Raw genomic sequence first — 53,762 nt, 5'->3', positions numbered from 1 at the left:
GGCTACTCAGTTGAATGTGTCGACGAGGAGTTCGAAGACGGCGGCCGGTGGACGAATTACAAAACCAACGTCTATCGTGTGGAACAAGACGGGCAAGTGGCGTACTTCTCTATTTGGAGAGAAGTTCCTGCCACGGAGTGCCAGGACGGAGGCGATTTCATGGTAGCGATAGAGGAAGTCGTTCCGGAAGAAGTCATCGTCACTAAATACGTTCCGGGGAGGGCTGCGTAAATGCTCGCGCCAGAAACCGTTACAGTAATCGATATCGAAACGACCGGACTCGAACCGGCAACGGGCCACATCACGGAAATCGCCGCTATCCGGGCGGAAGTTGGTGCGGACGGTTCTATCCGCGAGATTGGGCGTTTCCAGACGTTTGTCGGCTCGGACGCTGGTGTAGTAGTTCCGCCAGAAATATCGGAGCTAACCGGGATTCGTACGGAAGACTTGCGGGGCGCGCCAAGCATGTATGTAGCGCTGACAGCGTTATGGCACTTCGCACGAGGTTCCGTTTGGGTAGCGCATAACGCTCCGTTCGATTTCTCTTTTATAGCGAAAGTCTACAATAACAACGACCAGTTCGCCTGCACACGCGCCATGGCTCGCCTAGTCGACCCGGACGAAAGCGCAAGCCTCAAAGACGTATGTCCGCGCTATGGCATCGAATTAAGCGGACAACATCGCGCTATGAACGACGTAGAAGCAACGCTGCGGCTTTATGCAAAGTTGCGTGAGAAAGCGGAAATTAACGGGATCAGCTATCAGAATGTCGTAGTTGACTCGGATGAACGACCGCTTAAGTACGTGCCGCAGGGCGCCATCATACGGACTATTAAAAAGACAAAGGAGGCGGTTTAGTGGCCGGAAAGATTAAAATTCCGCAATGTCCGAAATGCGGCGCGGAAAGTGAGCACGGATATTGTCACAAATGTCGCCAGCGTTGTGAAATAGTCACGCGGGACAAGCGTCAGGTAACCGGTGAGTTCGCAGTTGTCAACTGGTTCTCGTCGCGATCAAGCGCCGGCCTTATCGTAGAGGATGCGGAGGGTAAGAGGTATCCGCTATACATGTCGGACGTATTTGAGTATCTAGGCCTGCGTGGGATTACACTCGGTAATTGTACGTTAGAGGAAACGAAGAAAGGTTCAGCATACGCGTGGAAAGTTATAACAGAGGAGGCGGTTTAGTTGGCGAACAAGGGTCAAGTATACGCAAAGATAGCAGAAGCCATCGAGGAGGCCGAGCATGATCCGGACAAGGGCGGAGGGGAGATCGTTAAGTACGCCGTAGAAACCATTGAGTCGAATTTCGGCATCCAATGTGACTCTATTTATTGCGGAGGCTTCGACAGTACAGGATACGACATCGCCTGTTACGCTATTGCTTTTGTAACGGACGAAGGAGAACTCGGACTTTACGATTACCAATACGAAGTTTATTAGGAGGCGGTTTAAATTAGTCAACAAATAGCAGACAAAATCGCGCAAGACTTTACGGGCTACTTGAACGCCTGGCATTCGGCGCCCGAGGTGTACGATGACGCACTCGATGCGCAGATACACAAATGGTACCACGATTACCTCACAAACCCTAAGCGCAAAGTGTGGCCGGCGCGCGGCATTCCGTACTTCTCGCCGTCGGCAGCCAACGCAGACGCACGCGGCCTGTACGAAAAGATGCGGGGCGCCAAAAAGGAGATAACGGAGCGCCCGCCGCATCAAGGCCGCTGGACACGCTTGGGGACGGCGATCGGCGATATGATTCAGCGTGACATCCTTTTCGCAGAGAAGCATTACGCGCGGCATATGGGCGAAAATCCAACGTTCAGTTTCGAACGGAATAAATACGGCGAGCCGATGTTCGAAGACTTTGCGAAGATTAACGCAATTATCGAGCATAGCGGAAAGGTGTTTTCGCTATTCGGCACCGGCGACGGCATCATGCGCTATGTGACCGATGACGGCGAAATGCTGCGGGTAGGACTTGAGGTCAAATCGAAGCAAGGTACGTACGCACAAACATCCGGATACTCCATGCGTAACGGCCCGAAGGAGGATCACGTTAAGCAATGCGTCTGCTATTCGAAGATGTACAACGTGGACTATTACGTAATCGTATACGTAAACGGTTCGAAAAAGGGCTGGAACATGACACCGGAAGAGTTCGAGAAGAATCCGGATATTGCGGTGTTCGGCCTGTACATTACGGATGAGATGCGCGCAGAGGTTCTCGATCACTTCGCAAGTATCGTAGAGGCGGCGGAAACAGGCAATCCGCCGAAGCTTGATCTAGACAAGTGGGTGTTCAACGATTTCAAACGCGCGATTTCGTTGTCTCTTTCGGAGGATGAGCTTGCGGCGTTGCGACGAGAAGTTGCGGCTATCCAACGATCGGGACTATCGGATTCAAAGAAACGGGAAGCTGCGGAGGCACTTGCGTTTATCGAGGCGGTACGAAACGAAAAGGAGGCGGCGTAGATGGCGAAATATCGGAAGAAGCCGGTAGTGATTGAGGCGTTCAGAATGGGGATTGATCCGCGACCAGACTGGTTCCAAGACAAAGTCTCCACTAATGAAATCACCACATACTTAGCGCCAGGTGAAGATGACGACGGGCCTTTTGGGTTCTCTAAAACATGCTGCGACATTAAAACTCTTGAGGGAGTAATGCGCGCAGACTATGGGGATTGGGTCATTCAGGGGGTTAATGGAGAGGTGTATCCATGTAAGCCGGATATCTTCGAGAAGACGTACGAGGAGGTGGCCTAATGCGCATCATATCCGGAATCATCAACCTTGGCGCCATCCTTGCGGTAATCTTCGGATGGATTCTCGCAATTAGCTTCATCGCACAACTCCAGAACACGCCTCTCGTTATCGCGGCGTCATTAATCGCAGTAGCGTGCGTATGGGCGCTAGGCGACGGAAAGCGAGGCGATCTTCCTGGCGAAGAAGACGACGACAACACGCAGTAAAGAACCCGCCTATCGCGTACTCGGCCTCGACCTTTCGCTAAGTCCCGGAATCGCTGCGATCGAGGTGCGAGACAGGCAACCGCATCTCATCGCGGCCACTTCGGTCGCAACGTCCAGCGACGATCCCGATGCGGTCCGCAGCGCAGTTGTCGAGTCGTTCGTTTCGCAATTTGTCTACGCACATCGGCCGTTTGACGTCGTAGTGCGCGAGGACTTTAAGACCGGCCGCAGTAAACGTGCCACTCAAACGGTATTTAACGCGTGGGTATCCGCAGACAGGGCGCTGTATCAATTCGGGTACACCGTCGCGGAAGATCCCGAAGATGTCCCGAAATTGGCGCCTACTTACGTCAAGAAAACCGTGACGGAAATACTCGGCAAGGCTAACGGTAAGGCGGAAAAGGATGAGGTTGCGAAGGCCGTGCGCAAATGGCTGCGACTGCCTGACGACTATCCGTTTCGCAAGGGATACGACGATAGCGATGCGCTCGCGGTGTGTTTGGCGTACTTGATACGCGAAAATCTAATCGATACGGAGGTTGCGGCATGAATAACGACTGGATGACGTTCGGGGAAATGCTTGACCGAATAAAACTCGGCCAGATAGCGGAGCCTGACGTGCGCAATTACGCGGACGTAACACTTACTCCGTTAGGTCTGCGGTATGTTGATAGGCGGACGCGAGAGCCCTGGGATAGTCTCGTGCCAGTAACTAGGGCATATATGGCGCTTAGATTTCGGTTTACTGGCGAGGCCTTAGGAACATGAACGACGCTGACCTCATCCGCCAACAACGCGCCGAAATAGCCGCACTCGAACGGTCCGTCGCGATCTATGCCGAGATCCTGGCGGACTACGAGCAGCGGTTGGCCGAGGCGCGTGCCGTAGAAAGGAGACTCCATGCGGATTATCTACGCAACAAGAACGGGCAATGTGGCGCTATTCGCACGCCGGCTTACGCATCCGACGCAGAAGTTGACGGAGAATCTACACGTTAGCGAGCCGTATGTGCTCGTTACATACACGGATAAATTCGGGGAGGCGCCGGAGATCGTGCGGCGCTTTCTCCGTGATAACTCGGAATATCTGCGCGGCGTAGCGGCGAGCGGCAACCGGAATTTCGGCCGGGGATTTGCCGGCGCGGCCGACGAAATAGCGCGAGAATACGGAGTGCCGGTGCTGCTTAAATTCGAGCTGGCTGGAACCCCGAGCGATATACAAAAATTTACTGACGAGGTGAAGCGGATTGGCGCAGAAAACTTATCGCTACATTGAACTGAACAACGAAATAACCGCGATGAAGGACGGATTTTACCAACTCGAAAAGGACGCGGAGGCCGTGGCGGAATTTTTGCGCTACGTCGCCGACAACTCTATGCGGTTTGACTCCGTAATCTCGCGTATCCAATACATGGTCGACAACGGATACTACTATCCGGAAGTGCTGACGCAGTACACGCCGGAGCAGATTACGGAGATCCACCGCCAGGCAGAGGCGGCCGGCCTTTCGTTCGCATCGTATATGGCCGCGTCCAAGTATTATACGGATTATGCCGTCAAGACGCGCGACAAGAAAACGTTTCTTGAATCGCCGGCCGAACGTTATGCTATCGCGGCGCTTTACCTGGCACAGGGCGATTACGAAATGGCGCGGGAACTCTTGTGGGGCTACGTTCATGGCGTACAGCCGGCCACGCCAACGTTCCTGAACGCGGGCAAGGCGAGACGCGGCGAAATGGTTTCGTGCTTTTTGACGGAGGTTGACGACAGCCTTAACGCGATCAATCACGCAGTTGGTGTGGCGACGCAGCTCTCGAAGATTGGCGGCGGTGTTGCGATCAACGTGTCCAAGCTCCGGGCCCGCGGCGAATCAATCAAGGAAGAGGAAGGCGTAGCGAAAGGCATTATGCCTGTTTTGAAGCTGATGGAGGACGGATTCTCTTACGCGGATCAAATGGGCCAAAGAAAAGGCTCCGGCGCCGGTTACTACAATATTTTTGGCTGGGACGTTATGGAGTTCCTTGACGCGAAGAAAATCAACGCGGACGAGAAGGTGCGACTCAAAACGTTATCGATCGGACTTATCGTGCCGTCCAAATTTATCGAGTTGGCCGAAAAGAACGAGCCGTATTACGTATTCGCGCCGTACACCGTTTACCGGGCGTTCGGCACGCATCTCGACGATATGGACATGACGGAAATGTACGATAAATTGGTCGCACATCCGGACGTCAAGAAAAAGGCGATGAGCGCGCGCGACATGTTGACGAAGATCGCCACGACGCAACTTGAGTCCGGCTACCCGTACATCATGTTTAAGGACAACGCGAACAAGGTGCATCCACTTAAAAACATCGGCCAGATTAAAATGTCAAACCTCTGCACGGAAATTTTTCAGCTCATGGAGACGAGTATCATCACAGACTACGGCGAGCCGGACGAAATCGGACTCGATATCTCGTGTAACCTCGCGTCCATCAATATCGTGACCGCGATGGCTTCCGGCGATTTGCGACGCGTCGTTCATTCCGCTATGGATTCCGTCACAGCCGTATCCGACATGACGAGCGTTGAGAATGCGCCAGGCGTCCGCAAAGCAAACGATTTGATGCACTCGGTCGGGCTCGGCGCCATGAACCTCCACGGATACCTCATCAAAAACAAGATTTCGTACCAGTCCGCACTCGGCCGAGAGTTTGCCGACGTATTCTTCGCGGCCATGAATTTCTACTCGCTTGAACGTTCGATGCTAATCGCGAAGGAACGCGGCGGCACGTTCCACCGGTTCGAGGAGTCGGATTACGCGACCGGCGCCTATTTTACGCAATACCTCGAAAACGACTTCCGGCCGCGCTCCGAAAAGGTCGCGAAGCTATTCGAAGGCATGGCACTGCCGGGTCCGGAAGATTGGGCGCAGCTTAAAGCGGATGTTCAGCGATACGGAATCTGGCATGCGTATCGACTGGCGATCGCACCAACGCAATCTATTTCGTATGTGCAAAACGCGACGTCGAGCGTCATGCCTATCGTTGATCTCATCGAGACGCGGACGTATGGCAACTCTCAGACGTTTTATCCGGCGCCGTTCTTAGCGCGTGACAACATGATTTCGTATACAACCGCGTTCAACATGGATCAATATCGGATTATCGATATGGTTGCGACGATTCAGCGCCACATTGACCAGGGGATTTCTACGATCCTTTTCGTCAGCAGCAACACGCCGACTAACGAACTGGCCCGATATTATCTGTACGCACACAAGCGCGGGCTTAAATCGCTCTACTATACGCGGAATAAACTACTGTCGGTGGCCGAGTGCACGGCTTGCGCAGTCTAAAACGAGGAGGACGATAACTTGACGAAATTTAGAGCTGTAAATTGGAACCGACCGGACGACGAATTTACCCTCGCGTTTTGGAATCAGAACATTACGCAATTTTGGACCGACGACGAGATCCCGTTATCTGACGATAAAATGACGTGGATCACGCTTTCCGATACGGAACGCGACGTTTATAAAAAGGTACTCGGCGGCCTGACGCTACTCGATACCGTTCAAGGCGGAATTGGCATGCCGCAAATCCTCGAACATGTCGACGGTCTGCAGCGCAAAGCAGTCCTCGGATTTATGGCGATGATGGAGCAGATCCACGCCAAATCCTACAGCAGCATTTTCACGACGCTTGCCTCAACCGAAGAGATTGACGAGGTCTTCCGTTGGGTCGAGGGCAACCGGTTCCTGCAGCGGAAAGGCGAAATCATTAGCGGCTACTATCGCGCAATCGACTCGCCTGAGCGCCTGTACATGGCGATGGTGGCCTCGGTGTTCCTTGAATCCGCGCTGTTTTATTCCGGCTTTTATTATCCGCTGTTGCTCGCCGGCCACGGCAAACTTACGGCCAGCGCGGAGATTATCGACCTCATCATGCGCGACGAGGCGATCCACGGCCAATATGTCGGAACACTGGCGCGCGAGATTTACGACGGAATGCCACCGGAAACGCAAGCGGTGCTCGATCACGAAGTGTCGGCGCTACTGACGCGGCTTTACGATAATGAGGCGGGCTATACCGTCGATTTATACGCACCGCTCGGCTTGGAGGACGATGTGCTGCGGTTCTTGCGGTACAATTTTAATCGGGCGTTGATGAATCTCGGACGCGACACGCATTTTCCAGACGAAGAGATTAACCCGATCATACTCAACGGAATCAATACGGCGACGAAAAACCACGACTTCTTCTCGCGTAAAGGTAACGGCTACCAACGCGCCATGAACGTTGTGCCGCTAACCGACGCGGATTTCGTACTGCCGGAGATTCCTGCGAGTTAATAGCGAGATTTAAGCGGAGGGTCTACGACGGCCTTTCGCTTTTTTTTTATTTTCCGATGTCCCAAAACGGAGAGTTTCCGTCCCTATATCTATTGTAAGGCGCAAATGATCGCGCCAAACGCTAATAAAAACAATAGGAGGGGATTCGATGTTTGAAGAGGTCAAACGTAAAGCAGCGGTGGGCGAGCGGATCGATCAGCCACAACCTACCGACGCTGACTATAGCGTCGGCACAGCGAAGGAGGCTGCGTAGGCATGAAGATTATCAGCGCATTACTTGCGGTATATTGGGTCATCTCATTCGTGCTGTTTATTTGCGGCAAGTACGAACCGAGCGGCTTTACTACCGGGGTTCTCATTCTGTACGTGGCGTTCGATCTTCTGCTCATTTCGTTCCAATTGAATCAAAAGGAGGCGCTGAAATGAACGAAATCCCCGTTAAAATCAAACGCCTGCACCAGGACGCCATCATTCCGAAATACGCAAAGCCCGGCGACTCCGGCTTCGATTTGGTCGCGGTAGAAGACGTCATCATCGCGCCAGGCGAGACCGCACTTGTTCCGACGGGGCTTGCGGTAGAGATCCCCGCCGGCTACGAGCTACAGGTACGGCCGCGCTCCGGCATCAGCTTGCGGACGAAATTGCGCGTGGCTAACTCGCCGGGAACGGTGGACGCCGGATTCCGCGGAGAGGTCAAGGTGATCGTCGATAATATTAGGCGCGTGGATAGCGTAGGTCACATATACTCGCGCATTGACGGTACGGACCGTGCGTCTACGTGCGTTGACGCTCCGCCTCGTGGGTCGTACGTAATACTGAAAGGTGACCGCATCGCGCAGGCGGTAATCACGCCAGTTGCCCGCGCTAACTTCGAAGTGGTCGACGAGCTGACGGAGACTGAGCGTGGGGCAGACGGATTTGGCTCGTCGGGAGTGAATGCGGAATGAGTATGAAAGAGGCTATTCGGCTGGCCTATCAAAAAGGATACCGTGTTATGGACGACGGGACACTTATGGGACTTAAGGGGAAACCGTTAGTAGTCCGTAAGAGGGGAAAACAGGGATACCCAACATTCTCCGTTAATTGCGGCGACCTAACACCTTCTGGCATTTATGGGATACCTGTTCACAAGTTTGCTGCCTACTGTTTTTATGGGGAGTCAACGTTTTGTGAAGGTATTGTGGTCAGACATCTAAACGCGAACACTGAGGACGTAAGTAAAGAAAATATAAAGTTAGGCACCGGGGCCGACAATGAGGCTGATAAGTCTCCAGAAGACAAGTCACGCGTAGCAAGAATAGCGAGGGCAGCGCAAGGGTTTAGGGCACTCAATGCCAAGTTCTCGGACGAGGAAGTCGTCGCCATCAGGGCACGATTTGCATCTGGAGAATCAGGAGCCAGCATAGCATTGTCGCTCGGTGTGACCAGAAACTGCATCTACTTAATAGTGAAGGGAGTTAATTACAGAGATGTCGCATAACAACCGCGTTTCGGTACTCGATAACGGATACGTTCGCCTGGTTGACGTAATGGGCTCCGACCTGACCGTGGTTAATTCGGCTCGTTGCTCTTACGCAAAGGAATCCGCCGAGCTCTCCGAACGGGACATCCGCCTTATAAAATTCCTTGCACGAGAGCAACATACTAGCCCATTCCGCCACGCCATCGCTCAATTCGAAATCTACGCACCGCTGATGGTAGCGCGCCAGTGGTGGAAGTACATCGTCGGATCTGCGCATCAAGAGGGAACCGGCGATAGCCTCGACGCCTGGAACGAATCGAGCCGCCGCTACGTGACGGAGGAGCCTACGTTCTATATTCCGCAGGCTGATGAATGGCGGAGCGCGCCAGAAAATTCGAAGCAGGGTAGCGGCGAACCAGTAGACACAAGCGTTGGAGATGAATTGGTCGAACGACTTAAATTCTATGTAGCCCATGGCATGTATTTGTACGAGGAAGCCCTTGGGGCTGGTGTCTGTCCAGAGCAAGCCCGTCTATTCCTTCCAGCCTACGGAATGTACGTCCGCTGGTATTGGACGGCGAGCCTGCAGAGTATCGCGCATTTCCTGGCGCAGCGACTCGAACACGACGCGCAGGTCGAAATCCAAGCGTACGCCAAAGCGATATTAGCGCTGATTGAGCCGCGGTTCCCCGTTGCGATCGGCGAATTGATTCCGGAAAAGGAGGACGAATAGATGGCGGCAATTTCCGGAGTAATCTTAGGCATTGTTACGCAAATACTCGCACTTGGCGTATATAACGCAACACCCGCCGAAGGATTCATCGCATACCTACTCGGCTTCATCTTCGGTGTCCTACTCGTAAAGGAGGTGCGCGAGAAACGGGATATGCAACTTTCAGTGTGAAAAAGTCACCAATCAATAGATTAGCAATGCAAAACTTTCTTGAACATTCAAGGTGAAAAAGGAGGGGTCAAATGACCAAAGAAATAATCGGAAGTATCGAGTTAAATCGCATCTACCAGATGGATTGTCGAGATGGAATGAAGTTGATTCCTAACGGTAGTGTCGATCTGGTGGTCACAAGTCCGCCTTATAATATCGGCAAAGAATATGAAAAGAAACAACCTCTCGAAGCCTATGTGTACTGGATGATGCAAATAATCGATGAATGTGTCAGGCTCATCAGTGACAATGGGTCCATTGTCTTTCAAGTTGGTAACTATGTTAATGACGGAGCTGTTTATCCATTAGACTGCATTCTATTCCCTGAATTTGCCAAGCGTGGTCTTATACCGAGGAATCGAATTGTATGGACGTTTGGACATGGATTACATTGCACGAAGCGTTTTTCAGGGCGATACGAAACAGCGTTATGGTTCACCAAGACAGACGACTATGTATTTAACCTTGATGCAGTCCGAGTTCCGCAAAAATATCCAAACAAAAAGCACTATAAGGGCGACAGGAAAGGCGAGTTATCAGGAAATCCGTTAGGCAAAAATCCATCTGATGTATGGGAAATATCGAATGTTAAGCACAATCACCCAGAAAAGACGGATCATCCTTGCCAGTTTCCTTTAGATTTTGCCAACCGAATAATTCTTTCTCTTAGCAATGAAGGCGGTGTTGTTTTGGATCCGTTTATGGGGAGCGGAACTACTGCCGTAGGAGCGGTGGCACACCAGCGAAAGTTTATAGGTTTTGAGACAGAGCCTAAATACATCGAGATTGCGAACAAGAGATTAGACAGTATCTTTCACCCTGAAAGTTCAATACCCGAGAAACGATGAGCGCCGAAATCATCCCGTTCCCTTGCGTCCAGAACGAAATCGCCGACGTACTCTACCGACTGGCCGAACGCGCCCAACGCGGAGAAGTCACCGGAATCGTAATCGGGGTCAAGCGCTCGGACGGCGATATCGAAACGCTCGCCAACTGCGCCACCTTTGCGGACCGCACCGATATCATCTCGGCCATTAACGACGCGCGAACCGTTGCGCTAATTGACGCAAACTTTGACGAATAAGGAGGCGATCGAATCCGGCAGCTAATCGGAGCAATCATCGCAATAACCATCGCACTATCGAATGTGCCGCCGCCAGAGCCCGCAAATGAGGCGCCAACTTCTAACGCGGTTAAGGCGCCAAAATCCTCGGAGTCAACAGGCAAGACTCCGAAAGAAACGGCGCAAGAATGGCGCACATTCGAGGCAACGGCGTACGTCGCGCTATGTGACACGGGCTGTATCGGTGTTACGTTTACGGGAATTGACGTAAGCCACACGGTAAATTATCACGGCCGCCGCATTGTTGCGGTAGATCAGTCGGTAATTCCGCTAGGCACCGAGCTAACAATCCGCCTGGCTGACGGAAGCGAAATCGAAGCAATCGCGATGGACACTGGCGGAGCTATTAAGGGCCGCAAGATTGACGTGCTGATGCCGAGCGAGGAGGCCGCGTGGGATTTCGGAAGGCAGGCTGTAAAAGTAAAAATATCAAAGGCCGGGAAGGCCAAATAAGGGAGCGGATTATATGAAAATTCGGATTACTGGCGCGCAAAGAGAAACGTATTGGTACGCGGACAAAATCGGCGAAGTGTTTACTGTAATTCGCGAATCGAGCGGAGGGTATGGCTTCATAGTGGCGTACCGTGAGCCGGGCGATTGCGAGGACGCAGATTACTACGTAAGCATAGAGGATTGCGAAATTGTAACGGACGAACCCGCCGTGGTCACCGTCCTCCCTGACGAATCACTCGGCGGCGTGCTGCGCGAATATCGCGAGGTTAAGCGGAAGGCGGCCGTAGGTGAACGGATTAAGATAACGGCCGATAGAAGCACGATGCTCGGCGAGGATTTCAAAGGCACCGTTCACACCGTCAAATCAGTAGACTGCTCGAACGCTGACACTGACGGAAAATGGTCGGATGGATCTACGCTTAATCCTGATCATGACGATTACGTCGTTCTCGAACCCTCCGATATCCTCGTCATCGACGGCGCCAGATACCGCATGGTCGATCGTGTGGCTGCGGTGGGCGAGCGTGTGATTATTACGAATGCGGAGCTTGGTTACGGGTATAAACAAGGCGGTGTATATGTAATCATGGCGTTAGATTGCGATGACCCGTGTATCTGGCCTGACGGAACGTATATGAGCGAAATTTACTTAGAGCAGCAGGAATACCGCGTACTCGAACCGGTAGAAACCGCAGCCACACCGCAACTCTCCGAACTCCCTGCGTCCGACCAAATCGCAGAGAACATCGCAGCTCTGGCAGCGCGTGTGTCCGGACTTGAGGCGAAAGTGGCCGAGATGATGCGGCCTGTGAATGAACGCGTGAACCCTGCGGAATTGTCGATGAGTAAGAGCGAAGTGGAGGCCGCTATTGAGGTCTTCAGCCAGCCGATTCCTCCGCAGAAGACGGCTCAACAAATCCGCGACGAAATCGTTGAGCGTGCGAAGGCTGACGTTAAGACGTTGCTTGATACGCAGTCTCCTATCGGACACGATATCGAGGCGCTCGACGGCGCTTATATCAACTATCACCCGCACAACCACAGAGTCGAGTTCGTCGTCAACCGCGATAAGCGCACAGTCGTAGCGCTAGTCTGGCATCGACGCACCGACAAATTGAGATTGCGCGGGATCGCGAAATGCGCGCCAGGTGACGTATTCAATGCGCATATTGGCCGGGCTATCGCGTTACGGCGTGCGCTAGGACTCGAAGTTCCGGCGGAATATCTGAGCGTGCCGAATCCGGAAGAGGTTCGGGTTGGTGACGTCGTAGAGATTATCAGCCATGCCGCAAATCCTAGCGGCTTCTATGATATTGGTGACATCGGACGAGTAGTTTGTGTAGACGAAGAGCGCGAATGCGTTACCGTTGAGGGTACAACAACTAAGGAGAGACGACGTAGCCGTAACGGATACCTGCAGATCGTAAACATGCGTAATATTCGCATCATCTCCCGCGAGGAGGTGGCGGCCTGATGAAACGTAAAGTTAACGAGATGATCGCGATGCTAAATGCGTTACCATTAGACGCCGAGATAGACGTAATCAGTGTTTGGTCAAACGGAAAGAAGGTACGTCGATGGTCCGGCCAAGATGAGAATAGCGCATGGCATCCAGCGCCTGAGTTTCGCAAAATGACCGCAATTCTAATTCCGGAGGTGCCCGCTGAATGACGCAGCTTCACAATCTTCCCAACATCGGACTCGTCGGCAAACTCCGCGCAGGCAAGGACGTCGTGGCCGCCTACCTCACGGATAAGTACGGATACACGCGATTCGCTTTCGGAGACGAACTCAAGCGTTATGCTCACGAATTGTTCGGTGAGCCTGCGCCCGGAGCGAAACCGCGCGAACTTTACCAGTGGTTCGGCCAGACGATGCGCGAGCGGGATCCCGAAATTTGGATTCGGAATTGTTTCGGAGCCATATCGCGTAGAGAACGTCAGGTCGATGCCTATTATTCGATGTCGTGGAACGAATGGTCCCGAAGGCCGTTCCGCGCCGTCATCACCGATGTTCGCCAGGCTAACGAATACGACGCACTCAAATCCGCCGGATATACGTTAATCCGCGTCACAGCGCCGGACGCTATCCGCATCGATCGCGCCATTAAATCCGGCGACAAATTCGAGTACACCGACCTCATGCACGGCACCGAAACGGAACTTGACGATTACCCTGCCGACTTTACCGTGGACAATGGCGGCACGTTGGACGAGCTGTATGCGCAGATTGACACGATAATGGAGGCGGTAGCGGAGTGAGAATAGACGAAATGTACGACGAAATCATCCGTGACGCCGTTAACCAGGCGTACGATGCGGGCTATCAACGCGGCTATGAGAGCGGCCATCGTGACGGAAGAATCGAGGTTTACTGCCGCGTTTCGCTTTCGGGATGGAACGCGGTGAATAACGAAAATGATGCGGAGGTAGGCGAGTGATCGATAACCACAATACCTACCAAACAGGGGAACGAAAGGAGACGGTACCCATCCGAAACTATAACGTAACGCCAGAACTCCCTCCGAACGGACTAACAGTGGCCGAACTGTTCTGCGGCGGCGGCCTTATGGCCGTCGGACTCAAAGCGGCCGGCTACGATTTAATCTTTGCGAACGATTTCGACAAGCGAGCCACGCAAGCCTACGCACACAACATCGGAGACCACGTCGTTTGCGGCGACATTACAAGCGCGGAGATTCAATCGCAAATACCGGACGCAGATATAATCGCAGGTGGTCCGCCGTGTCAGGATTACAGCGTTGCCGGATCGGGAGTGGGCGAGGCCGGTGAACGCGGCCGCCTCGTATGGACGTATCTCGATATTATCGCGCGGAAACAGCCGAAAGCGTTCGTATTCGAGAACGTTAAGGGTTTGATTACGAAACGCCACCGCCCGACATTCGACGCGTTACTTGCGGAGTTTGACCGGATCGGTTACGCCGTATCCTGGCGCTTAATCAACGCGTGGGACTACGGAGTCGCGCAGAAAAGAGAGCGCGTGTTTATAGTCGGCATCCGCAAAGATTTAGGGTTTGCGTTTGAGTTTCCGGAGCCGACTGCGGATGAGTACCGAACGCAAGTGCTGCGTGATGTGATTGGGGACTTGCCTGAGCCGAATATGGGAGTTAATGCACACGTTCAAACGCAAGCTACAACAGTCAAACGGACGGAAGGCGTCTACAATCAACGCGCATATAAAGCGGAATGGGACGCGCCAGCTAAGACGGTGTGTACGAATAGATTGGACCACGCGGAGATACACCCAACACAGCCGCGACGCTTCACCGTACGCGAGTGCCTCCGTATCCAATCGGTCCCGGACTGGTACGTACTCCCGGACACAATTTCGTTATCCGCGCAATACAGAATCGTCGGTAACGGCGTCGCATCGCGCGTCGCTTATAGGATCGGGGAAGCACTCGCTTCCCAGCTTTCGGTCGCGCTAGCGGAGCAACTTAACGCAGCGCTGGCGGGGCAGACTAAACACGAACGGAGGGCTGCGTAATGGGAAAAGCGGACCGGAAACGTTGGGACGGAAATGTACGATCTATGGCGATCGTGGCGAAACCACGCGATGAGATAACGGAAGCAGAAATACAATTTTTGCGCGAAAACTACACGTCGGCCGGCGGATTATTGCCGAACGCATACGCGGGCGGTGCATTCTTCACACCGACGCACGTTGCGCGATTTATTGTCGAAGCGTTGCGTGGTCTAAGCGGAGGGATTGCGTCGGGTTCGCGCTGGTTGGAACCGTCATGCGGCAGTGGTGTATTTATCGAACATATTCCGGACGACGCGGAAATCACCGCGCTCGAAATCGACGACCTCAGCGCAAAGGTAACGTCGCTCATCTATCCGCACGCTAACGTTATCCAGGGCGACGCGTTCCTGCATGATCGGCGCGATTACTACGACTTTGTCGTCGGAAATCCTCCGTATGGCGTGACGATTGATGTCGCGGTTGAGGCGCTGCCGGATACGTTCGAGACGCTGAAAGTTACGAAAGGGCGGGCGCGCGGTAAATCGGAATGTGCGTTTATCGAACTCGCGATTAAAGCGGCCAAGCCTGGCGGTTACATTGCGTTTGTGCTTCCGAAAGGGATTGGATTCGGAAATCAGACGGCAAAAATTCGCGAACTAATGAGAGATACGTGTTGGCACGTCGCAAGCATCGAATTGCCTGGGACCACTTTCGCTCTGACTGGGACGACGATTCCTACAGATATTCATATCTTGCGCAAAGTAACGCCTAATGCCGCCAAGGTCTTCGTCAAATATACGCAGCGTGGGCGGGTTGACGTCGTAGAGCAGGCGGAGGAGATGGCCTCAGGGACGTTTTGGTATGCGGGCCAGATGCCGGTATTACAGGCGTCCATTACCGATATAGGCTACGACAAGGACGGAAGATCGACGGATAAATGGGGCGACGGACTTACGCAACTGGACGAGCTACTTGAGGCATTCGAGGATACGTTGATGCGCGAAAATACCGATCCTGTGGCTCCGTTTGACGGCGTAGAGAAGTCCGGCGAACTGGTTCACGCATTCAGCGTTAAAGTTCCGCCGCATGAAGCGTGGCGTACAAAACGCGAAATGATGGCGTACTGGAACGTTCTGACGCTAGGGCGCGGTGAGGATATCGTCTCAGATGGTGGCGTTGATTCCTCGTTCGATTTCGGATGGCAGGATCGGATAGTTAACGAATACTATGCGGAGTTGGACCGAACAGGCAACGGTCTGACTCCCGAAAAGGAGGCGGCTTGATGGAAGGCCGAGAAGTTGAACGCTCGGGGAGCAGTTTACACGGAAACACTAAACCGCACTTGTTCCTGTGCGGAGTAGAGTTTAAACAATGCGGAAAGTGCCGCGAGTGGAAACCGCTAGAAATGTTCCACACAAACAATAAAAATTGGGATAAAAAGAGCAGTACCTGTAAGGAGTGTAAAGCGGAGTGGGCTCGTAATTATCGAGTAAAGAACGCCGCTAAACTACGAGAGGCTAGTAGAGATTGGGCGAAAGCTAATCCGTCACGAATGCGGGCGCTTGTATACGAATGGAGGAAAAGGAATCCTGAATCTGTACGTTCCAGCACATATAGAAGCAGGGAAAATAATCGTGATAAGCATCGAGCAACTAAAGCAGCGTGGCGGAGGGCAAATAAGGACGCGGTAAACCTAAGCGCTGCTAGGAGGAGAGCGCGAAAACAAGGACTTCCAGATACCTTAACCCAAGACGAGAAGGATGGTATTGTCGCCAGATTTTCGGGATGTGCACTTACCGGATCACTGGAATACCATTTTGACCACGTAATACCGCTAAGTACAGGATTCGGAGGTACTACTAAACAGAATGTTATCCCACTACGCCCAGACTTAAATATGTCAAAGAACGACAGGAATATATTCGAATGGTTCCTCGACGTAAGAGAAAGGTTTAACCTAAGTGAAAGTAAATTTGACGAACTAATACACTATTTAGCTGACGTTAACGATATGTCAGTTGACGAATATAAGGGCTACGTTTACTCATGCTTTACTACAACAAAAATTTCGGAGGTGCCGTAATTTGGGAGCTGTGAAGATAGATGTGGGTAAACAGGCGCGAGCCTACGATGTTAAATACGCACTAAACGACGCAGCCGGCGTTAAAGCGCTACTCCGCGATCGCCACCGCATCGCCGAGCGCAGATATTCCGGCGATACCGCAGCCAGCGACATCATCATCGACCTGCACAGCGCCATCGAATCGGCCGGCCTTACGGAGCGCCAGGCGGAGGCCATTGCGTGGGTTTACGGACGGGACCTGACGCAGAAGGTGGCGGCCTCCATTATGGGAATCGCGCAGAAAAACGTGAGCGAAGCGATTGACCGGGCGGCCGAGGCGATTGCCGGCGTGTTCAAACGGTGGGAGTATGGGGAATTGGTCGTGGAATATGCGGAAGATAACGAAATGGCGAAGGAGGCTGCGTAAATGAGCGAAATTAACGTTGTATTATGCGGAGATAGTGCGGAGGTGCTGCGCCAATATCCAGACGCATTCTTTGATAGCGTGGTTTGCGATCCGCCGTACGGGTTGTCGAAAGAGCCGGACATTGCGGAGGTGCTTACGAAATGGATTGCAGGCGAGCCGTACGACCACGGTCACAGCGGATTCATGGGGAAATCGTGGGACTCGTTCGTGCCGCATCCGGATTTATGGCGTGAGGTGTTCCGCGTATTGAAGCCGGGCGGCCATGCGTTAGTATTTGCGGGAACGCGTACGCAGGACTTGATGACGATTGCGCTGCGGCTGGGCGGATTTGAGATACGTGACGTTATCGAGTGGCTTTACTTTAGTGGATTTCCGAAAAGTATGGACGTTGGGAAGGCGTTTGATAAGCGCGAAGGCGTTTGGCGAGGTCGCGCAGGAAAAGTTGTCAGCGATAACGGAAGTATGACCGCACCTAACTACGAGAGGACGCCTAAAGGCGAAGCCGTAGGCGAACTCGCCCGCAAATGGGACGGATGGGGAACCGCACTCAAGCCCGCGCACGAGCCGATTATCGTCGCGCGTAAGCCGCTCGCCGGAACCGTGGCCGAGACGGTCGAGAAGTACGGAACAGGCGCGATTAATATCGACGGTTGCCGGATTGGTCGCGCTGCAGGTGACCGGACGGAATACGGAGTCAGCGGTGACGAAGGGACTCCGCACGCCAATACGTATGGTAAGCGTGAACGCGTCGCATATGTTCCGGATGAAGCCGGACGTTTCCCCGCAAATTGCGTCACAACGGACTCGGACGCTTTCTATTCCCCGTACTTCAACATATCCCCGCGCGAAGTCTGCAAAAAGGCGAGTAAGGCAGATCGTAACGCGGATTGGACGGGAGCTGAAATTAGCCTCGAAAATCGTCCGGCTGGCGGCTTAAAAGGGCGCGCCGACGGCTCATTAGGTAAGCAAACATATAACCGAAATACGCACCCAACTGTCAAACCTATCGATCTCATGGCGTGGCTCGTGCGCCTCGTAACGCCTCCGGGCGGTATTGTTCTCGATCCGTTCGCCGGCAGCGGCAGTACGTTAGTCGCGGCCAAGCGCGAGGGCTTCGGTTATGTCGGAATTGAGCGCGAACCGGAATACGTAGATATCGCAAATGCACGGCTAACCGATGCGAAGGAGGCTGCGTAAATTGAACGATTATAAAGCGGAATTTATCACGCAAGTTAACGAATTGATCGCGGCCGATATCGAAGACAGAACGGAACGCATGGCGGCCGTGCAGGCGCTGACCGACCGTTATATTGAGGCGCACGGGGAGGCGCCGGATGCCGCGCAGATCGAACGGCTGACCGATTATATACTGCGCGAGGAATTGACGTGTACGGACCGGATGAAGACACGAAACGAGGAGTATCCGTTCTTGTCTGAGCGCCAACTTGAACGCAGGCAGGAGCATGAATATTCGGAGGGGCTTGCGGAGACTTACGATACGGACGGCTTTAACCGCGCCAAGCCGGAGCGCCGCCATAGGACTGCGAAAGAGCATCGATTTGTCGATAAGGTGGCTCAGGCAAAGAACCGGAAAAGGAATGCGCAGTATAAGCGCGACACTTCGCCGGGGCCGGTCGTTACGTATAATCTGCGGGATACGGGCGGAGTGCTGGCGGATGAGTTCGTGGAGTGCCGCGGGATAGCGAAAATATTAGTCGGATGATAACGTAAGCAGCTCCGCCGGTGTGACGTTAAAATAGGCGCACAATTTCGCCAGGAGTTCACGGGGATACCGTTCCATCTCATCATTGTACATTTGGCGGACGGATTCGAAACGGTAATCGATGTCTTGCGCCACCTGGCGGATTGAGGCGCCGCGTGCGTCGGCTAGCGCTTTTAAGTTAGAGCGTATGTGCATATGTTTTGCACCTCCTCATAGTGAATATACAATGACTCGAAAAAAGTGTAAAATAGTTGTTGACACTGTAAACGAGTCATGATATATTTGAGTTATAAGAACGACACGGTAAACGAGTCGAAAACGGAGGTTATTAAAATGGAAAAATTCCTAGAAACTCTCAACACAAACGCAAAGGCACGCAAAGTACTCGAAATATTCGAGAATACCGCTAAACAGGAAAATCTTGTAGGTGAAGAGTATCGGGAAGCTCGCAAAACAGCCGTGATGATGGCGATGATGTTTAGTCCTGAAGCTATGAGCGCAATGTCTGACGAGGTATACGAGGCTCTTAACGCATGATTGTAGAAAATCTTGAGCAGTATCAGCCGAGGTTCCGCATATGGTTGCGGAGTCTTGGCGTACTTGATGGGGGCGAAGTAAGTCTCTCCGATTATATGGCGTGGGCTTTTAGTAAGGCTGAGGAGTATAAGAGGCAGGTAGGGGTCATCTTTCTTAACGAAACTGGTCATCAAGAATTTACAGAATGGTTGGAGAATGAATTGTAAAGGAAACGTTTGTTCGCTGACATCTATCTGCCCGCTGCTTTTGGTAATCTATACCTAAAGGGAGGTGAGCGCATTGAGTAAAATAGGCGCGCTAAAGATGTCCGTTGCACTGTTGGAGGCTTCTTACAAAAACCTTGAGGAAGCACACATAAATATGACGGAGATCCGAGACGAAAGGGCAGATCTTCTAAAGGGACAAATGCTCATAATGAAATCAACTATCGACCGTATAAGATACTCGATACCAGAGCCGGACTATGCATCCGAAGGAGATTTCAGCGAGTAAGCAACGCATGCATTCAAAGGGGCGCCAGAAATGGCGTCTTTTTTTGAGAATTTAACAAAAAAGGTATTTACATTTAATTAATTGCATGTTATTATGTATATATAATTCAAAAGGAGGCATCACCAATGGACACAAATACAAATAAACTTTCGTTCACGTTTCAATGCACAAATAATAGCGACCGTTATGTGCTGGTAGGAAATTGTAGAGAATTTATAAGTGAGCACGAAACGCTGGAAGAGGCGCAAAAGGCGGCAAATAAGATCGATGTAGAAAAGTCGAGATGGGGTGCGATTTTCATATTGAGTCCGGGAGAGGTCGGAACCTTTAAATCGCAGCGGCCGATACCCGACGAGCCCGAAGCCATTGACCCTAACGCAAATGCTTGGGATATCCTGATGGGAGACCTTGAGAAGTGAGTGAGCGCCAGTAGCGCAAGGGCCGCGAGCGTTACGAGGTAAGCATAACGGTAAAGGCAAGCGCAAGTACATCGGGTCCTTTGTTAGCCTGGAGGATGCCGTCGCAGCTCGCAAGCAGGCGGAGGAGGAATACTTCGGCCCCCTATATAAAGTTGATCGTCCTGCGTGGGAATACATGCTCTGGGTTAACCAAAAATGGCGCGAATGGAGAAAAATCCAGCAGCTTGGAAGACTCGACCGGATTACAGATGTCCAACATGAACAATTTACACAATGGCTTTTTGAGACAGTACCAGAAGGTCAATTAACCCTATTTTGATCAAGGATAGAGGCATAACCCTGCCTCTGTCCTGATACAAAGGAGAGAATGAAAATGGCTGAAATCAAAGCTGGAACTAAAGTAAAGGTTAGAAAAGATTTAAAGGTGGACGAATTTTACGGCGGATTGCGTTTTCACAATGGAATGAGCAAGTACAGGGGGAAAATTGCTACCGTACAAGGCAAACCCCATTACAACAACAATGCCTATGGAATCGACATTGATTTGGAAGGATATGATTGGACTTCTACGATGTTTGAAATTGTTAAGGCTTAGCCTATCCATACCAGGAGGGATGTAAATCATGTACAAATTTCGTGTTTATATTGACGCCGACGACATGTTTGATGCACAAAAAGCAGTGGATTACTTATGTGATCAATATCAGCTAACACCTAAAGAGATTAGTTTCGAATAAGACTTTTGATTGAATACCAGGGGGGATACAAGATGAATCGTGAAATTAAATTCAGAGGAAAATCAATCGCTACAGGCGAGTGGGTGTACGGAAACTTAATCGGAACTGACGTGATTGTCGGGGGCATCGTTGATTGGGATGATGAATATTTTTGCACGGAATTTTGGTACAAAGTCTATCCCGAAACAGTAGGTCAATACACTGGACTGAAGGATATCGAAGTCGGATACAACGATCGAATGGAGCTATGTTGTGGCAGCTTGCTTTTACATCGAGAGAGGCATTATGCCACGGTCATAGGTAACAAGTTCGGTAACCCATCTCTACTGGAGGCTAAGTAAATGAAAATACCAGACTTATTTGAACGAGTGGATGCGGAAGTTTATGTGAGTAAAGTTAAAAGAGAAATTGTTGTAATCGGAATGCCTGACGAAGATGACGAAACTCATAATTGCGATCATATGGGCTGCTCATCTGTGTCGCATTGCGCGTCCGTATTGTCATCTCCAAGTATGGCGTCGATCAGGCGCTGCTAGTGGATGAGTGCTCACATGATTTTGATGGCGCAGAGCATGGAGGAGAAGCATGAACATCGAAGAGATTAAAAAGTGGATCGAGGAAAACCTGGTCATGCAGGATGAAGCGCGGGCCCTTACCGAGCAGTCCGTATCCGCGTTTAATCAATCGGTGCAATCCGGAAAGATAAAGGCGTTTGTTGAGTTCGGGGAATCGCGCAAGACGCGCCTGTACTTGCGGTCTGAGGTGGAGGAGTATGGGCGGAATAAGCGAGTACGAAAATAATAATAATAATATTCAAAGGGGCGCCAGAAATGGCGTCTTTTGCCAATGTACCGGTATAAAACGTTTGTTCGCTGACAATAACGTGACCCAGCGTTCCAGTATAAATAAGGAAACAAGCCTTTGAAGGAGGACTAAAATAACCATGCAGAATTCAAAGCTGAATGAGATGCTAGAAAAATCCAAACGTCTAAAATCGAGTTTGAAATCGTTCTTTGACGAAATATACGAAATCGAGAACAACTGGACAGACGTCTACGGCCGTAATGCAGACGATCAATACGCAAGGAATCAGCTATACAAAGCCGCTGAGTTGCTGCGCCAGGCTCACGGAGAATTAGACGCACTAACCTCACCGGTAGCTGCAGAAGGGGCACTAATTCGCAATAGTAACGGACGGTTTATGTTGGTTGGTCGCGAATTGTCAAGCGGATATCCCATCGAATACCTCGAAAAGGATGATTTCGATGACACAGAGATTTGGCGGCGCGGTCGAATCGAACATTATGATGGAGATTACCGAATATGGAAACGGCCGGACATACCGCTGGAAGGATTGCGCGTGCGGATCAAAGCGTAGGATAACGATAATATTAGGTGGGTAGGCGCCAGAAATGGCGTCTTTTTGCGTTGAAATCGTATATTTTGCGTCATTTTGTGGCTACGGGATATGAAGCCGCTGGATTCACGCACGATCCGGGTAAACTCCGGACACTTTAAACGAAAAGGAGACGTTGTATATGACAGGCGAAAATAAGCCGTGTGAGTTAAGCGTTAAGATTAACGTAGACATTGCGGAGGCATTGACCGGACTTAAGGCCATCCAAAGAGAAGCGAAGAAAGCTACTCAAGCGTTGCGCGAGTTAGAAGCTGCGCAAAAGGCGGTGGACGAGCGTGGTTGATCAACTATGTGAAGTTTACCGAGGCTTGATACTGAAACAACTCGATATGGGCCGCTTTCTTGGCGGTGACGTGACGCTATTTGACCCAGAAACTCACCGCATATTCGAGATGATCTGCAAACTTATCGGCGCTATTCCTGATGATTACGCCTACGATAGACTTAGTGACTACGTAGACGGCCGTATTGATCTTATCGACGCAGTTGAGGCGATTAAGGCGGTGAACATCGTTGACTAAGGCGTACGTACGAAGAGCAGCACGCATTGCGAGCGACGCCCCGATCGGCACCATGACGCCAGTGAGCGGTCGAATGGCTCGGGATGAAGCCGGCCGAGTTTACGAATATAAATCGATGGAACAAAAAGACGTTGAGCGTCGGCGCAAATATGCCGCACGAGATCAGCGTCATTTTTCGTTTTCGAACATGCACAACATGCGAGAGATTACCGACTCGCTTTCGAATAAGTACTGCGGGTACGTTTTACTGCTGCAACCGTATATTGCGTTCAAATCGGGCCTACTCGTTAAGCCTGGACGCGACGGTAAGCCGCTTAAGACGCAGGACTTTGCCGGCATATGGAACGTGTCCAAACGGACCGCAGCCGTAATCCTGGACGAGCTTGAGGCGCACAGCATCGTATTCGGAACCAACGGGACATATACGCTGAACGATCGCTACCACTTCCGTAAGAAAACAGGAGACGAGGTTGACGCGCTGATTAAAACGTTCTTTTCAACGCTGCGCCGTGTCCGTTTGAATGCGGCTGATCTCGGCGTATTATACAAGTTGCTTCCGTATGTACACCTGGACACGAACGTTATATGCTCGGATCCGTTTGCGGAGAATCCGGAGGACGTGCGCTATCTTAACGAGAAGCAGATTGCGGAGATACTCGGAATGAGTGCGGATAAGACGCGCGCAGCTATGAAGAGATTGCGGAAGGCTGGCGTTACTGGCGAGTGGATAAAAGAATACGACGATCGCGAGATACTTACCGTGCTGAATCCGTACGTATTCTATCGCAAATCGGGCGAGCCTGACGGGACGTTGCGTACACTTTTCGCAGCTCAACGATTTGAGGCCGCTTGATAATTACCAAATATTGGCCTATATACACGACCTTTTTTGCACGAAATGGCCGAAATACAAGACCTTTTTTGCACACTCAAAAACACGGGAAAATCGCTGTTATCCTTTGATTTACGGCGTTTTTCTCTTGTTTTCTCGTTTTTGCGAAACGGATTCCTTCTAATCTATAACCATAAGGAGGCGTTTTATATGACGCAAAAATACGGAATTCAAATTACGGACGCAAACGGTGAGAGCTACGTTTTATTGGCGCAGGGAAAGGACCGTTATCAAACGTTCAGCAGTTACGCAAAGGCAGACGATTATAATTACGAATTTGAGGACGGTCTGCCTGACGGATATACTAGCGCTGTGGTGACGTTGTAAATCGGGGCTTGCGCCCCGTCACTTCCGCCGCCTTCGGCGACGTCGTGAACTATATATGTATTCTACCGCGTCATTTCTTTTAATAAGAGATTTGAACGCAGTCCAAAATATATAGGTCCAGGACGGCGGAGCCGGACTGGTGCAAGGCCGAAGGCCGAAGCAATATCTTCTTGTGATTAATCATGAAGCTTATTCATCGAAGTATTTTCATGAAGGCGATACAGTAACGGAGGGGATTGCGCTAGTATGAACGTTAAAGTGGCGCTAACACCGATTGGATACGAAGAGCACACGTTAAATATTCCGGAAGATGATCCGATTGATTTATCGCAAGTATCTACTGCGGATTTACACCGCGAATTAGCACGCAGGACAGGCGTTAGGGAGATCGTATACGGTCCGGAGGATAACGTCTATATCTGCGACAATGACGGCGTAATTATCGATGATTACGGACCTGTTCGCGTATTGGTTAATGCGGATTAATGATCGGAGGGATTGCGCTAATGAAAGCGACAATTAACGGAGTAGCAGTCGAAGGGACGCCGCAGGAGATTGCGGAGTTGATGCGATTGGTTATGGCGTCGGATGTGCCGATGAAGAATCCGGCAGAACTTGACGAGAGAAGAGCATCCGAGTGCATTCGGCGCGCTATCAGCGATGTTGCGTGGCTGTAATTTAACGCTGCTTGTCCGTCGTGCTTGAACGGGTGAGCGGCGTTTATCATTCGAAAGGAGGGCGAAATGTATGGCGAAAACACTATCGGCATCGCAGATGATTGCGATCGAGTGGCTGTCGATTCCGAACAAAGGCGGGAAGACATACGAGGAGATTGCCGGCATTTGTGGCGTTCATTTGAATACGCTGAAACTATGGCGCAAGGATAAGACGTTCGATGCCGAGTTGAAACGCGCTATTATTCGGAACAATAGCGATAAGTTGCCGGAACTGGTCGAGTCCCTAGCGGAGATAGCTATGCGCGATGCTAACGCGGCAATGGCTAAACTTGCGCTGCAGATTAACGGCATGCTTACGGAGAAGGTCGAGGTAGAAACGAAGGATGGTAATGGGACGGACCTTGCTGCGTTGAAGGAACGGCTCGAAGCGCTCAAGAATGGCGATGGACAGACGAAGGGCTGACGCACTATTATAATAGGTAGGGATTCGGCGGCCAACGTTGTCTGTCGATGTCTATTGGCCGAATTTATCAACAAGACGCTTCCGGCGCGCAGCCTCTCGGAAATTTTCGAAATCGACGACTCAAACGGCCGACGGGCGGTTGGTCGCGGACCAAAACCGACCAAGTACGCATGCATAAACGGTGAATACACGCCTGGCCGCGACTGTATATGGCGATGTATAAACTGCCAGCTACAAAACGTAGAAATCGCGTAGTGATGCGGGTTCTCGGCGTTTATAACTGGAAATGAATATACTATGCATAAAGCGAAAATATACACCGACCAAGAACCGCGGAGTGACGCGGCTTCCGGGGCACGACATATTCATAAAACGCGTATTTTGTGAACATGTCTTTGCATAGTCTGTGCATATCGTAATGGTTACGAATTTATGCGAAACGATGATCTTTCGGCCCTTCGACGAAAAACGAAGCGCGACCCCCAAGGGGGCATCGCGAGGGGGCGTTTTCTGGGAGCAGAACAACCGGCGCACCAAAAATAACGTTTGGACTTCCTATGCCGGAACCATATACGCATACCTGACGCCAAATCTCGCCGTGGATTTAGGCGTTTTTGCATTTCCGGAGTACAAACGGTCATCTTGCGTAATCAATCGCTAATTCCCCGCCAATTTTCAAGTCTACGGAAAGGAGGGCGCGTAACTATCGCCTGGGTAAACGGAAAATGGCTAAAGCGGCCTGAACGCGAAGCTAAAATCAACGAAATAAAGGCGTTGCTGGACGTACTCGACGGCGTAGATGTCGGCGCCCTCTCGCCGGACGACGCTGCGGAAATTGACGCACAGCTCGCGGAATACGAGCGTCTTACGCGAATCCACCGCGCCGAAACGAATTTGATCGAGTTTGCGCTTGAATACTTCTCTGAGGCGCGGAACCCCGGCAATGACGGCAATTGGGACGGCTTCGATATTACGAAGTACGAAGAGGCGCCGGAGTTTCACCGTGAGATATGCGCCCTGATGGACGATGTATCGAACGTGCATACCAACGATAAGGTCGCGGAGGCGGCGCCGCGTTCTCACGCCAAATCAACGTATTTGTCAAAGGCGTTCCCAATCCGCGAAATCTGCTACCGCAAACGCAAGTACGAAATCATAATTTCGGAGACGCCGGCGGTGTCTAGCGCAAACCTCGATTGGATCGCGATGCAGCTCAAGGGTAACGCGAAACTTCGGGAGGATTTCGGACCGTTATTGTCACCAAAGCAGCAAGAGAATCCGAAGGACAACTCGTCCGAATTTATCGCCTGGGAACCGCGCGAAGACGGGACGAAGAAGCTGTTGACGAAGGTTGAAGCGGCATCAACGGGACAAGCGCTGCGGGGCCGGAACTGGAACGGTGTCCGGCCGGACCTTATTATCTGCGACGACCTCGAAGATATAAAGTCGAACGCGGCCACGCCGGAACTCCGCAAAAAGTTAAAGGACTGGTTTTCGCAGACGGTGGTTCCGCTCGGAGATCCGCGCGGGAAGAAAACCGCGTTTATTTACATGGGAACAACGGTCCACCACGAGGCGCTACTCGTTGATGTCCTCTATAACCGATCGGACTTTAAAAGCCGCGTTTACCGCGCCGTTATCGAATGGCCCGAGCGAATGGACTTGTGGGAAGCGTGCCGGCTCGTTTACAAGGACCCAGACCGCCCGAAAGAGGAACGCGTTAAGGATGCGCTCGACCTTTACGAAGCAAATCGCGAAGAAATGGACCGCGGCGCCGTCGTATTGTGGCCGGAAGCGCAGCCGATTTGGAAGTTGATGACGTGGAAATGGGATAACGGTTCGAAGGCGTTTAATACGGAGTACATGAATAATCCGGTCGATGAAGAATCGATGATTTTCAACCCGGAAACGTTCGCATATTGGGACCGTGAGCCCCGCGATTTCCTGAACGGAGAATACGACATTTACATGGGCGTTGACTTTGCGATGGGTAAGACGCGCGGCGACTACTCGGCCGTCGTCGTTATTGCGCGCCACAAGGAAACCGGGACAAAGTATGTTATTGATGCGTTCGGTGAGCGAATCAAGCCGGACGCTTTTTTGCGTGTAATCGTCGAGAAGGCGCTGCGGTACCAGCCGAACGCGATCGCGGCCGAAGCGCAGGCGGCGCAGGAGTTTTTTGTAATGAAACTAAAAGAAGCGCTGCGGACTAATGGCTATCCGTCCCACACACGCGTTAAGGAAATACACCAGCGGTCTAGAAAAGACCTGCGTATAGAAGCGTTGCTCCCGGATATCGAGAGCGGCGCTATTCAATTTTCGCGGAAACACGCGCTGCTGCTTGAGCAATTCGAGATGTATCCGGCCGGATCGCACGATGACTTGCCGGACGCGCTCGAAATGGCCGTAAGCATTGCGAGATCAGGCCGAAAGAAAATCCGTAACAAGCCCGCATGGGCGTACTAAACACGAAGGAGGGACGCAGATTGGCGAAATTATTCGCGCCGGGAGAGCAGTTTCCACCAGAACGCGATATTCCGCGCCTGGCCCGCTATAAACGCGGTCGCATCATATTTGACGGTCGCCACACGGAAATCTACGAGCGCGCCTCGTCGCTGCTGAAAGATACGCCGCACGCCGCGCAATTAAAGACGCTGTTTATCGCGGTCAATCTCATGGATATTCTGCTGACGAAGCCGGCGGACTTGCTCGTAGGCGAGCCGCCAACGTACGAAAGCGGTAAAGGTCCGGGCAGCCGCGAACAGGAGCGCCTCGACTCGATCGTAGAAGAAAACGACATCACGCAGATGATGCACGAGCTCGTTATTGGCGGAGGTTGGCGCGGCGACTCGTTCATCAAAACGTACTATGCCGCGCGTGCTGACGTCAGCGAAACGGTGGCTCTCGGATTGACCGCGCCCGAAACGCCACTTGAGCCGATTATCGAAGCGGTGCCGGCCGATATAGTTTTTCCGGAGCTCGCGAAGGGCTCGCGCAAGAAATTTAAAGCGATGAATATCGCGTGGGTCGAATGGGTCGAGGAGCCGGGCGGAAAAATTATCCGCTGGCTGACCGGTAATCCAGTTTCGGTCGTACCGTACCTAAACGTCGAGAGCCATATTCCCGGTTACATCGTTTACGAGCGGTATAAGCTGGATGAGCGCGGTGTCAATACGGATTGGGGAGTGCCTATCCCGACGTACACGATTGGCGATCAGGTCGCCACTGGCCGCGATGAGGACGTTGTGGCAACGGGAACTGACCGCTTATTGGTGCATCACATTCCGTATAAATCCGTTGACGACAGGTGGGAAGGAATTTCCGGCGTTGAAAAGTTAGAAAGCGTACTGTCCGCGATTAACGAGCGGCTCGCGCAGATTGATTATATCCTCTGGAAACACAGCGACCCGGTTATGTACGGCCCCGACGACGTTGACGATGATAAAACGGAGTTCCGCGCGGGCGGACGCTACATCCCGATCAGTAAGGAAGACCCAACGCCGGGCTACATGACGTGGGAGGGCCAACTTGAATCCGCGTTTAAAGAGCTCGACATCCTGCTCGGTCTCGTTTATCAGATGAGCGAAACGCCGCAGTGGTTGTTTGGGACGACGCTCGCGAACGATAAAGGCGGAACCGGCACGTCACATACGGATTCCGGCGCAATCAAAGCGCGTTTCATGCCGATCCTGGCGAAAGTCAACCGCATCCGGGCGCACGTTGACCGCGCGTTTAGGGACGCCATTTGGACCGCGATGCAGCTCGAAAACTACGCCAATGCCGGCGTTAACGGATTTGAACCGTACGAGCCCGTTTATCCGCGCATCAACTGGCGTGACGGAGTGCCGCAAGACCCGAAAGAGGCCGCAGAAGTGGCGAATATCCGTACCGGCGGCAAGCCGACACAATCCGTTATGGACGCGATCAAAGAACTGGACGGCGTTGATGACGCAATGGCGGCGGAACGGGTAGAGCGGATTGACGCGGACGAGAAGCGCGTAACCGGTACTGTCGACGCTTCGGTGTTTAACGACGTTACCGGAGGCGTTTCGTAATGCGCGACCCAACGTACGACCGCGAAATTGACCGCCTCGTCACTGCGTACAAGGACGCAATCCGCGAAATCCAAGCGGAATTGTTACGCCTTGACCTATCCGCCATATCACGCGCAAATGCCGCCGCCGCTCTCGCGTCTATTGCGAAGATACTGCGCGGATTGAACGAAGAGGCGGCCGCTTGGGTTGACGAAAACGTACCGAAAGCGGCGACCGACGGAATTATCCGCGCGATCATCGATCTTGGCGCGGCCGAAACGGTTGCCGAAGCGGAGAAAATCGTCAAGTTTAACCGCGCTAATCAGGCGCTCACAGCGTCGGCGGTTGCGGACACACAGTCGGATTTACTCGCGGTCACACAAAACGTAGATCGGCGCGTAAAAGCGGCGGTCCGGCAGGCTGCCGCGGAGTCGATGCGCGCGAATATGGCGCGGGGGATTAACGGACGGCGTACGATTAGTGCGGACATTCTGCAGCGGATGAGGAGCACTCTCGGTAGCGCGGTCGAGACCGGAATAATTGACGCGGCTGGGAGGCGGTGGAAGCCGGAAGTCTACGTCGATATGATTGCGCGAACGAAGATGAGCAGTGCGCACCGGGACGCGACGATTAACGAAGCGCTCGGACGCGGAGCTTATTACGGAAGAATATCGAGGCACGGCGCGGCAGATGCGTGTCGGAACTGGGAGGGGCGGATTGTTAAACTCACGCCGGACGCGCCCGGAGATTATCCGTATATCGGCGATTTGCCGCGAAGGGAAATTTTTCATTGTAACTGTAGGCATCAGGTTACGCCGGTGCGCGATCCGAATTTGCTGGCGGACTAGCCTCCCGTCCGAACGTTTATGACGTAAAACTGCAACGGACATATACGATAGCCGACGGGCTTTAAACGGTGGAGGAACGAAGGATGAACGAACTAACTCGCTATAGATATCCGTTAAATCTGCAATTATTCGCGGAGAATGATCCGGAACCAACGCCGGAACCCGCGCCTGAGCCGAAACTCGTGTCGCAAGACGAAGTCGACCGTATTGTGGCGGACAGATTGGCGCGCGAGCGAAAGAAATACGCAGATTACGACGATATCAAAGCGAAATTGGCCGCGCTAGAACAGGCGGAGGAAGAGCGCAAGAAAGCGGAAATGTCCGAAGCCGAGCGCTTGGCCGCCGAGTTGGAAGAGGCGTGCAGGAAAGCGCAAGAGGCGGAGGAAGCGAAGAGCGCCGCGCTAACATCCGCAAACCAACGCCTGATTAACGCAGAGTTTAGGGCGCTGGCCCGTGACGCAAATATTCCGGCGGATCGCTTGGACGCAGCGCTAAAACTGGCGGATTTGAGCGTGGTTACGGTTAGCGAAGATGGTAGCGTCATTGGTGCAAAAGAAGCGGTCGAGGCGTTAGTCGCGGCGCACAGCTATCTCGTGGAAAAATCGCAACCGAAACCGATTGGCGGCGCGAGTGGGGCAGAACCAACGCCGGAAAAGACTAAGGAACAACTGCTCGAAGCCGCGGCAGAAAAAGCGCGTAAGAGCGGTCGTCTCGAAGATCAAGTAGCATATGCGAAATTAAAACGTGAATTGAATCTCTAAGCGAAGACGCTCCGAAAACCGGGCGTCTTTTTCATTTATCAAAAATCTATTAGCTGGAGGTATTTTAATGTCCAAAATTTTGTCTGGTGAACTTGTTGGTAAGCGCGAGTCGGTGCTTGATCAACTCCTACTGCTTAATGCCTATCAAACACCGTTGATCTCGATGCTTGGGTTTGGCACTCCTGTCACGCAAGTCGAACACATCTGGTTCGAAGATTCGATGTTTGCTGACGAGAGTAAGGTGACGACGGCTGCCGCTGTCGATGACACAGAACTCGTAGTGGCTGACACCGAGCCATTCCGCGCGAACCAGGTCGTCAAAGTTGGCGAAGAGTTGATTCTTGTGACTGGTGTAGATACAGTCGCTAAAAAGCTTGCGGTAATGCGTGGGTATGCCGGAACAACTGCGGCAGCTATTGCGGCAAATGCCGTTATTTCGGTTCAGTTTGTAGAGGGCGCAGAGGGCGCAGACGCAAGACAAGGGCGGTTCAAACCACGCGTTAGAAAGTCGAATATTACGCAAATTTTCGACGACACTATTGAGATTTCCGGTACGGCTGCCGCGGTAGCCAATTACGGGATCGACGATTTGTACGAATACGAAAAGGCGAAGAAATTACTCGAACTGGCTTTGCAGGCAGAAAAGGCGTTTATCGGCGGCGTGCGTTATGAGAACGGCGTTGTACGTCAGATGGATGGTGTCCGTAGCTTGATTAAGACGAATGTTACTGACCTAAATGGAGCAGACCTTACGCTCGACGTTATTAACGATTCTCTTCAAGCAATCTATACGAAAGGCGGCTTCAAGAACGGCGGAAATTACGAAATCATTGTTCCTGCTAAACAAAAGCGCGTAGTCGGTAAATTTGCGAATACGCAAGTATCGCTTGATCAAGCTGACAGAAAGCGCGGAACAGTGGTAAGCACCTTGATCACTGACTTCGGTGAATTTAACGTCTCTATTAATGATAATTTGAACGCGGACGAAGTTCTTATCCTAGATAAAAACCGGATCGCACTCAAACCGTTGCAAGGACGTGAGTTCAGCCATGAGTACCTCGGTAAGAAGGGTGACTACTACCAAGGGCAAATCGTTGGTGAGTACACGCTGGAGTTCCTGCAAGAAGCTGCACATGCCCGCATCAAAGGCGCGAAGTAATCGAAAGGAGGACGAGTGAATGGCGGTATTTCAATCGAAGTACCGCGAACTCTCCTTCTACGTCGCCGGCGAAAGGTTCTCGTTTTCGAGCGGAACCTTCTCGACCGATGACGCGGAGGTAATCGCGGTACTTGAAACTATGACGGATGCAAAACGAATTGACGAACCAAAGAAAGCAGCGGAGGAACTGAAAGAGCCGGACGAGCCAAAAGCCGCACCGAAGCCGCGTAAAGCCTCCGGAAAATAAACGGAGGTGTTACGATGGGTCAAAATGTAACGTTGGCAGATACGTATATTAACGCAAACTGTATCGATATCGAGGATTGGACGGATTGTGACGTCGCGAAAAAACAACGAATATTAGTCGTCGCTGAACGTACGCTCCGGAACAAATTCCCGCAGTATAAGATACCGGACGCGGCCGTGTACGAATTTGCGAATGAATTGTCGATCGCATTTAACGAGACAAATCGTTTGCAGCAGCAAGGCGTTGCGGCATTCAGCCTTAATGGCGTCGCTAATTTTACGTTTAAGGATTGGGCAAAGTCAGGCATTTTGGCGTGGATACCGCAGTCGGCGCTCGACATTATCGGTGCAGAAAACGGCGGCGTAAAGATCGGCCTGAAAACGGTAAAGTGGGTGACGATGTAATGTGGATACCGCTAAAACAAACGGTCACAGTCGTTAAGCCATCGTCAACCGACGGTTGGGGCGTCGAAGTTCCCGGGAAAACCACCGTCTTAAAGGCCCGAGTCTCAGAGGAAACGCGCATTGTAAAAAACCGGAACGGAGAAGAGGCCGTATCCAGTATGACGATTTACCTCGACAGGCTGGCGGACGTTACGTACGACGACACAATCCAATACACGAATGAGTTAGGTGTCGAAATCAAACGGAAGCCGATTAGCATACAGCCCAAACGTTGGATTAACGGAAAGGCAGTCCTTACGGAGGTGAACGTCTAATGGAAATTTCGTTGGATATCGACTTTGATCGGTTTATCAGCGCGCTTGAGGACTCGGTAGACGCGGTAATGGACGGGGCAAAGACTGGAATGCATGACGCTTTGGACCGATGGCAGTCGGACGCAGTAAACGTCGCCCCACTTGATAAAGGAACGTTGCGGCGTTCCATAAAGCAGGAGCCTATTTCGATTAAAAACGGCGAAATTGTCGGAGAGATCAGCGCAAACGCGATCGAAATGTCGAAGTCAGGCCGATTTAACTACGCATATTACATCCACGAAGAGAACGCGGGCGGAAGGAAGCTTCGACGCCCCGGCACCGTAAAAAAATTCCTTGAGGTTCCGCTAAGACGGAACCAAGGCAAATACGCCGACATGGTGGAGAAACAGATTGTGGCCGCGTTAAAACGGAGGGGGTTGACGTAATTTGAGCGTTGTAGACGACATGGTGACGATTGAGACGTATATCAAAACGTTATTCCCTGCCGCCATAACCGGCAAACAAAAGATTCCGCTGAAACCGCCTCCTAATTCGTTTTATGTTGTCGTAGACGACGAGAACCGCGTAACTGAGACGCGCTATCACTTTCGCAACGATCGCGTGTATCAAATCGTCCACTTTGCGGAAAGGCCGGACACAGCGTTAGCGAATATGAGCGCGTTTGGTGATGCAGTCTTGCAAACGGAGCTTATTAAATACATCCGCGTGAACGACTGGTCAACTACGCAGCCCTTTGAAACGGAGGATGCGGATTTGTACGCAATCATCGGCGTACTTGACACCAGCGTGAGACAGGCACGGATTCAAAAAGCTTACCCAAAAATCAACAACGTGAATGTAACTCAGATCTAATGAGGGCGTCCAAACGGGCGCTCTTTTCAATTTTAAAGGAGGTCTTTGAATGCCAGGAGCACAATGGGACCCGACGGCCCTGCCTACTCTCCCAGGGATTTACATCAACTTCAAGGAAGCTGCGGCGGCACTAATCACGGGCGGCGCGCGCGGGACCGTAGCAATTCCGTTGCTCAAGTACACGACCAAAGCCGCGGCCAAGACGTTTTACACTGTTTCGACGGAAAAAGAAGCGTCCGACCAATTCGGCCTGTCCAACATCAAGTCGATTCTGCTCGCGCTGCAGGGCGGGGCCAAGGACGTCCTCGTCTATACGATGCCCAGCACGCCAACCGAGCAGGATTACGTAGACATGCGTGCTGCCTTCGATACCCGGCCATTTAATGTTTTCGTGTTCGATTCCGAATACAACGTCGATCAGCAGGCCGCGACCAAGACGTGGGTTAAGAAAAATCGCGAGGAAGGTAAGCATTTTATCGCGGTAATCGGCGGGGACGCGACCACGGACGTTGACCCGACGGCCGGCATCGCAAGATCGACGCTTAACAAAGACGATTATATCGTCAATCTCATCGAAGGCGGCGTTATTAGCGGAGTTTCATACACATCATCCGAGTATGCCGCTTGGGTAGCCGGATTAATCGCAGGCACTCCGATTAACCGGTCGACCACATACGCGGACGTTCCGCTGGATGATGTTTCTAAGCGTTTGACTAGATCGGAAACGGAAGCAGCTCTCGCAGCCGGATGCTTTGTGTTTGAACATAACGGGGAAAAGGTGCGGGTTGTGCAAGGCCTCGTAACTTCCGGCAAGAAGATTCGGGCAATCCGCGCACGGCAGGCGATTAGTACCGATATTGCGAGGACGGCCGCTGATAACTACATCGGTAAGCTCGACAACAATGCGGATGGACAGGCGACACTTATCGTGGCGATTAAAGCGTACCTTGAGACGCTGGAAGCGAGCAATGTGTTGACGAATCCATATGTCGGACTTGATCCGCAGCACGCCAGCGTCGGAGATTCCGTTTTCCTCGCCATCAGCTACATTGAAGTTGATAGCATGGAACGTATTTTCTTTACAATCAATATCTAATTTATGAATAAGGCGGTGATAAGATGGCAGCCCCACTTGATGCTAAGAAAGTCATAAGCGGTAACTACGGCTTTTGTTATGACGTGGACGGAAACTGGTTGACCAACGTCACAAAGGTCGAAGCAAACATCGAAATCGGCATGGAAGAGATTAAAAGAGCCGGCACGCGCTGGCTTGGGAATAAAACCACCACGCTCAAGGGTTCGGGATCGCTCGGCGGATATATGGTAACGTCCGAGTGGATCGAGAAAATGGCGCAGGTTACCGACGACGAAAGTTCCCCGTTTGTAACCGAGCTTGTTGTTAAATTGGACGACCCTGAATCGTTTGGCGCGTATCGCGTGCGTCTGAAAAACGTAACGTTTGACAATATCCCGGTCATCAACTACGAAGTTGGTTCGATCGTTGAGCAAGAATATACGTTTGTGTTTAGCGGATACGAGGTTTTGGACGGCATCCGCGCAGCTTGATCAGCGGCGGGCTTCGGCTCGCCTTATTTAATTTCGAAAATTATCGGAGGTTGATTATAGATGACTAAAGGGTTGGATGCGCTGCTCGGCGCAAGTCTCGACGTCGAGACGAAAGTGTACATTCCGCGCCTTAAGACAAGCTTTACGATTAAAGCACTCAGCAACGAGGATATCCGCAGATGCAATGAACGTGCGACAGTATTCGGCCAACGCGGCGAAAAGTCCACGGATAACCAAATGTTGAACGCCCTGTTTATCGCCAAAAGCTGCATTGACCCGGACTTTAATAACAAAGCGTTGAAAGAGCACTATGGGGCCATTGACGAGGCTGACTGCGTGGTTAAAGCCCTCCTGCCCGGCGAAGTAACGAAACTCCTGCAAGCTGTCATGGAGTTGTCTGGATTTGGCGACGAAGACGAAATGGTGGACGAAGCAAAAAACTAATCAAAGCCGGCGGTGTGCCGTACTTACTTCACGCGATTTTTCAGCGACACCACATACCGCCGGATGAGATTTACACCAAGGACCGGCGCCACCAGGCTTTTATCTACGCGTCGATGCTGATCGAACTTGAGGCGGAAGAAAAACTCAGACGTAAGGAGGGCGGCAAGAACTAATGGCGTTTGAACTCGTTGGTAAGATTAAGATCCGCGACGACGGTGCCAGCAAAGTAGTTTCGCAAGTAGAACGAGCCATGCAAAAGGCCAAACGGGCTACCGATATGTACAGCGAATCTAACGGCCGCCTCCGCACATCACAATCGCGCCTGTCTTCGCAGAATACGAAAAGTGCGCGGTCATTCGAAAGCGTCCAAAACGCGATTAAAAAGACCGACGGAATATTCACGAATTTCGCAAAGAAGGCCGCCAAAGGAATTACTTTCGGGGCGATCGGACTCGGCGCCATAACGGCAGGAGCCGCAGCGTATGGGGTTGTGTCCTCGGCTAAAAAAGCGATGGATTTCGAAGCTCAGTTATCGACAATCCAAGCGCTGACCGGCGCGACGAACGCTGAAATGGCGAAAATGCAGGCGCTGGCTCTCCGAGTCGGAGCCGATACGAAGTACAACGCGCTCGAAGCTGCGCAAGGCATCGAAGAACTCCTCAAAGCGGGCTTAACGCCGGCCACCGTACAAGCGGGCGGACTTGAGGCGGCGCTCAACCTCGCGACTGCTGGCGGATTGGAACTCGCCGAGGCTGCGGAAATTATGTCGACCGGCCTGAACTCGTTTAAAAAGGACGGATTGAAGGCGGCCGATGCGGCTAATATCCTTGCGGGAACTGCGAATGCTTCCGCGACGGACGTCCACGATTTGCGCTACTCACTGGCCGCAGTTGGCTCCGTCGCTGACGGCGTAGGGCTTTCGTTTAGAGATACTAACGCCGCCCTGGGGGTATTTGCGAATAACGGCCTCAAGGGATCGGACGCAGGTACGTCTCTGAAATCAATGCTTATGAACCTGTCCCCGGCCACCAAAGATGCGTATGAAGTAATGCGCGCTCTCGGAATTATTACGAAGGACGGAACGAATAGGTTTTACGACGCCAACAAAGAATTGAAATCCACCGCAGAGATTGCGGAAATCTTGCACAAGTCCCTGAAAAACTTGAGCGCTAAGGACCGCCAAGACGCTATGCGCGAGATGTTTGGATCGGACGGCATTCGGGGTGCGAACATCCTCTTTAAAGAGGGTGCAAAGGGCGTCGAGGAATTTATCAAGGAAATGTCGAAGGTAACCGCGCTCGATGTTGCGCGCAAGAAGATGGACAACGCCGCAGGGGCGGTCGAACAGCTCAAAGGAGCGATCGAGACACTTCAAATTTCTGCACTCATGCCAACAATGCCGTTAATTAAGGATTTTGCCAACAGCGCGGCCAACTTTGTGGAAAAGTATACTCCGCAAATAACAGCAGGGATTGAGAAGTTAGTAAATAAGGCAAAGTCGTACATGAAAACACACTTCATAAACAATCCAGAGTTCAAAAAGCTCCCCGATCTTGAAAGCAAAATCAAGTTTGTCTTTGATGATTTGAAAAAGACATTCAATGGCTGGTGGGATTCCGGAGGGCAGGCTGCGGTCCAGAATATGACCACAAAAATCGTGTCATTTCTGGTTAACGCGTTGGAAGCGTCCATTCCCCAATTGACGGCCGTAGGCGTTAAGATCGGTAAGGGAATCGTCAGTGGTATTCTCCTAGGGCTAAAAGACCTCGATATCATGACTGCTCTGTCACCGGTGCGTGCTCTTGAGGCGAAAACAACGAAACAATTCGACAGCTACCACACACTCAGTGAAAAGGCCGCGGAGAATGCGAAAAACAATCCCGGAACCCCACTGTATAAGGGCGGATCAATCAGTGCGCCTGCCCCTAAGCACTGGTACGAAAACGCCTGGGACGGTGTGCAGACCGGATTTAACAACGTAAGGGATTTTGTTACCGGAAAAGGCCACGCTGGCGGACTCGACCGCGTTCCGTACAACAATTACCCCGCACGTCTGCATAAGGACGAAATGGTCCTTACGAAGACCGAGGCGTCCAATTACCGCGAAAACGGCGGCGCAGGTTCTCGCTCTTCCGGACAAATTCTCATCACGGGCAATACGTTCCATGTGCGCACCGATTCCGACATCGAACTGATTGCGAAAAGACTTGCTTACGAACTTGCGAAATAGGAGGCGAATAGATGGTACGGAAAAAGCCGCAGTTTTGGCTTAAATACAATAACGGAGCAGAGACGTTATGGCTGCCGGTAAATCCGGAGACTATATCCGTCAGCTCTACGTTTGGCTACGAAGACATCGAAATCTCTAATCTCGGTGAATATACCATGCTCGGTAATCCCCGCCAAAAAGAGTTTACGGTGTCTTCGTTGTTTCCACGCGATTACAACGCCTCCTACTGCGAGTACAGCAAGTTGCGGGACCCGTGGGAGTGCGTCAAGTTGATCGAGGATTGGCAAAATTCCGGAAAGCCAGTCCGTTTTGTTGTGACGAATACTCCGATTAATACGGCCGTAACCATCCGGTCGTTTGAGTACGAGGAACGTGGCGGCGAGCCTGGCGACATTTACTACACGCTTGACCTTAAGGAGTACGTATTCGTTACGGCTCCCAAAAAGTCCGGCGGCGGCGGTAGCTCTAAGCCTGGTGCGGCCCCAAAGAAAATCGAAACGAAGGGCAAGCGGCCGAGCACACGCGAAGTACCGAAAACCTACGTCGTAAAGACCGGCGATTCGCTCTTCAAAATAGCCGCGGCCGTTTACGGCAAGGGCGACAACTGGCGCAAGATTTACGATAAAAACAAGAAGGTTATCGGCGCCAACCCTAACGTGCTCAAGCCCGGCCAGAAGTTGGTGATTCCGTAATGGCCGTCAAAATTGCGGTTCTTTATGACGGAAAATATTACGTTGACCAGCTCGTTATCCGCGCGGAATGGTCCGGGGACGTCGCGCAGCCATATCGCACGTTGACGCTCAGCCTTTCGAACACACAAAACGGAGACGACCCGGTGGTTGCGTTTGAGGTCGGCAAAGAAATCCGTTTCTACGTCAACAACATCGGCCTATTCCGCGGGATAATCTTTACGTATGAGATAACCGACAAGGGTAACGCGACCATTACCGCATATGACGAAAACGTGTACCTGACAAAGAACTCTGACACACGTAAATTTGTCGGCATGACGGCGGGCGCCATCGTCAAGGAGATATGCAAGGCATTCGGCATCCCGACCGGCACGATCGCGTCGACGGGGTACGTGATTCCGAAAATGATACTCCGAAACATGGGCCTGTGGGACATGATCGTCACTGCGCTGACCGAAACACGCAAGCAAAACGGCCGGAAGTTCTTCGTTTACTCGCGCGAGGGAAAGCTTTTCCTGCGCGAGAAGAAGGACGAAGTGGTCCGCTGGATGCTCGAAGATGGCGTCAATATTATCTCGGCCAGTAGGTCGCGATCCATCGAAGAGACGCGGACAGCCGTCAAGGTAATCGGCGGAGATGACGAAAATAAGCCGATAACGGCCTCCGCGAAGGACGCCGCCATGGCCGCGCAGTATGGATTGATGCAGCATTTAGAGCAGGCTGATTCGCGGCTGAAAAAGTCGCAAATAGAGCAGCTCGCCAAAACACGTCTCAAAGAACTCGCAAAGGTAGACGAAGAGGTGACGGTTGAAGCGCTAGGGATGACGGACGTTGTGGCCGGAACCGCGGTGTATGCTTTCGAGGGGATGACGGACCTTGTTGGCGGGTTTTATGTTAACGCAGATGTTCACACGTTTGAGGACGGCGCGCATACGATGAGCGTTACGTTATCCAAAACGGATGACTTGCCGAAACTCGACTACGAAGTGGATCCGGAAAAGAAAGAGGCAGCTAAGAAAGCGAAGAAGAAAAAGAGCAAGAAGAATACCGCCAAGAAGAAGACCGCCAAGAAGAAGCCTAGCAAGAAGAAAGGCAATGAGGTCTTGAATCAATTACTGAACACCATTAAAAAGCAGAACGGAGGGTGAGTATGGCCACGGAACTAATTGAAGGAAATGGGTTCAGCCAGCTTAAGTCCATTGTAAAGCAGATCGGATATAACAAGGACGTTGATATCGAGTTTGCGACTGTTATTGCGGCCCCTCCGTCCTTGCGTATTCAAATCGACAACATGAAAATTGATCTGGACGCGGATGATGTCGTGGTTGCTGAATCCCTTTTAAAACACAAGCGGAAAGCTCGCATTAACGGGGGCGAAACGGTCGAAATCGAGTTTGACGGCGTGCTCACTGCCGGTGACCGCGTAATTGTGGCGTCGATTAATAAAGGACAGAACTACGTCATACTTGATCGGATGGGAGGCGATGACGTTGGCGCTTAGTCCACTGCCTCCGCTCGAAAACGACGGTCCGGAAATTATCGAAACCGACCCGATTGAGCAACCGCTAAAAACTTACGAATTGAACCTTGTGACGGGCGAATTAGGCGGAATCATCGACGGGGAGGACGCGATAAGGCAGTTTATCTTAAAAGCGATCAGGACGGCGCGGTTCCGATTCGCGATCTACGACGACGATTACGGCTGCGAAATTGAAGACCTTATCGGGCAAGACGTATCGACCGACCTCCTGGAGTCAGAAGTACCGCGCGTAATTGAAGAGGCCTTAATTTATGATGACCGCATCGATGCCGTATATGGATTTGAACTGACACGCGAGGGCGACAGCCTTTACGTGTCTTTTTACGTTGATGTGGACGACGAAGTAATTCCGATGGAGGTGACGATTTAATGGCGTTTGAAGATCAAACATCGACCGCAATACTCGACCGAATGCTCGACGCGTCGCCTGACGACATCGATAAGCGGCAGGGCTCCGTAACAACCGACCTACTGACTCCGCCGGCCATCGAATTATCGTTAGCGTACGTAAATTTAGATACCGTGCTGCGGTTCGGCTTTGCGGACACAACGTCCGGAGAGTATCTTGATATGCGCGCGGGCGAGTACGGCCTGACCCGAAAGCCTGCGATAAAGGCTACCGGTAAGTTGAAATTTACGGGGCCGGACGGGACCGAAATTCCGGCAGGCACGCTCACAAGTACTGGGGGAGACGCGCCGGTCTACTTCGTCACAAAAACGGCCGTGACGATCGCAGGTGGTTCCGTTACGGTGGACGCGGAGGCGCAAGAGGCGGGCGCGGACGGAAACGCCGGCATTGGCGAGGTTACTACAATGGTCGGCGATCTCGTCGGAATAGTTACCGTCACCAACGACGTTAATTTTACGGGCGGCGTTGACGAGGAATCGGACGAATCGCTTTTGGCGCGATACCTCGAACGGGCGCGCCGGCCAGCTACGTCGGGCAATGCGAATCAATATCGCCAGTGGGCGCTCGAAGTGCCGGGCGTTAGCGATGCGAAAGTGTACCCGATATGGGCCGGCCCCGGCACCGTTAAAGTCGTACTACTGGACGACGAGAAGACAGCGCCAGACCCATCGATTGTCAGCGCGGCCCAAACGTACATTGACCCGACAAAAGACGGGACCGGACAAGGCGTCGCCCCTATTGGCGCCATTGCTACCGTTGTGGGCGCCGATGAAGTCGCCATTAATATCGACGTAGACGTAGACATCGCACCGGGCGCCACACTGGCCGATGTTAAGGCGCAGTTTGAGGCCGGAGTAGCCGCATACTTGAGGACGCTGGCATTCGTAGACCCACTCGTTAGAATTACGCGGATTGCAAACGTTCTGCTCGACCTCCCTCCGGTCATTGATTATCGGAATCTTACGCTCAACGGCGGCAACGGAAACGTGCCGATTCCGGACGGTTCGGTCGCGGTGCTCGGGACGGTGAACGTGACTTAATGCGGACACTTGCCGAAATACAGCGCGACATGCACGACTATCTGCCGAAGTATTACGAGGGCGTGAAGGTCGCGGATAACATTGTCGACCGCGAGTCCGAGGAATTGGCGAAGTTGAACGCCAACATTTTCGATGTGCTGGCGCAGTTCTTTATCGAGACGGCTACGTGGGGTCTTGCGCATTGGGAGCGGATATTCGGCGTCACAACGGACCCGACGAAAACTTACGCCCAGCGGCGCGAGGTGTTGCTCAGTAAATTGCGCGGAGTCGGTAAGGTGGATATCGAGTTGATAAAGAACGTCGCGTCGGCGTACGCAAACGGGGAAGTGGCCGTCACGAACAAGGCGGCCGAATACACGATCGTGATAACGTTTGTGAGTACGCTTGGGGTTCCGGATCAAATCGGGCTGCTCAAAGATACCCTGCGCGATATCGTTCCGGCCCACATGGCGATTGACTACGTTTTCCGTTTCTATACCTATGCGGAGTTAAAGGCAACGGGAATGACATATGCGGAGGTGGCGGCGACGGGGAAAACTTATGCGGAAATTTATAACCGGGGGATGACGAAATAATGGCGAATACGCCGAATCTAAATTTACCGTTGATTGATGAAAACGCGACGGCCGACGTGCCACGCGATATGAATGCGCTGGCCCAGGCGGTGGACACAAACGTTAAAGCCGCTATTGACGGGGTGAAGGTGCCAGACGCTACCCTGACGCAAAAAGGCATCGCGCAGCTCTCCAGCGCTACCGATAGCACGTCCGAGGCAATGGCCGCGACGCCAAAGGCGGTAAAGGCGGCATATGACCGGGGTAGTGCGGGGGTTTCGGCGGCTGCGGCTGCGCAGGCCAAAGCGGATGCTGCCATACCAAAAGCGATACCGGATACGCGGAGCGTCCCAACAAAGCCGAGCGACTACAGCAAAAGCGTCGCATACTCTTTTAAATCAGGGGCAGCCGTCGGACTTCCCGCCGAACAATACGTTGTTATTCACGGCTTTAAGGGCTGGAATGATGACAGCGGTGGCGTGACACACGAGTACGCTTCGGGCGGGACAACCGGTGCGATGTATCACCGGACTGGCACATCGGACAATGATACTTGGTCACCTTGGATGAAGATTATCGATAACGGCGCACCGTGGCAACAACGAAAATTGACAGAAAATAACGGGCTGTCGATCAACATCAGCAACGGAAACGCGAATAATTTGACCGCAGCGGGTTTCTACGTAGGGGAGAATGTCGCCAATGCTCCTACAACGGGACCCGGGGCATGGTGGTATATCGAGGTTCAAGCAATGTCATCCGGTTCTTGGGTTGTACAAATTGCCAGAGACCTGTTTGCTCAATCTGGGTCTTATAGAACGAGAATTATGTACAACGGTGCATGGGGGCCTTGGTCAGATGACCTTTTTCAATCTGTCGCTAATGGGAAAACCAATATCGCTTCCGCCATTAGCGGCAAAGGAGTTCCTGCATCAGGAAGTGATACATTTGCGACGTTGGCGGCCAAGATCGGGCAGATCAGTACGGGTATCAAGATGGCGAAGTTCGATAATCCGAGCATGTCAGGCACGATAGGAAACCTGGCGTTCACTCCGAAAATTGTTGTATTCAAAGTACATTTTGGGGCCATGAACGTCAATGTGTCTGTGGATTCCGATAACTACCTCTTGGGATTCAATGTCGACGGCAATTTGGTTTTAACCGACAATTACGCGGTAGGACGTTATAGCGGTGCAAGCGGCGCTTCTGGTTCTGTTTCTTTTGATACAAACGGGCTTGTATTTGGGCAAAATTATATTAACTATTCATTGCACTCTTCTAACCAGACGACAGACCGGAATGTAATATCCGTATACATTTTTGGGGTATAAGGAGGTGAATGTAAAATGAGGAAAGTCGAACCACTCGGACGCCGGTTTTTCTGGGTCAAGAAAACCGGTAATATCGTCGCACAACGCCAGGAGATGGCCGAAGGCATCGAATCAACAAAAGAAGAGGATTTCGAGGTTTACATCGAGCTTAAAGGCTACGACCCGGATGCGATAGAGATGACGACCTTCGCGCCCGGACAATACGCAGAGGACTTTAGGCAAGCGAAGAGTTGGCGGTTTGATCCGGAGACCGGGCAAATCGTTTTTAGCTACTACTCAGACCCTAACGATCCGGCGCCTGAGCAGCCGAAATATCAACGACCACTCACGGAGCAGATTGAAGAATTGAAGCAAGCCGTCGCAGAATTGACGATGCTCATGACAGCGACACCAACTACTTAAAGGGGTGGATCATTTTATGCAATTTACTAAGGACAGCGGGCTCGTTAAAGTTTGGGTAAGCTTGGTTATGGCCGGGACTTATAAGGTCGAGCAAGTGCCGCAATTGTATAACCTTAAAGATGTCGTCACCGAAGTCGTAACCGGAACGGCAGCGTAACACCAGCGCCGCATAGGCGTTTTTATTTTGCCCTCGGAGCCGATCCGGGGCTTTTTACGTTAAAGGGAGGGCGGGCGGCCAACGTGGAACAAACGCTATTAGACGTCGCAGCCAAAAACGGCATTTTTGCGCTGCTGACCGTCATTATCGGATATATTTTATGGCGCGAGATGCGCCGCATGCAAGAAGAATCAAAAGCGCGGGAGGAGCGACTGAGTGCGGAGGCCAAGGCGGAACGCGACCGCATGCACTCGGAGGCTATTGCGCGCGAAGAACGGATGAATACGGAAGCCCGCGAACGGGAGGACCGCCTTATGAAGCTTGCGGAAGGGCTGACGGACCGGTTCGAAACGCTCGCAAGTCAATACGAAACGCTTGCGCTCGACGTTCGCGATATTAAAGCGGTCGTTCATGGAAAGGATGGTGCGTAAATGTTGACCCTTGAATATGTACGATCTAAGTCCGCGTCGAAACTGGCCGGACTTTTTCCCGTTGTAAAGGCGGCGGCTGAAGCGCTTATCGACCGCTGCTATAACCGAGGTATCCCGATCGTAATCACGCAAGGACTCCGGACCATCGCTGAGCAGGACGAGTTATACGCGCTAGGACGGACGAAGCCAGGATCGATCGTAACGAATGCCCGCGGCGGCTACTCGAACCACAATTTCGGCATGGCGATAGATTTCGCGCTATTGATGCCGGACGGCAAGGCGGTGTCCTGGGACATGAAGCGCGACGGTAACTGTAACGGTACTGCGGATTGGCACGAAATCGTCACGGAAGCTAAAGCGCTGGGCTTCGCGTGGGGAGGCGATTGGTATTCGTTCAAAGATTACCCGCATTTTGAAATGACATTCGGCCTTACCTGCGCACAGCTTCGGGCCGGCAAAACGCCGACACAGGCGCAAATAGACGAGGCCCATGCGCGGATCACGAAATTAAAAGGAGAGGATTGCGAAATGACAGCGGAAGAAAAAGCGGCATTCAAAACGCTGCAGGAAACAGTAGAAGCGCAGGCTAAACGGATTGCGACGCTTGAGGCTGGCGCAAAGATGGCAGAAATTCCGGTATGGGCGGTAGATGCGTGCGTGGCGGCCAAGCGTGCCGGTGCGGTAGATACGACGGCCGGCGGTTCATACGATTTCTACCGGCTGATTACCGTCATGTACCGGCGCGGATTCTTTGACGTAAAGGAGGTGGCGTAAATGAAAAAATCGGATATTCTGCGTAAACTAGCATCGCGTAAGTTTTGGGCGTTGATTGCCGCGCTGGCTACGAGCATTCTAACGGCTGCGGGCGCCGGCGAAAACACGACGCTGCAGGTGACGGGCATTATCGGAGCTGTCGGCGCATGCGTGGCGTATATCCTGGCGGAAGGCGCGGCGGATGCGTCCAATAATAAAAACGAATAATTCTGCGCCCATCGGCGATTTTCTGCGTATTGTAACGTAGGAATATCGTTGGTGGGCGCCTTTTCTTTTTATATATCGGATGGTATTATTTAGGGGACGCAAGGAGGTCGTATTTACGAATGGATAAAGCGCGGAATAGCTCATTAATCTACATACTTGGAATTGTTGGCGTCTGCCTCATCGTCATGATTATTTCAATGATCTTCGGTCTTGGGAAAGGGGACAACGGTTCCAGCGATCAATACGTGGACGCGAGAGATTTAACGCCTAAAATTGGCGACAGCGTTTCTGTTGGGCCATTCTCGGTTAAGATTGCGGAGGTGGCACGGGACGGGGATACAGTTACTCTAAATGTCGTCGCCTCAAACGCATCAAACAAAGCCGCGGATCTCTACTCAGACCAATTCAAAATTCGTGACGATTCTGGCAATGAGTACACAAGCCAAACACTCGCTACGAATTTTGTAAACGTTAATCCAGGAATTGATAAAACGGAAAAGATAAGCTTTAATATCCCGGCCGCTGCAGAAAACCTTTCGTTGAATATCGCCGAAGGTTTATTTTCTTCGAAATATAAAACGGTCGACCTCGGCCAAAACACGAAGCAATGACCGCTCATTCCGGGCGGTCTTTTTCGTCTCCACGCGCAGTTTCAATCGTCCGCGACGCCTCAACCTCACGCATATCCAATCCGAGAAACTTGCGCATGAGTATTCCGCCCTCAGTCCGCACTAAACCGTCCAACATTGAAAATGTCCGCTGATAGCCCCGGCATAAATACTCCGCACGATAGCCGACCTCAGTCCGCTCTAATTCGTACACTTTGATTCCGCGCTTCCTAAACTCATTACGGAGTTCCGTTAGTTCGCGCGTGACCCGATCCATGGCGGCCGAAATGAGGTCAACGTAAGGGTCCGGCGTCTTGACCGCGGTCTTAATGACGTTTAAATCGCGTTCAAATGCCGACAAGACGATCGGCAGCAGAATGTACGGTTTTATTAGCGCATGGTCATCGTCGGTGATTCCCGGCGGCAACATAGCTGCGGCCTCCTTTATTGCGAACGTATATTCGTAATTATAGCGTAATTTCTGCCGCACATCAACGTACTTCTTCACGTTGACGAAAATAAATATGTTGACGTATACGTATACGTAGTAGTAAGATATCCATAGGAAACAAAATTATTAACAAGCGCATTATTATGTCGGACTTCCGCGAATTAGAAGATTGTGGTATAGTAGTTTCATAGAGAACAGCGAAAAATAAAATAAGCCATTGTTTCAAGGCGGCTCGGGCCACGAACCCTCTGCTGCTTCATATCCGACGCAACGGACAGAAACAGGCGCTAAACAATGACTTTTATGTATTCATGATAACATATTTGCCTAGTTTAGGCAAGGTTATACGAATATTCTATCGTCATATTTTAGAAGGCCTTGATTCTTTCGTGTCATGCGATCGGATCGAGGCCTTTTCGTATTCTCTTTGCATAAACAAAGTCAGGAATAAACTGAATAACCTAGGCTTGAAGCTCCGGATTTTTCAAAAAATTGAGGTCCGAGGGTCTAGTTTCCTATTGCCAAAAATAGGACAAGCCGCCGTGGAGAGCAGCGAGAACACGTTAAAAATGCTAAGGGTGAGTTGAGAGCCGACGCGCAGAAGTCCAACGTGCACACGTAAAGGCGGAACCATGCTCCCGCTGGGTGTGACTATGGGGAGGACGCCCACAAACGGTCTGGAGGTAGCTGAGCCGCGCAAGCGGGGAGGCGGCGTACATATATGGCTCGCAGGATCAGCTTTGCGAGTAAAAAGACGCTGGCAGCGTAGCAACTGCGTATCGAGCATGGGTACGGAAACCTCGTCCTGCCTTATACGGCGTGCCGATGATAACCGGTATGATATCCTGACTTTGCGCTCACACGCCGACTTATTTTTTTTTTCTGTGTGGGCGCAGGTCGGGTCTCTGTGCCGTTTCCTGAGCCAAGCCATGCCAGCGTGTCGATTAAAACCCGTCGAGTCAAGTGATAATTTAACAGAATTGATGCCAAAATGAGATGGATTTTACGGTGGTTCACGTAGCCGCAGCGCGAACCGAACGGTGTTGATAACGTGGTTTTCGTTATCAATTCCGTGAGTGTGAGCGATGAGGAACCGCAATAGCGGACAGCCTTTGAACTTAAATATAGGCACGAAAAGATGATGCGGACGATCGAAGTAACAAAGTAAATATTGGTTGTCACTGTTTTGAATTTGTCATAGTTTGAAAATTTCACAATAGTAAGTGCTGTACATTGGTTTCAACGCGGGATTGATACGTTTACGTATACGTAATAATTGACGTTTGCGTACTCGTTGACTATAATTGAGATATTGAAATATGGGAGGGTAACTATGACGAAGAAGGCGAAGGTTATTTCGTTCGGCATTCAGAAAGGTGGCAGCTCGAAGACGACGACGTCCGGTGTGGTTTCGTATCTCTTGAGCCAGAATTACCGCGTATTAGCGATCGACATGGATTCGCAGGGCAATTTGACGGAGTTACTAACACAGCGGGATATTTACGATTTCCACGGCAAGACTATTTTAGAGGCGCTGCAGAAACGCGACGCGAACGGGTACATATACCAGGTGACGGATAACCTGCACTTGATCGGAGCGGAAGATCACTTGGCGACATTCTCACGCTGGCTTTACGGAAACTATCGTGGCAATCAAGCGCTCGTCATGTCCGATATGCTCGACACTGTCCGCGACAAGTACGATTACATTATCATCGACACGCCACCGGCCCTCGGCGACCAGACGATGAATGCGCTGTCGGCTTCCGATTACGTTGTTGCGATGTTCGAAGCGAGCAAGTTTTGTTATTCCGCGCTCGGCCGGTTCCTGGAAAGCTGCGTACATGTCCAAACGCAGGTTAACCCGGATTTGAAGATTGCCGGCATTCTCCGCGGATTGATTGACGCACGCCGGACCGACAATAAGGCGCTGATCGACCTCGTCCAACAGGAATACGGCGACCTATGCTTCAAAACGATATTAATCCGGAATGCTGCGGCCGGTCGTCTAAGCATAAACGGTTTGTTCGACAATAACGAGATGAACGCGGCCACCAGGCATTATAAATTGTTTGTAAAGGAGTTGTTGGAACGTGTCGGCGAAACCGTCCAAGCTTGAGGAAATTCAGCAAAAGGTTAGAAGCGGCGGCGGATCTGGCGTACATGGCGAATTTCTATCTTCCGCGGCCGAACAATCTACATCAACATCCGCAGAAAACGGAAACGACAGCGAGTACGTTTCCGTAAACGTTGACGTACCCGTACGCAAACGCAAGCCGAAATTTGAAGATACACACCGGCGCAAAACGTTTTGGATTGCGAATGACATTGCGGACATGGTTGACGAAGAGATCAGGAACGATCGCGGCGCCATGACGCAAGTGATTAACGCGCTACTCCGCGAGTATTTCGCGAAACGAAAACAATGACGATGATGTATACGTAAACGTAACGTCCATTCCTTCGGGAATTGGGCGTTATTTTTTTTTAATCTAATGTCCCAATTCAATAAATCTCTGTCCCTATATCTAATAAAGGGAAGGAGTGAGGGATAGTGACCCGCACAGAAAAGATCCAGGAACTCCTTGATGCAGGCCATCGAATAGCTTACATTGCAAAGCATCTGGGGGAGCATCATGAGGTTGTCCGCAGGACAATAAAGAAAGAAAAAATAGAGGTATATACGGCTTTTGATGAGATAAACCCCCATTTAGTGGAGGTTTTTGATGTTTGGGACTACGAGGACGTTCTGGACAATTGGGACCGAATGGCGTGGCAGGGAGAAATAGTTGTTATTCCACGATCCTCATCTCAGACAGACACTTTTACATCGGGTCTGCTTAAATACCTAAAGGAAACCTACGGAGGGCTTCGAGAGTGGGTTGAGAAACGCAAGTATTATTCGGACAACTTTTACGTTGTTTGTGTCAAGTGCGAGAAGGAGCTTCCTTTTAGCCAGTTTCTAAGTAGAACTGAAAGACTGAGCGGGATAAATTCATCTTGCTCGCGTTGTTTTTATTTAGCAAGAAGTGAGGATGCTCACAGGGCAGCGATCAATAGAAGGAGAGCTTACAAGGCAGAGTTGCCGTATATCTGGAGTAAGTCTGACCGCATAGAAATGAGAAATTGTTTTGGAGATAGATGTTATTTAAGCGACAAAGATGACTGTGATGATGATCATTTCATTCCTCTATTTACAGGACATGGAGGGACGTACTTAGGCAATATGTACCCCTTGTATTTCCGATACAACCGGGAAAAGCACACAAAGAATCCTTTCGAATGGTTCGAAGCGAACAGGCAACGCTTTGATCTCGATCCGTCCCGTTTCGATTCGTTAGTCGCAAAACTAGCGGAGCAGAACGGACTAACTCCGGAAGAGTTTCGCGAATATACGTATTGGTGCTTCGCCAATCCACGCAATCTGACGCAAATCAAACGAGATAACGCGAGGTATCGTCGCCGAGTTACGTCAGTCGAATTATGGCGCGAAGCAACCGGTCGAACATACGAAACAGGCAATCGTTCGATCGGCACTAAAGCATTCGAAGAGGCATCCGCATAACACCGATTTGCACTATTCTACACTTACGAAAGTATAGCTACACACTTTCCGTTTCCAGTTCGCATGCCTTAAAAAATCAGCAGGAAATAGGCGCTAAAAATATCCGGGAAGGGTAAACGTACCCGATCGGCCTGAAATCGTCTAATTTCCCGTCAAAATTTGGCCGTAAGTATGTGCGCGAGTGAGGGGCAGAGGTGGCGTGGCGGGCCGGGGCCGGCTTACCGGTTATTCTTTTATCTTTTCTAACTTCTTTTGCGCAACCGTCAATGCACTATATAGTCCGTGACGGATTATTTATCCGTTGCGGAACGAAGTTATGAACGAAGTGAATAACTGAGTTAAAGTCTTTTAAAGATTTAAAAATGCTTTTAAAGATCTTTTAAAAGATTTTATAAAATAACTCGTCCCGACGAAATTGTCAAGCATTATTTTGTTGTGGCCGAATTGGAAATTTTACATTTGCACTATTTTACACATTGGGGGGGATCGTAATGACAACGCAAAAATCCGAACTGAACGCAATCGTAACCGAAAATTACCGCCTCACCTCGGACGGCACGCAATTTATCCTGCAGCGCCGCCATATCGTCGACCCAACGAAAGCGCCCGGATACAAAGCGGAGGAAGGCGCGCCGGCCCCGAAAACGTCCGAGGAATGGCGCAACACAGCGTTCTACTCGCTTAATTCAACCGGCCTGGCCGCCGCAGTTAAGTCCGCGATTATCCGAGATACCGACGTCAGTCAGGCGCAAACGATCGGCGAGGCGCTGCGGATTTATGCGGAAGCAACGGACAAGCTTACGGACGTCATTAACGCATGCCTGTCGCCTAAAATTAGCGCGTAATTGGGCCGTTTGGGACTGCGGCAGGGTGTTCGTAAGGATGCGAGCGAGATCGAACGGAAGCTTGCGGAATTTAATTGGGAAACGGAGGCGGAAGGATGGGACAGATTGCACGCGATCAAATTATCACAAAGTGGAACAGAATGACTCCGCGAGAACGTGACGCTTGGGTTGCGGAGGTTGTGTTCGGATGGAAGACGCTTGGCGACGGACGTGTGCGGTCGAGTGACGGATTTATGATTCGCGCAATTCCGGAGTACACGACGGACATCTCCGCAGCGTGGGCGATCGTCGAAGAGAGCGCAAGGTGGGGCGGAATGGAAATCGGTTGTTACGCTTCGCGATCCTCGCGATGGCACTGCGTTAGTACACAGACGGATACGGCGCCGTACCAACGTAGGGTTAGCGTTACGAAAGATTCTGCGCCGGAAGCGATCGGACTCGCCGCGATCATTGCGAAACTGGTGACGGAGGTGGCTGCGTGATGCTTCGATGGTTCAAACGAAAGCCGCACGTTCACAAATACGAGGAGGAATGGTTATCGACGAGAGTAACATCCAATCAGATTATTTCATTCTTCCGCTGCGAGTGTGTGGCCAGGTACGCGCAACGTTTTTACTATCAAGGGACGCATGAAGGAGAGATAGTGGTAGAAAATTTAGTGCAACCGTGTGATTCCGCACTACTTCCGTATAGCTATATAAGGAGGATTGACGCAATTTGAACGACAAGACATTCGAATCAGTCGAAGATATTATCGAATATTACCGAAAAGGAGGGCGCAAGTAACGATGTCAAACGTATCTAAACCGGTGATTCCCGCAGAGGTTGCGGATGTGATTGAATACCTACGCTTCGACGAGGGGCGAGGAGGGTACTCAAATCAGAAAATAATCCAGTTGTACGAAATGAAGACCGTGCAGAGCGAAGTGGCAGAGTCCTTGCGGAAAATACCGTTCGACACGCTGCTGGCCGCGTTGGTTAACGGGTATGAACGGGAATTGACGGAGGAAGAACGCCGGGAGGAAGCTATTGCAGGAGAGTACGAATGGTACTGCGCCTGCGACAGTGACTACGACGACGGCGTCTGCCGCGGAATCTTACTAACGCTAAACACGCTCGGCATCAAAATCGAAGGGGTTAACGCTTAAGATGAAAAAGTAAGAAAAGTAGAGCCGAATTTGGCGTTTTACCAATCCGCAGGCAGCAGAATATAATCGGAGGTGTCAAACGGATGACAACAGAAACCAAACGTGATCTCGTGGCAGACCTGGCGCTGTGTGAGGCGGCTATTACTGGACCGGTCGAGTACTTTGCGAGCATCGATTCGGAATATGAATACGAAGTCTGCCGCAAGGACTTTCTCAACACAATAATTGCGTCGGTCATCGATGAAAGGGACGCAAGAATGATAACGGAGGCATACACAGGCTGGCCGCATGCAATCCTGCGGGCAATGGCGGCTGAGGAAAAGTGGGCCAAGCTTCGGAGTATTGTCGTTACTAATGCGACGGGAGGACGAGGTGAGGATATTAACGACTACGATATCATCCGAAACATTATGGACGACATTGATGCGGAGGTGAACGATATTGCCAACGAAGATTAACGCAGCTCAACGAAAGGACTGGCGCAACCTTCCGCCCGAACATTGGAACACTGCGACGGTCCACGCCATGGTCATCGATTTAAACGCAGAGAAATTCGAAGTCAGCAAGTACGTACCCCTTAGAGGGTGGTCTTTTGAACAAGGCGTCATCAAGCGAGCACTCACGGAATACGGCGCAGCAGCTCTACGTGAAACGATCGAACGAGCCTTCGCAGAATACCGGCCGACCCGGCAGTATCCGCAATTGACGGCCGGATTTCTGATTGCGTATATGCTCCCGCGGATCATGCCGCAGGTGTTGGCGGAAGCAGAAACGAAGAAACGGCGCCGGGCGGCCGAGAGCTGCGTAATGGACGTCGATGATATCATCGCGTCGTTATGACGAGGAATGAGCGCAACAGGCAAGCGCTTATTCCGGGACAAATTCGACGACGTTTTCGATGCGGCAATTCAAGGCCTCGCAAATATGGGCGATCGTTTCGAGCGAGACGAATCGGTCGTGATTGATGCTTGTGAAGGTATTTCGTGATACCGGAGTGGACTTGCGGAGGTCCGCCAATGTCATATTACGTTCGATTAGTAGGTGTCTTAATGGTTTATAACTTGGGCGTAACGGCATTGTAAAACCACCTTCGGAAGTTAGTGCAATTTTAGATCAAATATACCATATAACCATTTCATGCTCAACGTGCACAAAAATATGTGCAATATGATTGACAAATCGGTATTTTTGCCCTATTATTTGTTTATGCACTAGCCCCAAGTTTGTCGGCCGTCAGCGCCGAACCCTCGCAAGACCCGCGGGCACCTTCATCGTCCG

81 protein-coding genes (1 of these 81 running past the window's edge) are annotated in these 53,762 nt (G+C 51.6%); 78 read left to right on the top strand and 3 right to left on the bottom strand.

Features of this window, described 5'->3' with window-relative positions; genetic code table 11:
• The 28 genes from NYE48_RS28025 to NYE48_RS27895 all read left to right on the top strand — a co-directional run.
• Positions 1–231: the 3' end of a hypothetical protein gene (locus NYE48_RS28025; RefSeq protein ID WP_341000834.1), read on the top strand. It extends 252 nt beyond the left edge of the window; the window shows 231 of its 483 coding nt (coding positions 253–483); its start codon lies off the left edge, out of view; it ends in the stop codon at positions 229–231.
• Positions 232–858, top strand: coding sequence for a 3'-5' exonuclease (locus NYE48_RS28020; RefSeq protein WP_341000833.1), 627 nt, complete (start codon positions 232–234; stop codon positions 856–858).
• 329 nt (positions 859–1,187) lie between these two features.
• Entirely contained in the window at positions 1,188–1,442 is a 255-nt protein-coding gene (locus tag NYE48_RS28015; RefSeq protein WP_341000832.1) for a hypothetical protein, read from the top strand.
• Positions 1,443–1,502: 60 nt separating this feature from the next.
• Positions 1,503–2,477 carry a hypothetical protein gene (locus NYE48_RS28010; RefSeq protein WP_341000831.1) on the top strand — a complete coding sequence of 325 codons (975 nt, stop codon included), beginning with the start codon at positions 1,503–1,505 and terminating at the stop codon, positions 2,475–2,477.
• Positions 2,478–2,768 (top strand): hypothetical protein, encoded by a 291-nt coding sequence (locus NYE48_RS28005; protein ID WP_341000830.1) that lies wholly within the window; start codon positions 2,478–2,480, stop codon positions 2,766–2,768.
• Entirely contained in the window at positions 2,768–2,974 is a 207-nt protein-coding gene (locus NYE48_RS28000) for a hypothetical protein (protein ID WP_341000829.1), read from the top strand. The genes NYE48_RS28005 and NYE48_RS28000 overlap by 1 nt, the downstream gene beginning before the upstream one ends.
• Entirely contained in the window at positions 2,937–3,524 is a 588-nt protein-coding gene (locus tag NYE48_RS27995) for a crossover junction endodeoxyribonuclease RuvC (RefSeq protein WP_341000851.1), read from the top strand. Before NYE48_RS28000 ends, NYE48_RS27995 begins: the two co-directional genes overlap by 38 nt.
• A 350-nt stretch (positions 3,525–3,874) precedes the next feature.
• The gene (nrdI, locus tag NYE48_RS27990) at positions 3,875–4,249 is read left to right on the top strand and encodes a class Ib ribonucleoside-diphosphate reductase assembly flavoprotein NrdI (RefSeq protein WP_341000828.1); all 375 of its coding nucleotides are present in this window, start codon (positions 3,875–3,877) and stop codon (positions 4,247–4,249) included.
• A 22-nt stretch (positions 4,250–4,271) separates the two neighbouring features.
• The gene (gene nrdE / locus NYE48_RS27985) at positions 4,272–6,314 is read left to right on the top strand and encodes a class 1b ribonucleoside-diphosphate reductase subunit alpha (protein WP_341000850.1); all 2,043 of its coding nucleotides are present in this window, start codon (positions 4,272–4,274) and stop codon (positions 6,312–6,314) included.
• Between the two features lie 18 nt (positions 6,315–6,332).
• On the top strand, positions 6,333–7,310 hold the full coding sequence (gene nrdF, locus NYE48_RS27980) for a class 1b ribonucleoside-diphosphate reductase subunit beta (RefSeq protein ID WP_341000827.1): 978 nt from the start codon (positions 6,333–6,335) through the stop codon (positions 7,308–7,310).
• Between the two features lie 255 nt (positions 7,311–7,565).
• Positions 7,566–7,736 carry a hypothetical protein gene (locus NYE48_RS27975; RefSeq protein ID WP_341000826.1) on the top strand — a complete coding sequence of 57 codons (171 nt, stop codon included), beginning with the start codon at positions 7,566–7,568 and terminating at the stop codon, positions 7,734–7,736.
• The gene (gene dut / locus NYE48_RS27970; RefSeq protein ID WP_341000825.1) at positions 7,733–8,257 is read left to right on the top strand and encodes a dUTP diphosphatase; all 525 of its coding nucleotides are present in this window, start codon (positions 7,733–7,735) and stop codon (positions 8,255–8,257) included. The genes NYE48_RS27975 and dut overlap by 4 nt, the downstream gene beginning before the upstream one ends.
• Positions 8,254–8,790, top strand: a complete 537-nt coding sequence (locus NYE48_RS27965; RefSeq protein ID WP_341000823.1) for a hypothetical protein — start codon at positions 8,254–8,256, stop codon at positions 8,788–8,790. Before dut ends, NYE48_RS27965 begins: the two co-directional genes overlap by 4 nt.
• Positions 8,780–9,505 carry an FAD-dependent thymidylate synthase gene (gene thyX / locus NYE48_RS27960; RefSeq protein WP_341000822.1) on the top strand — a complete coding sequence of 242 codons (726 nt, stop codon included), beginning with the start codon at positions 8,780–8,782 and terminating at the stop codon, positions 9,503–9,505. Before NYE48_RS27965 ends, thyX begins: the two co-directional genes overlap by 11 nt.
• Complete coding sequence (locus tag NYE48_RS27955) at positions 9,506–9,676, top strand: hypothetical protein (RefSeq protein ID WP_341000821.1); 171 nt, start codon at positions 9,506–9,508, stop codon at positions 9,674–9,676.
• Between the two features lie 71 nt (positions 9,677–9,747).
• Complete coding sequence (locus NYE48_RS27950; RefSeq protein WP_341000820.1) at positions 9,748–10,563, top strand: DNA-methyltransferase; 816 nt, start codon at positions 9,748–9,750, stop codon at positions 10,561–10,563.
• The gene (locus tag NYE48_RS27945) at positions 10,560–10,799 is read left to right on the top strand and encodes a hypothetical protein (protein WP_341000819.1); all 240 of its coding nucleotides are present in this window, start codon (positions 10,560–10,562) and stop codon (positions 10,797–10,799) included. The genes NYE48_RS27950 and NYE48_RS27945 overlap by 4 nt, the downstream gene beginning before the upstream one ends.
• A 63-nt stretch (positions 10,800–10,862) precedes the next feature.
• Entirely contained in the window at positions 10,863–11,291 is a 429-nt protein-coding gene (locus NYE48_RS28290) for a 3D domain-containing protein (protein ID WP_445324094.1), read from the top strand.
• A 13-nt stretch (positions 11,292–11,304) separates the two neighbouring features.
• Positions 11,305–12,765: a hypothetical protein gene (locus tag NYE48_RS27940; protein ID WP_341000818.1), complete on the top strand. Its 1,461-nt coding sequence runs from the start codon at positions 11,305–11,307 to the stop codon at positions 12,763–12,765.
• On the top strand, positions 12,765–12,962 hold the full coding sequence (locus NYE48_RS27935; RefSeq protein WP_341000817.1) for a hypothetical protein: 198 nt from the start codon (positions 12,765–12,767) through the stop codon (positions 12,960–12,962). Before NYE48_RS27940 ends, NYE48_RS27935 begins: the two co-directional genes overlap by 1 nt.
• A complete protein-coding gene (locus NYE48_RS27930) occupies positions 12,959–13,552 on the top strand; it encodes an adenylate kinase (protein WP_341000816.1) in 594 nt (197 codons plus the stop codon). The genes NYE48_RS27935 and NYE48_RS27930 overlap by 4 nt, the downstream gene beginning before the upstream one ends.
• Positions 13,549–13,731, top strand: a complete 183-nt coding sequence (locus NYE48_RS27925) for a hypothetical protein (RefSeq protein WP_341000815.1) — start codon at positions 13,549–13,551, stop codon at positions 13,729–13,731. The genes NYE48_RS27930 and NYE48_RS27925 overlap by 4 nt, the downstream gene beginning before the upstream one ends.
• Positions 13,728–14,798: a DNA cytosine methyltransferase gene (locus NYE48_RS27920; RefSeq protein ID WP_341000813.1), complete on the top strand. Its 1,071-nt coding sequence runs from the start codon at positions 13,728–13,730 to the stop codon at positions 14,796–14,798. The genes NYE48_RS27925 and NYE48_RS27920 overlap by 4 nt, the downstream gene beginning before the upstream one ends.
• A complete protein-coding gene (locus NYE48_RS27915) occupies positions 14,798–16,060 on the top strand; it encodes an HsdM family class I SAM-dependent methyltransferase (protein WP_341000811.1) in 1,263 nt (420 codons plus the stop codon). The genes NYE48_RS27920 and NYE48_RS27915 overlap by 1 nt, the downstream gene beginning before the upstream one ends.
• On the top strand, positions 16,060–16,860 hold the full coding sequence (locus NYE48_RS27910; RefSeq protein WP_341000809.1) for a hypothetical protein: 801 nt from the start codon (positions 16,060–16,062) through the stop codon (positions 16,858–16,860). The genes NYE48_RS27915 and NYE48_RS27910 overlap by 1 nt, the downstream gene beginning before the upstream one ends.
• 22 nt (positions 16,861–16,882) lie before the next feature.
• On the top strand, positions 16,883–17,266 hold the full coding sequence (locus tag NYE48_RS27905) for a sigma factor-like helix-turn-helix DNA-binding protein (protein ID WP_341000807.1): 384 nt from the start codon (positions 16,883–16,885) through the stop codon (positions 17,264–17,266).
• The gene (locus NYE48_RS27900; protein ID WP_341000805.1) at positions 17,267–18,463 is read left to right on the top strand and encodes a DNA-methyltransferase; all 1,197 of its coding nucleotides are present in this window, start codon (positions 17,267–17,269) and stop codon (positions 18,461–18,463) included. It abuts the gene before it with no gap.
• 1 nt (position 18,464) lies between these two features.
• Positions 18,465–18,989: a hypothetical protein gene (locus NYE48_RS27895; RefSeq protein WP_341000803.1), complete on the top strand. Its 525-nt coding sequence runs from the start codon at positions 18,465–18,467 to the stop codon at positions 18,987–18,989.
• Here NYE48_RS27895 and NYE48_RS27890 read toward each other — a convergent pair.
• Positions 18,978–19,184 (bottom strand): helix-turn-helix domain-containing protein, encoded by a 207-nt coding sequence (locus NYE48_RS27890; RefSeq protein WP_341000799.1) that lies wholly within the window; start codon positions 19,182–19,184, stop codon positions 18,978–18,980. The genes NYE48_RS27895 and NYE48_RS27890 overlap by 12 nt on opposite strands.
• Before the next feature lie 138 nt (positions 19,185–19,322).
• Between NYE48_RS27890 and NYE48_RS27885 the strand changes: the two genes are divergently transcribed.
• The 42 genes from NYE48_RS27885 (at position 19,323) to NYE48_RS27680 (ending at position 46,478) form a co-directional block, all read left to right on the top strand.
• Complete coding sequence (locus NYE48_RS27885) at positions 19,323–19,526, top strand: hypothetical protein (RefSeq protein WP_341000797.1); 204 nt, start codon at positions 19,323–19,325, stop codon at positions 19,524–19,526.
• A complete protein-coding gene (locus NYE48_RS27880; RefSeq protein WP_341000796.1) occupies positions 19,523–19,732 on the top strand; it encodes a hypothetical protein in 210 nt (69 codons plus the stop codon). Before NYE48_RS27885 ends, NYE48_RS27880 begins: the two co-directional genes overlap by 4 nt.
• Before the next feature lie 73 nt (positions 19,733–19,805).
• On the top strand, positions 19,806–20,018 hold the full coding sequence (locus tag NYE48_RS27875; protein ID WP_341000795.1) for a hypothetical protein: 213 nt from the start codon (positions 19,806–19,808) through the stop codon (positions 20,016–20,018).
• Positions 20,019–20,143: 125 nt separating this feature from the next.
• A complete protein-coding gene (locus tag NYE48_RS27870) occupies positions 20,144–20,437 on the top strand; it encodes a hypothetical protein (protein ID WP_341000794.1) in 294 nt (97 codons plus the stop codon).
• Between the two features lie 373 nt (positions 20,438–20,810).
• Positions 20,811–21,032 (top strand): hypothetical protein, encoded by a 222-nt coding sequence (locus tag NYE48_RS27865; protein WP_341000793.1) that lies wholly within the window; start codon positions 20,811–20,813, stop codon positions 21,030–21,032.
• A 174-nt stretch (positions 21,033–21,206) separates the two neighbouring features.
• Positions 21,207–21,515: a hypothetical protein gene (locus tag NYE48_RS27860; protein ID WP_341000792.1), complete on the top strand. Its 309-nt coding sequence runs from the start codon at positions 21,207–21,209 to the stop codon at positions 21,513–21,515.
• A 244-nt stretch (positions 21,516–21,759) separates the two neighbouring features.
• Positions 21,760–21,975, top strand: coding sequence for a hypothetical protein (locus NYE48_RS27855; RefSeq protein WP_341000791.1), 216 nt, complete (start codon positions 21,760–21,762; stop codon positions 21,973–21,975).
• Between the two features lie 142 nt (positions 21,976–22,117).
• Positions 22,118–22,552, top strand: coding sequence for a DUF5348 domain-containing protein (locus tag NYE48_RS27850; protein ID WP_341000790.1), 435 nt, complete (start codon positions 22,118–22,120; stop codon positions 22,550–22,552).
• 160 nt (positions 22,553–22,712) lie between these two features.
• Complete coding sequence (locus NYE48_RS27845; protein WP_341000789.1) at positions 22,713–22,874, top strand: hypothetical protein; 162 nt, start codon at positions 22,713–22,715, stop codon at positions 22,872–22,874.
• Positions 22,867–23,112 (top strand): hypothetical protein, encoded by a 246-nt coding sequence (locus NYE48_RS27840; protein ID WP_341000788.1) that lies wholly within the window; start codon positions 22,867–22,869, stop codon positions 23,110–23,112. The genes NYE48_RS27845 and NYE48_RS27840 overlap by 8 nt, the downstream gene beginning before the upstream one ends.
• Positions 23,105–23,965 carry a hypothetical protein gene (locus tag NYE48_RS27835; RefSeq protein ID WP_341000787.1) on the top strand — a complete coding sequence of 287 codons (861 nt, stop codon included), beginning with the start codon at positions 23,105–23,107 and terminating at the stop codon, positions 23,963–23,965. Before NYE48_RS27840 ends, NYE48_RS27835 begins: the two co-directional genes overlap by 8 nt.
• Before the next feature lie 189 nt (positions 23,966–24,154).
• Positions 24,155–24,331 carry a hypothetical protein gene (locus NYE48_RS27830; protein ID WP_341000786.1) on the top strand — a complete coding sequence of 59 codons (177 nt, stop codon included), beginning with the start codon at positions 24,155–24,157 and terminating at the stop codon, positions 24,329–24,331.
• Between the two features lie 246 nt (positions 24,332–24,577).
• Positions 24,578–24,817, top strand: a complete 240-nt coding sequence (locus tag NYE48_RS27825; RefSeq protein WP_341000785.1) for a hypothetical protein — start codon at positions 24,578–24,580, stop codon at positions 24,815–24,817.
• 20 nt (positions 24,818–24,837) lie between these two features.
• Positions 24,838–25,008 (top strand): hypothetical protein, encoded by a 171-nt coding sequence (locus NYE48_RS27820; RefSeq protein WP_341000783.1) that lies wholly within the window; start codon positions 24,838–24,840, stop codon positions 25,006–25,008.
• Between the two features lie 70 nt (positions 25,009–25,078).
• The gene (locus tag NYE48_RS27815) at positions 25,079–25,471 is read left to right on the top strand and encodes a phBC6A51 family helix-turn-helix protein (RefSeq protein WP_341000781.1); all 393 of its coding nucleotides are present in this window, start codon (positions 25,079–25,081) and stop codon (positions 25,469–25,471) included.
• A gap of 774 nt (positions 25,472–26,245) precedes the next feature.
• Positions 26,246–27,937, top strand: coding sequence for a phage terminase large subunit (gene terL, locus NYE48_RS27810; RefSeq protein WP_341000780.1), 1,692 nt, complete (start codon positions 26,246–26,248; stop codon positions 27,935–27,937).
• Positions 27,938–27,957: 20 nt separating this feature from the next.
• Positions 27,958–29,526, top strand: coding sequence for a portal protein (locus NYE48_RS27805; protein ID WP_341000779.1), 1,569 nt, complete (start codon positions 27,958–27,960; stop codon positions 29,524–29,526).
• A complete protein-coding gene (locus NYE48_RS27800) occupies positions 29,526–30,353 on the top strand; it encodes a phage minor capsid protein (protein ID WP_341000777.1) in 828 nt (275 codons plus the stop codon). The genes NYE48_RS27805 and NYE48_RS27800 overlap by 1 nt, the downstream gene beginning before the upstream one ends.
• Before the next feature lie 83 nt (positions 30,354–30,436).
• On the top strand, positions 30,437–31,114 hold the full coding sequence (locus tag NYE48_RS27795; protein WP_341000776.1) for a phage scaffolding protein: 678 nt from the start codon (positions 30,437–30,439) through the stop codon (positions 31,112–31,114).
• Positions 31,115–31,181: 67 nt separating this feature from the next.
• Positions 31,182–32,273, top strand: a complete 1,092-nt coding sequence (locus tag NYE48_RS27790) for an SU10 major capsid protein (RefSeq protein ID WP_341000775.1) — start codon at positions 31,182–31,184, stop codon at positions 32,271–32,273.
• Positions 32,274–32,292: 19 nt separating this feature from the next.
• The gene (locus tag NYE48_RS27785) at positions 32,293–32,520 is read left to right on the top strand and encodes a hypothetical protein (protein WP_341000774.1); all 228 of its coding nucleotides are present in this window, start codon (positions 32,293–32,295) and stop codon (positions 32,518–32,520) included.
• 14 nt (positions 32,521–32,534) lie between these two features.
• Positions 32,535–32,924, top strand: coding sequence for a hypothetical protein (locus tag NYE48_RS27780; RefSeq protein WP_341000773.1), 390 nt, complete (start codon positions 32,535–32,537; stop codon positions 32,922–32,924).
• A 158-nt stretch (positions 32,925–33,082) separates the two neighbouring features.
• On the top strand, positions 33,083–33,238 hold the full coding sequence (locus NYE48_RS27775; protein ID WP_341000772.1) for a hypothetical protein: 156 nt from the start codon (positions 33,083–33,085) through the stop codon (positions 33,236–33,238).
• Positions 33,238–33,663: an HK97 gp10 family phage protein gene (locus NYE48_RS27770; RefSeq protein WP_341000771.1), complete on the top strand. Its 426-nt coding sequence runs from the start codon at positions 33,238–33,240 to the stop codon at positions 33,661–33,663. Before NYE48_RS27775 ends, NYE48_RS27770 begins: the two co-directional genes overlap by 1 nt.
• Before the next feature lies 1 nt (position 33,664).
• Positions 33,665–34,090: a hypothetical protein gene (locus NYE48_RS27765; RefSeq protein WP_341000770.1), complete on the top strand. Its 426-nt coding sequence runs from the start codon at positions 33,665–33,667 to the stop codon at positions 34,088–34,090.
• Positions 34,091–34,139: 49 nt separating this feature from the next.
• Positions 34,140–35,186, top strand: coding sequence for a phage tail sheath subtilisin-like domain-containing protein (locus tag NYE48_RS27760; RefSeq protein ID WP_341000769.1), 1,047 nt, complete (start codon positions 34,140–34,142; stop codon positions 35,184–35,186).
• Between the two features lie 23 nt (positions 35,187–35,209).
• Positions 35,210–35,656, top strand: a complete 447-nt coding sequence (locus NYE48_RS27755) for a phage tail tube protein (RefSeq protein WP_341000768.1) — start codon at positions 35,210–35,212, stop codon at positions 35,654–35,656.
• Positions 35,657–35,716: 60 nt separating this feature from the next.
• On the top strand, positions 35,717–36,100 hold the full coding sequence (locus tag NYE48_RS27750; protein ID WP_341000767.1) for a phage tail assembly chaperone: 384 nt from the start codon (positions 35,717–35,719) through the stop codon (positions 36,098–36,100).
• 172 nt (positions 36,101–36,272) lie between these two features.
• Entirely contained in the window at positions 36,273–38,330 is a 2,058-nt protein-coding gene (locus NYE48_RS27745) for a phage tail tape measure protein (RefSeq protein ID WP_341000766.1), read from the top strand.
• Positions 38,331–38,341: 11 nt separating this feature from the next.
• Positions 38,342–39,022, top strand: a complete 681-nt coding sequence (locus NYE48_RS27740) for a LysM peptidoglycan-binding domain-containing protein (RefSeq protein ID WP_341000765.1) — start codon at positions 38,342–38,344, stop codon at positions 39,020–39,022.
• Positions 39,022–40,170, top strand: coding sequence for an XkdQ/YqbQ family protein (locus NYE48_RS27735; RefSeq protein ID WP_341000764.1), 1,149 nt, complete (start codon positions 39,022–39,024; stop codon positions 40,168–40,170). The genes NYE48_RS27740 and NYE48_RS27735 overlap by 1 nt, the downstream gene beginning before the upstream one ends.
• Before the next feature lie 2 nt (positions 40,171–40,172).
• Positions 40,173–40,523, top strand: a complete 351-nt coding sequence (locus NYE48_RS27730; protein WP_341000763.1) for a DUF2577 domain-containing protein — start codon at positions 40,173–40,175, stop codon at positions 40,521–40,523.
• Complete coding sequence (locus NYE48_RS27725) at positions 40,507–40,932, top strand: DUF2634 domain-containing protein (RefSeq protein ID WP_445324093.1); 426 nt, start codon at positions 40,507–40,509, stop codon at positions 40,930–40,932. Before NYE48_RS27730 ends, NYE48_RS27725 begins: the two co-directional genes overlap by 17 nt.
• Entirely contained in the window at positions 40,932–42,011 is a 1,080-nt protein-coding gene (locus tag NYE48_RS27720) for a baseplate J/gp47 family protein (RefSeq protein WP_341000761.1), read from the top strand. Before NYE48_RS27725 ends, NYE48_RS27720 begins: the two co-directional genes overlap by 1 nt.
• Positions 42,011–42,586 carry a putative phage tail protein gene (locus tag NYE48_RS27715; RefSeq protein ID WP_341000760.1) on the top strand — a complete coding sequence of 192 codons (576 nt, stop codon included), beginning with the start codon at positions 42,011–42,013 and terminating at the stop codon, positions 42,584–42,586. Before NYE48_RS27720 ends, NYE48_RS27715 begins: the two co-directional genes overlap by 1 nt.
• Positions 42,586–43,896, top strand: a complete 1,311-nt coding sequence (locus tag NYE48_RS27710; RefSeq protein ID WP_341000759.1) for a pyocin knob domain-containing protein — start codon at positions 42,586–42,588, stop codon at positions 43,894–43,896. The genes NYE48_RS27715 and NYE48_RS27710 overlap by 1 nt, the downstream gene beginning before the upstream one ends.
• Positions 43,897–43,911: 15 nt before the next feature.
• Positions 43,912–44,298: a hypothetical protein gene (locus NYE48_RS27705; RefSeq protein ID WP_341000758.1), complete on the top strand. Its 387-nt coding sequence runs from the start codon at positions 43,912–43,914 to the stop codon at positions 44,296–44,298.
• A gap of 16 nt (positions 44,299–44,314) precedes the next feature.
• Positions 44,315–44,455, top strand: a complete 141-nt coding sequence (locus NYE48_RS27700; protein WP_341000757.1) for a hypothetical protein — start codon at positions 44,315–44,317, stop codon at positions 44,453–44,455.
• Positions 44,456–44,538: 83 nt separating this feature from the next.
• On the top strand, positions 44,539–44,886 hold the full coding sequence (locus NYE48_RS27695) for a BhlA/UviB family holin-like peptide (RefSeq protein ID WP_341000756.1): 348 nt from the start codon (positions 44,539–44,541) through the stop codon (positions 44,884–44,886).
• On the top strand, positions 44,887–45,660 hold the full coding sequence (locus NYE48_RS27690; RefSeq protein ID WP_341000755.1) for a M15 family metallopeptidase: 774 nt from the start codon (positions 44,887–44,889) through the stop codon (positions 45,658–45,660).
• On the top strand, positions 45,661–45,867 hold the full coding sequence (locus NYE48_RS27685) for a hypothetical protein (RefSeq protein WP_341000754.1): 207 nt from the start codon (positions 45,661–45,663) through the stop codon (positions 45,865–45,867).
• A 119-nt stretch (positions 45,868–45,986) separates the two neighbouring features.
• Complete coding sequence (locus NYE48_RS27680) at positions 45,987–46,478, top strand: DUF4352 domain-containing protein (RefSeq protein ID WP_341000753.1); 492 nt, start codon at positions 45,987–45,989, stop codon at positions 46,476–46,478.
• Between the two features lie 4 nt (positions 46,479–46,482).
• Here the strand turns inward: NYE48_RS27680 and NYE48_RS27675 are convergent, their stop codons facing one another.
• Complete coding sequence (locus tag NYE48_RS27675; RefSeq protein ID WP_341000752.1) at positions 46,483–46,905, bottom strand: hypothetical protein; 423 nt, start codon at positions 46,903–46,905, stop codon at positions 46,483–46,485.
• Between the two features lie 1,354 nt (positions 46,906–48,259).
• Between NYE48_RS27675 and NYE48_RS27670 the strand changes: the two genes are divergently transcribed.
• From NYE48_RS27670 to NYE48_RS27635, 8 genes are all read left to right on the top strand, one after another.
• Positions 48,260–49,045 carry a ParA family protein gene (locus tag NYE48_RS27670; protein WP_341000751.1) on the top strand — a complete coding sequence of 262 codons (786 nt, stop codon included), beginning with the start codon at positions 48,260–48,262 and terminating at the stop codon, positions 49,043–49,045.
• The gene (locus tag NYE48_RS27665) at positions 49,020–49,355 is read left to right on the top strand and encodes a hypothetical protein (protein WP_341000750.1); all 336 of its coding nucleotides are present in this window, start codon (positions 49,020–49,022) and stop codon (positions 49,353–49,355) included. The genes NYE48_RS27670 and NYE48_RS27665 overlap by 26 nt, the downstream gene beginning before the upstream one ends.
• A gap of 125 nt (positions 49,356–49,480) precedes the next feature.
• The gene (locus NYE48_RS27660; RefSeq protein ID WP_341000749.1) at positions 49,481–50,491 is read left to right on the top strand and encodes a helix-turn-helix domain-containing protein; all 1,011 of its coding nucleotides are present in this window, start codon (positions 49,481–49,483) and stop codon (positions 50,489–50,491) included.
• A 491-nt stretch (positions 50,492–50,982) separates the two neighbouring features.
• Positions 50,983–51,336 carry a hypothetical protein gene (locus tag NYE48_RS27655; protein ID WP_341000748.1) on the top strand — a complete coding sequence of 118 codons (354 nt, stop codon included), beginning with the start codon at positions 50,983–50,985 and terminating at the stop codon, positions 51,334–51,336.
• Between the two features lie 95 nt (positions 51,337–51,431).
• Complete coding sequence (locus tag NYE48_RS27650; protein WP_341000747.1) at positions 51,432–51,818, top strand: BC1872 family protein; 387 nt, start codon at positions 51,432–51,434, stop codon at positions 51,816–51,818.
• A 306-nt stretch (positions 51,819–52,124) separates the two neighbouring features.
• The gene (locus NYE48_RS27645) at positions 52,125–52,484 is read left to right on the top strand and encodes a hypothetical protein (RefSeq protein WP_341000746.1); all 360 of its coding nucleotides are present in this window, start codon (positions 52,125–52,127) and stop codon (positions 52,482–52,484) included.
• An 83-nt stretch (positions 52,485–52,567) separates the two neighbouring features.
• The gene (locus tag NYE48_RS27640) at positions 52,568–52,942 is read left to right on the top strand and encodes a hypothetical protein (RefSeq protein ID WP_341000745.1); all 375 of its coding nucleotides are present in this window, start codon (positions 52,568–52,570) and stop codon (positions 52,940–52,942) included.
• Positions 52,926–53,324, top strand: coding sequence for a hypothetical protein (locus tag NYE48_RS27635; RefSeq protein ID WP_341000744.1), 399 nt, complete (start codon positions 52,926–52,928; stop codon positions 53,322–53,324). Before NYE48_RS27640 ends, NYE48_RS27635 begins: the two co-directional genes overlap by 17 nt.
• 27 nt (positions 53,325–53,351) lie before the next feature.
• Here NYE48_RS27635 and NYE48_RS28285 read toward each other — a convergent pair whose 3' ends face one another.
• Positions 53,352–53,561 carry a helix-turn-helix domain-containing protein gene (locus tag NYE48_RS28285; RefSeq protein WP_445324092.1) on the bottom strand — a complete coding sequence of 70 codons (210 nt, stop codon included), beginning with the start codon at positions 53,559–53,561 and terminating at the stop codon, positions 53,352–53,354.
• Between the last annotated feature and the right edge of the window lie 201 nt (positions 53,562–53,762).

Origin of the sequence: Paenibacillus sp. FSL M7-1455 (assembly GCF_038004655.1) — a bacterium.
Taxonomy (GTDB): domain Bacteria; phylum Bacillota; class Bacilli; order Paenibacillales; family Paenibacillaceae; genus Paenibacillus_AQ; species Paenibacillus_AQ cookii.
The sequence above is the reverse complement of the archived record's forward strand: the minus strand, read 5'-3'. Positions and strand labels throughout refer to the sequence as shown.

Excerpts from the sequence above, each read along its gene's own strand:
- NYE48_RS27690 (WP_341000755.1), top strand. The coding sequence starts at position 44,887 with ATGTTGACCCTTGAATATGTACGATCTAAGTCCGCGTCGAAACTGGCC.
- NYE48_RS27715 (WP_341000760.1), top strand. The coding sequence starts at position 42,011 with ATGCGGACACTTGCCGAAATACAGCGCGACATGCACGACTATCTGCCG.
- NYE48_RS27725 (WP_445324093.1), top strand. The coding sequence starts at position 40,507 with ATGACGTTGGCGCTTAGTCCACTGCCTCCGCTCGAAAACGACGGTCCG.
- NYE48_RS27770 (WP_341000771.1), top strand. The coding sequence starts at position 33,238 with ATGGAAATTTCGTTGGATATCGACTTTGATCGGTTTATCAGCGCGCTT.
- NYE48_RS27755 (WP_341000768.1), top strand. The coding sequence starts at position 35,210 with ATGGCAGCCCCACTTGATGCTAAGAAAGTCATAAGCGGTAACTACGGC.
- NYE48_RS27815 (WP_341000781.1), top strand. The coding sequence starts at position 25,079 with ATGGCGAAAACACTATCGGCATCGCAGATGATTGCGATCGAGTGGCTG.
- NYE48_RS27855 (WP_341000791.1), top strand. The coding sequence starts at position 21,760 with ATGAACATCGAAGAGATTAAAAAGTGGATCGAGGAAAACCTGGTCATG.
- NYE48_RS27760 (WP_341000769.1), top strand. The coding sequence starts at position 34,140 with ATGCCAGGAGCACAATGGGACCCGACGGCCCTGCCTACTCTCCCAGGG.
- NYE48_RS27680 (WP_341000753.1), top strand. The coding sequence starts at position 45,987 with ATGGATAAAGCGCGGAATAGCTCATTAATCTACATACTTGGAATTGTT.
- nrdI (WP_341000828.1), top strand. The coding sequence starts at position 3,875 with ATGCGGATTATCTACGCAACAAGAACGGGCAATGTGGCGCTATTCGCA.
- NYE48_RS27745 (WP_341000766.1), top strand. The coding sequence starts at position 36,273 with ATGGCGTTTGAACTCGTTGGTAAGATTAAGATCCGCGACGACGGTGCC.
- NYE48_RS27975 (WP_341000826.1), top strand. The coding sequence starts at position 7,566 with ATGAAGATTATCAGCGCATTACTTGCGGTATATTGGGTCATCTCATTC.
- NYE48_RS27685 (WP_341000754.1), top strand. The coding sequence starts at position 45,661 with ATGAAAAAATCGGATATTCTGCGTAAACTAGCATCGCGTAAGTTTTGG.
- NYE48_RS27735 (WP_341000764.1), top strand. The coding sequence starts at position 39,022 with ATGGCCGTCAAAATTGCGGTTCTTTATGACGGAAAATATTACGTTGAC.
- NYE48_RS27800 (WP_341000777.1), top strand. The coding sequence starts at position 29,526 with ATGCGCGACCCAACGTACGACCGCGAAATTGACCGCCTCGTCACTGCG.
- NYE48_RS27860 (WP_341000792.1), top strand. The coding sequence starts at position 21,207 with ATGAATCGTGAAATTAAATTCAGAGGAAAATCAATCGCTACAGGCGAG.
- NYE48_RS27775 (WP_341000772.1), top strand. The coding sequence starts at position 33,083 with ATGACGATTTACCTCGACAGGCTGGCGGACGTTACGTACGACGACACA.
- NYE48_RS27965 (WP_341000823.1), top strand. The coding sequence starts at position 8,254 with ATGAGTATGAAAGAGGCTATTCGGCTGGCCTATCAAAAAGGATACCGT.
- NYE48_RS27950 (WP_341000820.1), top strand. The coding sequence starts at position 9,748 with ATGACCAAAGAAATAATCGGAAGTATCGAGTTAAATCGCATCTACCAG.
- NYE48_RS27670 (WP_341000751.1), top strand. The coding sequence starts at position 48,260 with ATGACGAAGAAGGCGAAGGTTATTTCGTTCGGCATTCAGAAAGGTGGC.
- NYE48_RS27655 (WP_341000748.1), top strand. The coding sequence starts at position 50,983 with ATGACAACGCAAAAATCCGAACTGAACGCAATCGTAACCGAAAATTAC.
- NYE48_RS27710 (WP_341000759.1), top strand. The coding sequence starts at position 42,586 with ATGGCGAATACGCCGAATCTAAATTTACCGTTGATTGATGAAAACGCG.
- NYE48_RS27865 (WP_341000793.1), top strand. The coding sequence starts at position 20,811 with ATGGCTGAAATCAAAGCTGGAACTAAAGTAAAGGTTAGAAAAGATTTA.
- NYE48_RS27720 (WP_341000761.1), top strand. The coding sequence starts at position 40,932 with ATGGCGTTTGAAGATCAAACATCGACCGCAATACTCGACCGAATGCTC.
- NYE48_RS27740 (WP_341000765.1), top strand. The coding sequence starts at position 38,342 with ATGGTACGGAAAAAGCCGCAGTTTTGGCTTAAATACAATAACGGAGCA.
- NYE48_RS27870 (WP_341000794.1), top strand. The coding sequence starts at position 20,144 with ATGGACACAAATACAAATAAACTTTCGTTCACGTTTCAATGCACAAAT.
- NYE48_RS27930 (WP_341000816.1), top strand. The coding sequence starts at position 12,959 with ATGACGCAGCTTCACAATCTTCCCAACATCGGACTCGTCGGCAAACTC.
- NYE48_RS27910 (WP_341000809.1), top strand. The coding sequence starts at position 16,060 with ATGGAAGGCCGAGAAGTTGAACGCTCGGGGAGCAGTTTACACGGAAAC.
- NYE48_RS27955 (WP_341000821.1), top strand. The coding sequence starts at position 9,506 with ATGGCGGCAATTTCCGGAGTAATCTTAGGCATTGTTACGCAAATACTC.
- NYE48_RS27780 (WP_341000773.1), top strand. The coding sequence starts at position 32,535 with ATGGGTCAAAATGTAACGTTGGCAGATACGTATATTAACGCAAACTGT.
- NYE48_RS28005 (WP_341000830.1), top strand. The coding sequence starts at position 2,478 with ATGGCGAAATATCGGAAGAAGCCGGTAGTGATTGAGGCGTTCAGAATG.
- NYE48_RS27880 (WP_341000796.1), top strand. The coding sequence starts at position 19,523 with ATGATTGTAGAAAATCTTGAGCAGTATCAGCCGAGGTTCCGCATATGG.
- NYE48_RS27845 (WP_341000789.1), top strand. The coding sequence starts at position 22,713 with ATGACAGGCGAAAATAAGCCGTGTGAGTTAAGCGTTAAGATTAACGTA.
- NYE48_RS27650 (WP_341000747.1), top strand. The coding sequence starts at position 51,432 with ATGGGACAGATTGCACGCGATCAAATTATCACAAAGTGGAACAGAATG.
- NYE48_RS27900 (WP_341000805.1), top strand. The coding sequence starts at position 17,267 with ATGAGCGAAATTAACGTTGTATTATGCGGAGATAGTGCGGAGGTGCTG.
- NYE48_RS27790 (WP_341000775.1), top strand. The coding sequence starts at position 31,182 with ATGTCCAAAATTTTGTCTGGTGAACTTGTTGGTAAGCGCGAGTCGGTG.
- NYE48_RS27825 (WP_341000785.1), top strand. The coding sequence starts at position 24,578 with ATGAACGTTAAAGTGGCGCTAACACCGATTGGATACGAAGAGCACACG.
- NYE48_RS27700 (WP_341000757.1), top strand. The coding sequence starts at position 44,315 with ATGCAATTTACTAAGGACAGCGGGCTCGTTAAAGTTTGGGTAAGCTTG.
- NYE48_RS27705 (WP_341000758.1), top strand. The coding sequence starts at position 43,912 with ATGAGGAAAGTCGAACCACTCGGACGCCGGTTTTTCTGGGTCAAGAAA.
- NYE48_RS27675 (WP_341000752.1), bottom strand. The coding sequence starts at position 46,905 with ATGTTGCCGCCGGGAATCACCGACGATGACCATGCGCTAATAAAACCG.
- NYE48_RS27940 (WP_341000818.1), top strand. The coding sequence starts at position 11,305 with ATGAAAATTCGGATTACTGGCGCGCAAAGAGAAACGTATTGGTACGCG.
- NYE48_RS28000 (WP_341000829.1), top strand. The coding sequence starts at position 2,768 with ATGCGCATCATATCCGGAATCATCAACCTTGGCGCCATCCTTGCGGTA.
- NYE48_RS27885 (WP_341000797.1), top strand. The coding sequence starts at position 19,323 with ATGGAAAAATTCCTAGAAACTCTCAACACAAACGCAAAGGCACGCAAA.
- NYE48_RS27945 (WP_341000819.1), top strand. The coding sequence starts at position 10,560 with ATGAGCGCCGAAATCATCCCGTTCCCTTGCGTCCAGAACGAAATCGCC.
- NYE48_RS27850 (WP_341000790.1), top strand. The coding sequence starts at position 22,118 with ATGCAGAATTCAAAGCTGAATGAGATGCTAGAAAAATCCAAACGTCTA.
- NYE48_RS27935 (WP_341000817.1), top strand. The coding sequence starts at position 12,765 with ATGAAACGTAAAGTTAACGAGATGATCGCGATGCTAAATGCGTTACCA.
- NYE48_RS27750 (WP_341000767.1), top strand. The coding sequence starts at position 35,717 with ATGACTAAAGGGTTGGATGCGCTGCTCGGCGCAAGTCTCGACGTCGAG.
- NYE48_RS27820 (WP_341000783.1), top strand. The coding sequence starts at position 24,838 with ATGAAAGCGACAATTAACGGAGTAGCAGTCGAAGGGACGCCGCAGGAG.
- NYE48_RS28020 (WP_341000833.1), top strand. The coding sequence starts at position 232 with ATGCTCGCGCCAGAAACCGTTACAGTAATCGATATCGAAACGACCGGA.
- NYE48_RS27730 (WP_341000763.1), top strand. The coding sequence starts at position 40,173 with ATGGCCACGGAACTAATTGAAGGAAATGGGTTCAGCCAGCTTAAGTCC.
- NYE48_RS27830 (WP_341000786.1), top strand. The coding sequence starts at position 24,155 with ATGACGCAAAAATACGGAATTCAAATTACGGACGCAAACGGTGAGAGC.
- NYE48_RS28285 (WP_445324092.1), bottom strand. The coding sequence starts at position 53,561 with ATGCCGTTACGCCCAAGTTATAAACCATTAAGACACCTACTAATCGAA.
- NYE48_RS27645 (WP_341000746.1), top strand. The coding sequence starts at position 52,125 with ATGTCAAACGTATCTAAACCGGTGATTCCCGCAGAGGTTGCGGATGTG.
- NYE48_RS27915 (WP_341000811.1), top strand. The coding sequence starts at position 14,798 with ATGGGAAAAGCGGACCGGAAACGTTGGGACGGAAATGTACGATCTATG.
- NYE48_RS27795 (WP_341000776.1), top strand. The coding sequence starts at position 30,437 with ATGAACGAACTAACTCGCTATAGATATCCGTTAAATCTGCAATTATTC.
- dut (WP_341000825.1), top strand. The coding sequence starts at position 7,733 with ATGAACGAAATCCCCGTTAAAATCAAACGCCTGCACCAGGACGCCATC.
- nrdE (WP_341000850.1), top strand. The coding sequence starts at position 4,272 with ATGAAGGACGGATTTTACCAACTCGAAAAGGACGCGGAGGCCGTGGCG.
- NYE48_RS27640 (WP_341000745.1), top strand. The coding sequence starts at position 52,568 with ATGACAACAGAAACCAAACGTGATCTCGTGGCAGACCTGGCGCTGTGT.
- NYE48_RS27890 (WP_341000799.1), bottom strand. The coding sequence starts at position 19,184 with ATGCACATACGCTCTAACTTAAAAGCGCTAGCCGACGCACGCGGCGCC.
- thyX (WP_341000822.1), top strand. The coding sequence starts at position 8,780 with ATGTCGCATAACAACCGCGTTTCGGTACTCGATAACGGATACGTTCGC.
- NYE48_RS27785 (WP_341000774.1), top strand. The coding sequence starts at position 32,293 with ATGGCGGTATTTCAATCGAAGTACCGCGAACTCTCCTTCTACGTCGCC.